The sequence below is a fragment of the Pseudoduganella sp. R-43 genome, assembly GCF_049913255.1.
In the GTDB taxonomy this organism is placed as follows: domain Bacteria; phylum Pseudomonadota; class Gammaproteobacteria; order Burkholderiales; family Burkholderiaceae_D; genus Rugamonas.
On record NZ_CP183988.1, the window covers coordinates 394,489 to 449,481 of the forward strand.

The window sequence follows — 54,993 nt, forward strand, 5'->3', positions numbered from 1 at the left end:
CGGGCGCTCTAGCTCAAACGCTGAAGGTCAGGCAGCCGACAGGAGGGCAAGATCAAACGAACGCATGGCAAAACTCCTGTCAGGTTGGTGGGAAAGCCGCCAGTGTCGCACCGGCGGCGGGGCAAGTCAATGCGGTGGCTCGCGGTCGACGGTGCGGACTTCGGAACACTCGGGCTGCAGTGCTTCCTCGATTACTTCCAGCGCCAGGTGGGGCTGGGCGGCGCCGCACATGAAGATGTCGGCGGCTGCGAAGCCGTTTTCGGGCCAGGTGTGGATCGAAATATGTGACTCCGCCAGCAACACGACGCCGGTTATTCCCAATCCGGTGCCAAAGCTGTGGAAGTGGCTGTGCAGCACCTGTGCGCCGGCTGCGGCTGCGGCGCCGCGCAGCAATTGCTCAATCCTTGTGCAGTCCGCAAGCAGGCCCGACTCAATGCCGGACATGTCGGCCAGCAGGTGCGTGCCGCTGGGTTGGTGAATGCTCACTTATGGCCTCCGCCGCCGCCACCGCTGCCCCAGCTGCCGGAGCTGGAGGACCAGCTGCTGCCGTGGTAGCCGCCGCCGCTACTCGACGATGGGCCGCTGACAAACTTGATCCAGCTGGTGCCGACACTGAACATGCTCACCACCAGAGCGTAGCCGAAGAATTTATTCATTTTTTCGTTTGATCGTCGATTGCGTCCAGCACCAGGGCCGGCAGGTAGAGCGCAAGGCAGGCAAGGATCGTGACGCCGATGGTGCCGCCGAAATTGAACAGCAGCGGAATGGCGTTCAACGCCAGAATGCCGATGATCCAGTTCTTGGCCGAGCGCGCATATCGGCCTTTGCTGAAATCCTGTGCAACCTCGCCGCTGGCCTTGTCCTCGCCTTTGACGGCATCGCCGAACCAGGCTTTGAGCTGGTCCCAGGCGACCGGGGTTGATCGCGACCAGCCAAGTTCTGTGGGCGTTAGTTCGGCCGCGAGCGTCACCTGCTGGCGCTTGTATTCGTAGACGTGAGTATGGTCGCCTACCGCCACACGCCAGTTGAAGGCGCCGGCCGCGTAAGTCACGACGGAGTTGTAGTCATACAGTTTGCTGTAGCCGGCCTTGTCGAAGTTGACCGTCTGGGCGTCGAGCACGTTTGCTTCTGGCCACTGGTCCATCACATTGGCGCGCGACCAGCCATCGGCAGTTTCGACCAGCCAGGTAAAGCCATTCCGGCTGCCGTACAGCAGGTATTCGGTCCAGCCGCTGCCCTCGTCGTCGGCCCGGCGCATCACGCCGATGACGGTGAAATCCTGGTTGCCCAATTTGCCGGAGGCGCCCAGCGGCAGCGTGAAGTATTCTTTCTCTTGCCGCCGGCCGACGGCGATGACCTCGGCTTTCGGGCTGGCGGCGTCGATCTCGGTCTGGCAGGACTGGCAAACCAGGTTTGCTGTCAGCCCGGGCAGGTATTTGATCTGGCTGCCGCAGTTGGGGCAGTCCAGCGCATCGAGCTTGCCCCGGTAGCGGCCGGCGGTGCGCTTGATTTCGTCTGCATCGCGCAGTAATTGGGCTTGCATGGCTTCCAGCGTGACCGAGACGCCGGTGTACATCAGCGGCGGGCCTTCGTCGGAATAGTCGAGGGTAATGAAATGGCTGCCGCGCCGGAAGTCGGCGACTTTCGCCTGCCAGCCATCGCCCACCTTGAACGGCAGTTCGCCCTGGCCGCCGATGCACTGCGCGGTCCTGACGTCAGCCGACATATAGCGAGCGCCCACCAACTGGTAGGGTTTGCCAGGCTGGATGTCCTCAAAGGCCGGTAGCTGCGCATCGGGTTTGCGCAGGGTGGTCACCGTGTACTGGCCGGACGCGTCGCCCAGCCAGCCGCTGGTGGCGTCGTCGAAAACGATGAACCACTCGTTCCACATGCCCGCGTCGTAACGCAGCTGGATGCGGCCCACGACATTGAAGTTGCGGCCGCCCAGTACGCCGCTGGTGCCGACCTGGATCGGGGAATAGTCCTCCAGCACGGAGGAAATCTTGCCCAGGTCTTTGACCGCGCCGGCTTCCTTCAGTACACGCGTGTTGCAGTACTCGCACACCGCCATGACGGAGGCGTGTGAGCGGAAATTGACCTCTGCGCCGCAGCTAGGGCAGGAAACTGTTTGCATGCGGCCTGGCTTATCCGATCAGTTTCTTGAGCAGTTCAGCCTTGGTGGCGTCGTAGTCGGCTGGCGAGATCAGACCCTTGTCCAGCAGGGCTTTCAGCTTGCCGAGGCGGTCTTCGATCGATTCCTGCGCTGGCGCGGCGGGTGCCGCTGGTGCTGCCGGGGCTTGAACTGGCGCCGCGCCCGGATTCAGCGCCTGGCCCATAGCCTGGCCCATCACCTGGCCGACGGTCAGCCCAGCACCCAGGCCGGCGCCGATGCCTGCCAGGCCGCCTTCGTTGCCGGCAGCCAGCGGGATCGATTGCGCCACCTGGTATTTGGTGAAGCCGGCCATCTTGGCGTCGCTCATGCCGCCCTTCATGCCGGCGGAGATACGCTCGTCCAGCGCGGCTTGCAGTTCTTCCGGCAGGCTGACGCTGGCGACGTTGAATTCATCCAGGCCGATGCCGTAGCGTGCAAACGCGTCGGCCAGGCCGCCTTTGACTTCCTGCGCCATCAGGGCCTGGTTGGCCGCCATGTCGAGGAAGGCGATCTGCGAGGCGCCCAGCGAGTTGGCCATGGAGGCCAGCAGGATGCCGCGCAGCTGGTCTTCCACGTCGTCGCGGGTGTAGATGTTGCGGGTGCCGCTCAATTCAGTGAAGAATTTGCGCGGATCGGCCACGCGGTAGGAATACATGCCGAAGGCGCGCACGCGGATCATGTCGAAATCCTTGTCGCGGATCGTGATCGGCTGCGGGGTGCCCCACTTGCGGCCGGTCTGCACGCGGGTGCTGAAGAAATACACATCCGACTTGAACGGGGAGTCGAACAGCTTGTCCCAGTTCTTCAGATTGGTCAGCAGCGGCAGGTTTTGCGTGGTGAGCTTGTGGGTGCCGGGGCCGAACACGTCGGCAATCTGGCCTTCGTTGACGAATACCGCGACCTGCGATTCACGCACGATCAGCACGCCGCCGTTCTGGATCTCGAAGTCCTGCATCGGGTAGCGCCAGGACAATACGCCTTCCGCGTCCTCGTTCCACTGCAGTACGTCGATAAACTGCTTCTTGATAAAGCTGCCGATACCCATGATGTAACCTCTCAGGAAATGCAGGCGGCATTGATGCCGCCAATGGAAAGCGAAATAGTGCCGAGCAGGCCGCCGAAGGCGCTGTTGTCGGCCTCAATTTGGTCCTGCGCCATTTTCAGGCAGCGTGTCGTGATGGCGTAGCCGAGCGCTTGCACGATCATCGCGCCAAAGGCCCAGGCCAGGAACTGCTGCCAATTGTAGGTATGCAGGATGCTCGATGCGATGGTCATCGAAAAACCCAGCATGGCGCCGCCCAGCGACAGCGCCGCGGCATGGTTGCCCTGCCGGATCAATTTGACTTCGTCATACGGCGTCATCCATGTATAGGCTTTGAAGAAGACTACCAACAACAAGGCGGCCAGCGCCAGGTGGACCAGATAATTTAGGATGGCGTTCACGTCGATCCCCGGTTAAAGTGACATGCTTGTAGCAAAAGAAACATATTAGAACAAAAGCATCCAAATGACCAAAAAGATTCTCATTGTTTCAGTCTTCGTCGTCGCGTCCTGCGGACTTGCCTATGAGTTGATCGCTGGCGCACTTTCCAGCTACCTGCTGGGTGATTCGGTGCTGCAGTTCTCCACCATTATCGGCTGTTACCTGTTTGCGATGGGTGTCGGGGCGCATTTTTCCAAGTATGTGAAAGACGAAGACGTGCTGGCCCGCTTCGTCGACATTGAACTGGCGGTGGGCCTGATCGGCGGCCTGTCCGCTGCCGTGCTGTTCATGACGTTTGCCTGGGCGTCGGCGCCGTTCCGCACCTTGTTGTACACCATGGTATTCCTGGTGGGAGCCATGGTGGGCATGGAGATTCCTCTGGTGATGCGCGCCTTGAACTCGCGCCAGACCGAATTCAGTGAACTGGTCAGCCGCGTGCTGACGTTCGATTACCTCGGCGCGCTGGCAGTGTCGCTGCTGTTTCCGCTGGTGCTGGCGCCGCAGCTTGGCCTGGTGCGCACCGGTTTCCTGTTCGGGATGCTGAACATCGCGGTGGCCCTGTGGACAATTTATGTTTTCCGCACAGAGCTGGCGAACGTGGCCGGCCGTTTGCTGCGCGCCAGTGCCGTGATGCTGGCGCTGGTGATCGGTTTCAGCGGCGCGGACCGGCTGACCGGTTGGGGCGAACATGGGCTGTTTGGCGATGAAATCGTGTATTCGACCAGCACGCCGTACCAGCGCCTGGTAATCACCAAGTGGAAGGATGACCTGCGCCTGTATATCAACGGCAACCTGCAGTTTTCCTCGCGCGACGAGTATCGGTACCACGAAGCGCTTGTGCATCCGGTGATGGGGGCGCTGCCTTGGGCCAAGCGCGTGCTGATCCTGGGCGGCGGCGACGGGCTGGCGCTGCGCGAAGTCCTGCGTTATCCACAGGTCGAACACGTCACCTTGGTGGACCTGGACCCGGCGATGACGGCGGCCTTCACCCAGCGCGATGAACTGGTGGCGCTGAACAAGGGATCTTTCCGCGATAAGCGCGTGACGGTGGTGAATGCCGACGCGGCGATCTGGCTGCAGCAGAACCAGGACATGTTCGATGCAGCGATTGTCGATTTTCCCGATCCTTCCAGTTTCGCGCTGGGCAAGTTGTATTCAGTGCCGTTCTACGGCGTGCTGAAGAAGCATATTGCCGTCAATGGCCTAGTGGTGGTGCAGGCGACCTCGCCGTTCTTCGCGCCGCATGCCTATTGGACGGTGGATGCGACGTTGCGCGACGTGGGCATGCGTACCTGGCCGTATCACCTGTATGTGCCATCTTTTGGCGAATGGGGCTTCATCATGGCTTCGCCGCAGCTTGATTACCGGCCGCCCGAGGCGTACAGCCTGCCGATGCGTTTCCTGAATGCAGAGACCACGAAGGCAATGTTTGCCTTCCCTCCGGACATGAAACCGCTGCCGATGGCGCCGAACCGTCTCAACACACAATCGCTGGTGCATGAATTCGAGCAGGACTGGCGCAGGGTGATTCGCTGATGCTGCGTCGTTCTTTCCTGGCCTGGGCTGCTGCCGGCGGCGTTACCGCTGCGGCCAGCGTGGCTGGATACCTGCGATGGCAGGAGATTACGCCGGTCGTGAATGCGCCTGGGCGCGATGAAGGGCATTTCCTGCGCGACCGCAAGCCTTTGCCTGCACCGTCGCAGTCATTGTCGGCTGATGTGCTGATCCTCGGTTCCGGTGTTGCGGCGTTGACTGCTGCCTGGCAGTTGCGAAAGCAGGGGCATGATGACTTCCTGATGCTGGACGGACCCGAGCCATATGGGAATGCTGCTGGCGGGCGATTCGGCGCGTTGGGGTACCCGACGGGCGCGCATTACCTGCCGCTGCCGACCGAGGAATGCGCCCATGTGCGCGAACTGCTGGCGGACCTGGGCGTGATCCAGCGCGGGGCAACGTCGCGCAAACCTTATTACGACGAGCGCTTTGTGCTGCATGCGCCGGAAGACCGGTTGCTGTTCAATGGCGCCTGGCAGGAGGGCGTCTTGCCGCATGAAGGGGTGCCGGATGCCGAATTGGCCGAGCACAAGCGCTTCTTTGCGCAAGTGGATGCGTTGCGCAGTGCGGTCGGCGAGGATGGAAGACGCAGGTTCACTTTCCCCAGCGAGCATTCGTCGGCGGATGCGGAGGCGGCGCAGCTCGACGCCATGAGCTTTGGCGCCTGGCTTGCCCAGCAAGGCTATCGCGCGCCTTCTTTGCTGTGGTACATGGACTACTGCTGCCGCGATGATTACGGCGCGGGACTTGATGCGGTCTCCGCCTGGGCGGGGCTGCATTATTTCTGTGGCCGCGGCGGCGAAGCGGAGAACGCGGAGCAGGGCGCCTGGCTGACCTGGCCGGAGGGGCTACAGGCGCTGGCCAGTGGAATGGAGCGGCTCGCGCGGCCCAAGCGGCTCGCGGGTAGCGCGGTGCGTGTGCGGTTGAACAACGCCAGCGGCGGCACGGGCCAGGGGCGGGGCGTGGAAGTGCTTTGCTTTGCGCTCGAACGCGGTGTGCCGCGCACGTTCACGATCCGCGCGCGCCGCGTCATTTCCGCGATGCCGCTGCATGTCACGGCAAGGGTTGTGGAAAACATGCCGGATGTCCACAAGCAAATTCACGCGCCATGGATGGTGGCGAATTTCCTGATGAAGCGTTTTCCACAGGAGCTGCCGGCGGTACCGCTGTCCTGGGATAACGTGGTGCATGGGACCAAGGGCCTGGGCTACGTGGTCTCGACGCACCAGGACATCCGCGTGGCGCCGCCGGAGAAGACGGTCTTTACCAGCTACGTGGCGCTGGCCGACCGCGATCCGCGCGAGGCACGCAAATGGATGACGGCGGCGAGCGGCGAAGAGTTGCTGGCGCTGGCGAGCGTCGACCTGAGGGCGGCTTACGGCGCACAATTCGAACGTTGCGTGGAGCGCGTGGATATCACTTTGCGCGGCCATGCGATGGCGGTTCCGGTGCCGGGATTCCGCAGCGATGCGGGCCTGAAGGCCTTGCGCGAAATGGATGGCCCGGTATTGTTTGCGCATTCCGACTTGAGCGGCTTCTCCGTGTTCGAAGAAGCGTCCTGGTGGGGCTACCGCGCAGCCCAAAAGGCACTGCGCGGCTAACTGCTGGCTCAGGCGGCCGGGGGCAAGGTGTTGGAGTAGACCGAGACGCCGTCAAGGTCCCGGAGGTCGATTGTGAATGCTTTCGTCTGCGGGTCAATATTCACTTCGCCGAAGAACTGGAAGCCGGCGAAAGGTGAGAGATTGGCTTGCCCGGTGGGCGGCGCTTTCTGGAATTTGACCTGCGGCCCGAAGGTTGCGTCCAGGAGATTGGGGCCGAAAGTACCGGCGTTCAGTGGGCCAGCAACGAATTCCCAGAATGGCGAAAAGTCGGTGAACTGGGCCAGCGCTGGATCGTAGTAGTGGGCGGCGCAGTAATGGACGTCGGCAGTTATCCACACCACGTTCTTGATCGACTTGATGTCGCGCAGCAGGCTGGCCATTTCGATCTCGCGCCCTAGCGGCACGCCATCGTTTCCGTTGGCGATTGCTTCCCAGCGCGCGGTGCCGCTGGCGTCCTTGCCGTCGGGGACTTGCAGGCCGATCGGCATGTCCGCGGCAATCACTTTCCACGTTGCGGTGGATTGAGCCAGCGAGTCCTTGAGCCATTTGACTTGAGCTGCGCCAAGGAAGGCGCTTGCATCGCTTTCGACCTCCTGCAGGTTGGTGCTGTTCGGGCCGCGATATGAACGCATGTCGAGGACGAACACGTCGAGCAGCGGGCCGTAGGGGATGCGGCGATAGACGCGTTGCGATTCAGGCTGGTCGCCCCAGCGCATTGGGGCGTATTCCAGAAAGGCCTGCCTGCCTCGGGCGATCAGCGTCTGGATGTTCTTTCCCGTGTAGCGGGTATCGGCGCTCAAGTCTTTCGATGCCGACCAGTTGTTGGTGACTTCGTGGTCATCCCATTGCCAGATCTGCGGGACTTCGGCGTTGAAGCGGCGCATATTCTCGTCCATCATGTTATAGCGATAGCGGCCGCGAAACTCATTGAGCGTTTCGGCGACTTTCGAGACCTCCGGGATCACGAGGTTCTTCCAGGTCCGTCCGTTCTCGGCCTTTACTTCAGCGCTGATTGGCCCGTCGGCGTAGATGTTGTCGCCGCTGTGCACGAAGAAGTCCGGCTGGCGCTTGCGCATGGCTTCGTAGATTTTCATGCCGCCGAATTCGGGATTGATGCCCCAGCCCTGGCCTGCGGTATCACCGCTCCATACGAAACGCACGGGGCGCTTGCCGTCCGGCGCTGGCAGCGTGCGGAAGCTGCCGGTCGCCAGTTCGCTTCCGATTTTCAGGTCGGTGGCGCTGTCGTAGGAGACGCGCAAGAAGATCCTTTCGCCGGAGGGCAGGCCTGTCAACTCAATACGGCTGGTGAAATCGCTCGCTTCCGTGGCCGTCGGGCCAAGGATCTGGCGGGGATTGAGGAAGCCTTCAGTGGTGTCGAACTCTACCCGCATGCGGGCAAGGCGGTCCGAACGCGACCACACGACTGCCCGGCCATCGGCGATGTCGCCAATCTGAAAACCGTACGGCAGCTTGGGTCGCTCGGATTCGGCAGCAATAATGTTCGGTGCTGCAGGAGAGCTGCCGGAGCCGCAACCGGAAAGCCCAAATGCTGCCGTGCCTACCGTGAAAGCTCCCGTGTGGGTCAGGAAGCGCCGGCGGGTATAACCAGGATTCGTCATATTGAAGCCTCATTGATGTTAAACGGTACATCAATGTATTTTCGAAATATGACGGGCAATTGACGAAAGGCCTCTTCGTGATCGAAGAGGCCTTTCGGGAGGAAGCGGGATTACTTGGCGGCGGCTGGAGCTGCAGCCGGTGCAGGCGCCGCGGCCGTGGCCGGGGCCGGGCTCGCCTTCACTTCGGACTTGGTTTCAGCAGGCTTCTCGGCCTTCTTGTGGGTACCCTTGTGCGCAGTCTTCTTTTCGACTTTCGCGTCGGTCTTGGCTTCCACTTTCGCTTCTACCTTGGCTTCTGCTGCTGAAGCAGCTGCCGGTGCCGGAGCGGCCGGAGCAACCGGGGTGGTCGCGAATGCAGCGGTAGCGAACAGGCCGGCGATCAGGGTAGCGATGGTCTTTTTCATGGTGCGAGTCCTTTAAGTCGAATTTGGGGGCTGAGTACTTGGCGGAGATTACTTGGCTGCTGGAGCTGCGGCAGGAGCAGGTGCAGCAGCCGGTGCAGGCGCCGCGGCCGTGGTCGCAGCCGGGCTCGCCTTCACTTCAGACTTGGTTTCAACAGGCTTCTCTGCCTTCTTGTGTGCGGTTTTGTGCACGGATTTCTTTTCGACCTTTGCATCGGTCTTGGCTTCCGCTTTCGCTTCTACCTTGGCTTCAGCTGCAGGCGCCGCTGCTGGCGCTGGAGTGGTTGGAGCAACCGGGGTGGTAGCAAAAGCAGCGGTAGCGAACAGGCCGGCGATCAGGGTAGCGATGGTCTTTTTCATGGTGTGTGTCCTTTTAATGATTAGTGTTTAAGTTCGGTAGCGAGGATTACTTGGCTGCTGGCGCTGCGGCAGGCGCTGGCGCCACGGCGGTGGTCTTGTGCGTGCCTTTATGTTCGGTCTTCTTCTCGACTTTCGCGTCGGTCTTGGCTTCTACCTTGGCCTCAGCCTTGGCGCTGATGGCTGCGACGGCTGCCGCAGGAGTCGCTGCTGGCTCTGGAGTGGTTGGAGCGGCTGGAGTGGTAGCGAAAGCAGCGGTAGCAAACAGGCCGGCGATCAGGGTGGCGATGGTCTTTTTCATGGTGCGTGTCCTTTGGAAGAAATTATGTAAATCGTTTAGCTAATTAGTTGATTACTTCTTTTCAGCGGCAGGTTTCTGAACTTCCTGCTTCACTTCCTGTTTGACTTCGGCTTTGACTTCAGCCTTTACTTCCGGGACCGCTGGGGTAGCTGGGGCAGGAGTTTGTTGTGCGAATGCGGCGCTTGCGAACAGACCGGCGATCATGGTGGCGATGACTTTTTTCATTTTTAAATCCTCACTATTGGTTGATCTTGTGTAGCGCACTGTTTCCTGTGTCACTGAGCTGAAAACGGGCTCACTCAGCAGTATGTTGACGGTCATTACAAACCCTTACATTTGTCGCAGATTTACAAAACTTTACGCAGGACTCATAGAGGCGACATGCGTGCTCCCTAAAGTGGCCATACCCACTAACCCTTATTAGGAGATGTCATGAACAAGAAGTACTGGATCGCAATCGCCGCAGTTGTCGCCGCCCTGGGCGGTACCGCCGCCTATGCCGGCGCAGACCATGGAAGCGGCCATGGCCACGGTCGCGGACACAGTCCATGGACGATGGATGCCGCCCAGGCGGATAAGCACATCGAAACCATGGTGGCGCACATCCTGCCCGACGCTACCGAGGCCCAGAAATCGCGCCTGACCGAAATTGCCAAGGCCTGCTTCAATGACGTCAAGCCGATCCACCAGCAGTTGCAGGAGGGGCATGAGGCGATGCACAAGCAGTTGGCGCAGCCAGCCATCGACCGCGCTGCGCTGGAAACCCTGCGCGCTGACCACATGAAAAAAATGGACCTGATGTCGCGCCGCGTGCTGGCTGCTGCGATGGATGCTGCCGAAGTCCTCACGCCCGAACAGCGCGCGAAGTTCAACGGCGCCCTGCACATGATGGCGATGAGCCACATGGGGAGCCATTAAGCTATAGTCTCAATCATGTCCCAACCCCTTGTCCTCGTCATCGACGACGACCAGCGCCTGGCGGCGATGGTTGAAACTTACCTGGCCCAGAATGGCCTGCGCGTGGAGCATGCCGAAACCGCGCAGGCCGGCCTGGACCGGCTGGCGCAGGCCGATGCAGGCAGCTTTTCCGCCCTGATCCTGGACCTGATGCTGCCCGACGTCGATGGGCTGGAAGTTTGCCGCCGCCTGCGCAACATGCCGCAGCCGATGCGCAGCCTTCCGGTGCTGATGCTGACGGCCAAGGGGGACCCCCTCGATCGCGTCATCGGCCTGGAACTTGGCGCAGACGACTACTTGCCCAAGCCTTTCGAGCCGCGCGAGTTGCTGGCCCGACTGCGGGCGCTGTTGCGCCGCCCGGCGCTGGCTGATGTCGGCGGTGCAGCGGGGCCGGCAGCAGCCGGGCAGCCGGCCGCCGAACCGCCGTTGCGCTTTGGCCGGCTCGAGATCGACCCCGGCGCGCGCATCGTGCGTGTCGACGGCGCCGAGCGGCCGCTTACGGCCTATCAGTTCGACCTCCTGATGGCCTTTGCCCAGCGTGCCGGCCGGGTGCTGTCGCGCGAACAGTTGATCGACGCGCTGAAGGGGGGCGCGCTGGAGCCTTTCGACCGTTCCATTGATGTGCACGTGGGCCGGGTGCGCGCCGCTATTGAGGATGATCCGAAGGCGCCGCGCCGCATCATTACCGTGCGTGGCGCGGGATATGTCTTCGCCAAGGTGCAGGATGCGTAACTTCGGCTCGCGCATGTATGTGCGCATTTATGCGACGCTGCTGGCCTGCATTGTGTTGGCCGTGCTGATGTTCGGCTACATCCACTTCTGGTTCGCGCCGCCGCGCCATATGCCGCGCAATGCCACGATGGCGGTGACGATGCTGCTGTTGATGATCGCGATTGTGATTGCAGCGGGCGCCTATCCCGTCGTGCGCCGCATTACGCGCCGGCTGGAGCAGCTGCAGGGCAGCGTGCAGGCCTGGGGCAGGGGCGACCTGGGGGCGCGCGTGGATGTGCATGGGGCGGACGAGGTGGCCCAGTTGGCCGCCAGTTTCAACGATTCGGCGGCGCGCATCGAGGCGCTGGTGGGGGCGCAGAAGTCCCTGTTGGCCAACGCATCGCACGAGCTGCGGTCGCCGCTGGCGCGCATTCGCATGGCGGTGGAATTGCTGCAGGATTCCGCCAGTCCGGCGATACGCCAGGAGTTGGCGCGCAATATCGCCGAACTGGATCAACTGATCGACGAGGTCTTGCTGGCGAGCCGGCTGGATGCGGTGCCGCAGGATCGCGCTGCGCGGGAAGAAGTGGAGTTCACCGGGATCGTCGCGGAAGAATGTGCGCGCGTCGGGGCGGTATTGGACGGCGTGGCAGGGGCGGTGCAAGGTGACGCCACGCTTCTGCGCCGCATGGTGCGCAATCTTCTGGAAAACGCCCGCCGGCATGGTGGCGAGGCCGAGGTGAGCGTGATCCTTGCCTGCGCCGCCGGGGGCACCATGCTCGATGTCTGCGACCGCGGGCCGGGCGTGCCGGCGGCCGAGCGCGAGCGGATTTTCGAGCCTTTTTACCGGCTTCCCGGCGCGTCTGAAAAGGCAGGCAGCGTCGGCCTTGGCCTGGCGCTGGTGCGCCAGATCGCCCGCCGCCATGGCGGCGAGGTCGAATGCCTGCCGAATGGCGAGCATGGCGCCAGCTTCCGGGTTACGCTCCCGTCAGGCGGTCAGCCATCCGCTTGATGGCGCGCAGCTGGCGGCCGCCCTGCACTGAGTAGTCCGGATCGTCGTAACCCCACCAGTCCCAGCATGCCTTCGGATTCGGCATCGGCGTGATTGCCGCCGTTTGCGGGTAGAGCACCACAATGCGGTTGGTGTCGGCCCAAGCGTTGTAGCCCGCGTGGCGCGCGTAAGTATCCTTGATGGTACCGATGTCCTGCATGCAGCCGTGCAGGGCGATGTGCAGCTTGCAGCCGGTGCCGCCGCCTTCGCAACCTGGAGGAATGTAGACATAGCCGGTGTTGGCCATTCCATGCGTGGTCGGCGCCGGGAGGAATTCGGACTGGTCGAACTCCTGCAGCTTTCCCGCCGGGGCGGCATTGTCGCCGCGTGCTTTCAGCGGCCCGTAAATCCATTGCAGCAGGTTGCCGGCCGCGTCGAAACCGCAGTTGCTGATAAATGGCGCGGTCAGGGCGTCGCATTTGTTGCCGTAGCTGTCGGTCGGCATGGCGTGGCCGGCCGCCATGTCATTCTTGAACTGGATTTGCGCCGAGGGGATGAACGCCCCGTAATACTTCGCCAGGTCGGCCATCGAAGCGGAAGGGACAAGCTTGTCGAGGGTGCCGGAGAACATCCATACGCGGTGTGCTGCGAGCTTCGTCACCGGGTCAACCTGGCCCGCTTCCGCGCGCTTGCGGGTCACCGCTGCCAGTTCGGCCACGTCGGCGCCTTTGCAGCTGCCGATGGCATTCATCATGCTGCCTTGTGCGCAGTAGTAGCTGCCGCCGGCGATGATGCCTGCGCCGACCACGCTTCCGGAGTAGGCGACCTGGTATTGCACCGCCATGAAGGCGCCCGACGAGAGGCCGGAAATCGACACCTGCTGTGTCTTCATGGCTGGCAGCGGCGCCGGCGCTGCGGTGGCCGCCAGCGCCAACGTGCAGCCGGCAATTGTCATACAATCGGAAATTCGAACGAACCGGAAGAGACTACCCATGCCATCTATCCTCACCAAGTTTGCAGCGCTGTCCGCGCTGAGCCTGAGCGCCGCTGCCGCCTTCGCACAGGCGCCTGCCGCGAGCTGCCCCGCCATCCTGAAACAGTCCTTCAACCGCCTGCAGGACGATGCGCCGCAGGACCTGTGCCAGTACGCCGGCAAGGTGATCCTGGTCGTCAACACGGCCAGCTATTGTGGCTATACCCCGCAGTACAAAGGACTGGAAGAAGTGTATGCGAAATACGCGGGGAAGGGTCTGGTCGTGCTGGGCTTCCCGTCGAATGATTTCGGCAAGCAGGAACCGGGCAGCAGCAAGGAAATCGCTGACCTCTGCTACAACACCTATGGCGTGAAATTCCCGATGTTCGCCAAGTCGGTGGTGTCGGGCGACGCACCGAACCCGTTCTACGCGAAGCTGATCAAGGCGACCGGCAAGGCGCCGGCCTGGAACTTCCATAAATACCTGATCGACCGCAAAGGCAATGTGGTCGAGAGCTTCCCGAGCAAGGTCAAGCCGGACGACAAGGCCCTGGTTGACGCGCTCGAGAAAGCCCTCGCTGGTTGATTACGCGGCGGCGGCTACCGTCGACGTGGCGAGGGCAAAGCCTTCGTCCAGCCAGCCGGTGATCCCGCCCGTCATGATTTTCACCGGCCGGCCCAGCTTGGCCAGCCGGATTGCCGCGCGCGCTGCGCCGTTGCAGTGCGGGCCGGCGCAGTAGGTCACGAAAACGGTCTCCGGCGGGTACTCGGCCAGCTTGGAGCCGATGATCTTGCGGTGCGCCAGGTCCACCGCGCCTGGCACGTGGCCCGCCGCATACTTTTCCGTTCCCCGCACGTCCAGCAGCACGAAGTCCTGCTGCGCGGTGCCCATCACGCTGTGGACATCCCAGCAATCCGTTTCAAAACGCAGCGAATCTTCAAAGTGGGCGAGCGCCTCGGCGCTGGGAGCGGCGGCGACTTCGGTGACGATGGATGGCATCTGGTTTCTCCTGTGGCGTTGAAAGTGACTCCATTCTCGGCCGCCGCGGCTTAGCGCGGCAGTGGCGCGAATGCCATATTGCGTTAAGATTGCGCCATGAGCGCGAAAAAACACATGGTTGTGGCGCTGGCCTACGATGGCCTGTGCACTTTCGAATTCGGCTGCACGGTCGAACTGTTCGCCCTGGACCGCCCGGAATTGGGCGTCGACTGGTATGACTTTGCCGTCTGCGCGGTCGAGCCGGGCCCGATCCGCGCAGCGGGCGGCATCGTGGTGCAGGCGCCTTACGATCCCTCGCTGCTGGAACGGGCCGATACCATCGTGATCCCCGGCTGGCGCGACGCCGATGAGGCGCCGCCGGAAGCCCTGCTGGCGCAAATCCGTGCCGCCCATGCGCGCGGCGCGCGCCTGTGCACCATCTGCTCGGGCGTATTCATCCTCGCCGCGGCGGGCTTGCTGGACGGCCGCCGCGCTACGACGCACTGGCGCTACGTCGAGCGGCTGGGGCGGCGCTATCCTCGCGTGCATGTGCTGGCGGACGACCTGTATGTCGACGAAGGCCAGATCATTACCTCGGCTGGATCGGCAGCGGGACTGGACATGCTGCTGCACCTTGTGCGGCGCGATTACGGCGCGCGGGTCGGCAATATGGTGGCGCAGCGTCTGGTGGTGGCCCCGCATCGCGAGGGCGGGCAGGCGCAGTTCCTGCCGCGTCCCATGGCGCACGATGAGCAAGGCAGGTTGTCGCGCCTGATGGACTGGCTGCGCAGCCATCCCGCCGAGCCGCACACGGTGGCCAGCATGGCCGAGCGCGCGGCCATGAGCCCGCGCACCTTGCAGCGCCAGTTCCAGGACGCTACTGGCATGGGGCCGGTCGAATGGCTGGCCCGCGAGCGGGTAGCGATTGCGAAGGATTTGCTGGAGTCGTCGGACATCGCCTTGGCACAGGTAGCCGAGCGGGCAGGCTTCGGCTCGGAAGAGTCGCTGCGCCACCATTTCCGCCGCATCGCCTCAACCACGCCCGGCGCATACCGGCGTGCTTTCCTTGTCACGGCCAATCGTGCGGCATAAGCTGAGGGCTCACTTCACAAGGAGATTCAAATGGCTTATGTCGATGGATTCATTGTGCCGGTTCCCAGCAAGAACATGGATGCGTACCTGGAGATGTCGCGCCAGTGCGCCAAGGTGTGGCGCGAATATGGCGCGATCGAGTATCGCGAGACCGTCGCCGACGATGTGAAAGTAGGCGTTCACACTTCCTTCCCGCAGGCGGTCAAGCTGGAGGACGGCGAAGTAGTGGTGTTCTCGTGGATTATCTATCCCTCGCGCGAAGTGCGCGACTCCTGCAACGAGAAAGTCATGTCGGACCCGCGCATGAAGGACATGATGGATCCCGCCAGGATGCCGTTTGACGGCAAACGGCTGATCTATGGCGGCTTCGAAATGCTAATCGACCTGTAGGCTCGCGCGCATCGCGCCGCGCAGGGAATTGCACACCACGATTTCCTCCGCGGCGAGCAGCATGTCGCGTGTGACGACGCGTTCCTGCGCGCCCCAGGCATCGATGATCACCGCACGCATCACACCCGGCAGCATGCCACTGGATAAAGGCGGCGTTATCCACAGGCCATCCATGCGAAGGAAGACGTTGCTGCGTCCTCCTTCCGTCAATTCTCCACGCTCATTGAAGAACAGCTTGTCGAAGGCGCCTTGGGTATCGGCGGCTTTCCAGGCCGCGTCGTAGCGTTCGCGAATGGTGGACTTATGGCGCAGGAACAGGTCGCTGCTGTCGGTGGCTTCGTCAGCCAGCAGTACACGAACCGGTTCCTGCAGCGGCGACAGAGCGCCGCTTTGCACGGCGAAGGCGCCGGCGCTGTTCATTGCGAGCCGCAGGCGGTGCGGCTGGCCTGCGGGCAGGGCCTGGCAGGCCAGCGTGAGGTAGGCTCGGGCGGCTGATTCATCCCAGGCGAAGCCGAAATAGCGTGCCGATGCCGCCAGGCGTTCCAAGTGGCGCTCCAGATGGCGGGGGCCGGCTTCGCGCGTGGCATGCATGGTTTCGAACAGTTCGAAATCGTTCGACAGGCCGGTCAGGAAGCGAGCCTTCAACTGGCATTCGGCGAATTCGTCGTGCGGCTCGCTGTCGTAGACGATGCCGGCGCCGACACCCATCACCCCTTTGCGGATGCCGTTTTGCTCCGCCTGCAGCGCAAGCGTGCGGATCGGGACGTTCAGGCAGAAATCGCCATCCGGGGCGAACCAGCCGATGGCGCCGGTGTAGATGCCGCGCGGTTCGGGTTCCAGCTCGGCGATGATTTCCATGGTGCGCTTCTTGGGCGCGCCGGTGATGGAGCCGCAAGGGTAGAGCGCGTTGAAGATCTCTCCCAGCGTGGCGCCTTTGCTCAAGCGGGCCTGCACGGTGGAGGTCATCTGCAGCACGCTGCTGAAACGTGTGACTTCGAACAGCTTCGGGACCTCGACGCTGCCGGTCGCGGCCACCCGGCCGATATCGTTGCGCAGCAGGTCGACGATCATCAGGTTTTCAGCGCGGTTCTTCGGGTCGGCCGCGAGGGCAGCAGCTCGGCGAGCATTTTCCGCTTCGTCGGCAGCAGCGGGGGCGGTGCCCTTCATCGGGCGCGCGGTAAGTGTTTCGCCTTCCTTGCGCACGAAAAGTTCCGGCGACAGCGACAGGACGGCGCGGCCATCGTCAAAGCCGATCAGCGCGCCGTACGGCACCGGCTGGCGGGCACGCAGGCGCTGATACAGCGCAAACAGCGAACCGAAGGCGTCGAAATGCAGGCGATAGGTGTAGTTGACCTGGTAGGTGTCGCCGGCGGCGATGTAAGCGCGGATGCGCTGGATGGCGTCGACAAACTGCGCTTCGCTCACATTGGCGCGGATGCTGGCCACGCCGGCCGGTGTGGTATCGGCTGCGGCCTGGGCGGCCAGCCAGTCTGCGACCTCCGCCTGCGACAGCTCGTCGCAGCGCTCGAACAGCAGTACCTGCGCCAGTGGCGGCGCGTCGTGTGCGGCAGCGCGCGGCTCGACGCCGACGATATGGTGTCCCAACTCGTAGCTGAGCACGGGCACCGCGTGCAAGCCGCGTGCGAGAGCCTGCTCCATGCCGGCCAGCACGCCTGGCCAGCCGGAGAAGTCGCTGCAGGCGAGGGTAGCGTGATGTCCGGTGTAGAGGCGGGATAACCGGCCAGCGCCGGTGGCTGGATCGACGCTAGCGTCGTCCAGCAAAGCAAAGGACAAGCAGTTCAATTCAGCAGCAATGCAATCTGTACGGCGGCGTCTTGCGAAGGATTCGACTTGAAGCCGCTCTTGGCGTATCGGTGCCAACGGCCCAGCACAAAGCTGACCAGCAGCCCGGCGCGGGCGGTGACGTCAGCCTCATGGGCCTGGCCTTCGGCCGCTGCAGCACGCAGCGCCTGTTTCAGTGCCAGTTCCACGCGGTCGTAGAACTGGTTCATACGCTGCTGCAGGCGCTCGTCTTCGTTGACCAGCGCGTCGCCGATCAGCACCCGGGTCATGCCAGGGTTGCTGCTGGCGAAATGCAGCAGCATGCCCAGGATGTCGCGCGCCTGGGCCAGGCCGTCCGCTTGCTTGTCGGCGATCTGGTTGATCAGGCCGAACACGGTGGACTCGATGAATTCGATCAGGCCCTCGAACATCTGGGCCTTGCTGGCGAAATGGCGGTACAGTGCCGCCTCGGAGACATCCAGCTTGCGCGCCAGCGCAGCAGTAGTGATCTTTTCTCCTTTTGGATGCTCCAGCATTTCAGCCAGTGCCTGGAGGATTTGCAGCTTGCGCTGTCCGGGCTGTGTACTTGCCATAGGTTTTGGACCAGTTATTTTAAGTTTCTGACAGATTTTACTTTGACATCAAGCCATGCCGGTTTTTTCCCCGGTTTCAGCAGGTATTGCGTCACCCACACCGTGCGCATGCCCAGCGCATGCGCCGAACGCAGGTTATCCAGCGTGTCTTCGACAAGGATACACCGGCGCGGGTTCAGGCCCTTCCGGCGCATCAGCCGCCGCAGCATGACGCGCGATGGCTTGGGGCGCAACTGGCGATGCACATGCATTGATTCGATGGTGATCTGGTCGCTGAAATGCCGGCCGATGCCCATATGCCCGACCACCTTGCGCGCGTAATCGCGTGGCGCATTGGTCAGCAGGATCTTGCGGCCGGGCAGGCGGCGCAGCAGCTGGCCCAGGCCGCGCTCATAGCGGATCATCGACTCGATTTCCGGCAGGTCGTGCGTCTCGCGCAGGAAGTGGGCCGCGTCCACGCCATGGTGGCGCACCAGTCCAAGCAGGGTGGCGCCGTAGCGCTGCCAGTAAAGGGCGCGGGTGGCGCTGATTTCCTCTGCGCTGGCCGGCGTGTCGCCGTCGCCCAGCACGCGCGCCATGTACGCGTTCATCTTCTCCACCATGGCGGGGAAGATGGCATGCGATGCATTGTGCAGCGTGTTGTCCAGGTCGAACAACCAGACCGGTGCCAAAGGTTTAATATTCACGTTCTACTTGGAGAGACTATGCGACGCACGATTATAGTGATGTTTTGCCTGCTGCTTGGATTGAGCTTTTCGGCCACTGCCGCCCCGCCGGCGCGCGGCGCGCTCTACAAGCTGGAATACGCTGGCCATACATCGTGGCTGTTCGGCACCATCCACGTTGGCCTGCCCGACTTCTACCCGCTGGAGCCGCGCGTCACGCAGGCCATGGAACGCGCCACGGCGGTGGGGCTGGAAGTCGATCCCGCCGCCGATCCGGCCAAGTCGATGGCGGTAATGCGTGAGTACGGCCTGTATGCGCCCGGCACTGGCAGCGCCATGACCGACATCCGCCCCGAATACCGCCCGCGCCTGGAAAGCATGTTGAAGAAGCACGGCATCGCGCCGGAAATGGTGGCGTCGATGAAACCATGGCTGATCGTCATGATGATCACCATCGGCGAATACCGTGCGCTGGGCTACCGTCCGGAGCTGGGCGTCGACCTGCAGCTGGCGCGCACCGCCCACGGCCGCAACCAGCGCGTGGTGGAACTGGAATCGGTCGGCGGCCAGGCCGCGCTGTTCGGCCGCCTGACGCCGCAGGAACAGGCGCGCTTCCTGGAAGACAGCCTGGATACCTTTGAAGACAGCAAGCAGGGCGTGCAGCCGCGCGACCTGGTCGACGCCTGGGCTTCCGCTGATGCCGCCAAATTCGACGCCCTGGCGCGGGAGGTGGAAGAGGACAAGACCTTCTCCGGCAAATTCATGAAAAAGGTGTTGCTGGAAGAGCGCAATCCCGTGCTGGCCGACGGCATCGTGGAAATGATGAAAAAAGAACAGCACAGCTTTGCCGCTATCGGCACTCTGCATCTGGTCGGATCGGGAAACGTTGCGGAACTGCTGCGCCAGCGTGGCGTGAAAGTAGAGCGGATCTACTGAGGAGAATGGTGCCCTTGACGTGGATTGAACACGTGGCCTCTCCCTTACCAAGGGAGTGCTCTACCACTGAGCTACAAGGGCATTCACGTTTTTGGCGGTTGTAGAAAACCGCCAAAAATTTTAGTGAGACCGGATCATAGTGCCAAAAGCCTGTTCGGTCAAGACTTCCAGCAGCAGGCTGTGTTCAATTCGCCCGTCGATGATGTGCACGGTGTTCACGCCGGACTTGGCAGCGTCCAGTGCGGAAGAGATTTTTGGCAGCATGCCGCCCGAAATCGTACCGTCGGCGAACATTTCGTCGATTTCGCGCGCCGACAGGTCGGTCACCAGGTTGCCGTTCTTGTCCTGCACGCCGGCGATGTTGGTCATCATGATCAGCTTTTCAGCTTTCAGGATCTCGGCGATCTTGCCGGCGACAACGTCAGCGTTGATGTTGTAAGCCTGGCCATCTTTACCGAAGCCGATCGGGGAAATAATTGGAATAAAGGCATCATCCTGCAGGGCTTTCACCACGGCCGGGTTGATCGCCTCGATCTCGCCGACGAAGCCGATGTCCAGGAATTCGCCTGGTTTTTCCTTGTCCGGCATGGCCATCTTGCGGGCGCGGATCAGGCCACCGTCCTTGCCGGTCAGGCCCACTGCCTGGCCGCCGTAGTGGTTGATCAGCATGACGATGTCCTGCTGCACTTCGCCGCCCAGCACCCACTCCACCACTTCCATGGTTTCTTCGTCGGTAATACGCATGCCCTGCACGAAGGTGCCTTGCTTGCCGATCTTCTTCAGCGCATTGTCGATCTGCGGACCGCCGCCGTGCACCACCACCGGGTTCATGCCCACCAGTTTCAGCAGGATCAGGTCGCGCGCGAAGCCGTGCTTCAGGCGCTCTTCGGTCATGGCATTGCCACCGTATTTGATAACGATGGTTTTGCCGTGGTAATTACGGATGTACGGCAGCGCCTCGGCCAGGATCTGAGCCTTGACTTGGGGCGTAACGCCGCTCAGGTCAGTGGACATATCCGGGTCGCGGGCAGGCAGGTTGGTCATGGCGGGGGTTCCAGAAAATTAGATTTAAGGTCAATGGTGCGCATTATAGGGCCAATCGAGTTGTAATTTACGGTTTGATCCGCTAGTCTGGCCATCTCCCTTACGCATGATTGCATTGATGATATGAGCACCTGTGAGCGTTGCGGCGTCGAGTTCCACTGCGCCATGGCCGATGCGCCAGCCGGGCAGAAGCCGACTGGCGCGCCGGGCGAGACGCCGTGCTGGTGCACTTTCCTGCCGCTTGCGATTCCGGTTCCCGGGGCCGATGCCGTCGGCTGCTGGTGTCCTGCCTGCCTGCGTGCCCATATCGCCTCCCTGGAAAACCGACCTGATGTTGCTTCAACCTGACCTGCTCGGCTTTATCGCAGCCTTCTGCACCACTTTCGCTTTTGTACCCCAAGTCCTGCTGGTTTGGCGCCAGCGTCATGCCGACGGCATCTCCACCGGCATGTACCTGATCTTCAGCTTTGGCGTGCTGCTCTGGCTGATTTATGGCCTGCAAACCAATGCCTGGCCAGTGATTATCGCCAACGGCATCACCCTGGTGCTGGCCCTGTGCGTGTTGGCGATGAAACTGCACTTTTCGCGGCGCTGAAGAAGCGCATCATCTCCCGGCTGGCATCCGGCCCGCGCGGGTCGGTGTAGCTGCCTTCCGCGCTACCGCCGGACCAGGCATGGCCGGCGCCGTGGATCACCCAGTGCTCTCCGAGAGGCGAGCCGTCTTCCAGCCAGTGCGCCTTCAGCGTGAAGGCGTGGCCGTCGGGTACCTGGCCTGCCAGCGTGGCCGGACTGGCCTGCTCGCCCAGCGGATGGCTGCGCAAGCCCTGCGCCAGCACTTCCTCGCCATTGGCGGGGTGCACGGTGCGGTCCTGGTCCCCGTGGAACACGATCACCGGCTGGCCCGCCGTCAGGGCCGCCTGCGCGCGGGCCGCGCCGCGCCGCATCGCCAGCAAGGCTGATGGCAGGTCGCGCGCTGCGGCGAAGGGCAGGCCCGAATGCACGCCCACGGCGGCAAACAGGTCCGGATACAGGGTGCCGGCGATGACCGCCATGGCGCCGCCAGCGGACAGGCCGGCGATGTAAACCTCGCTTTGCAGTACCGGATAGCGCGTCATGACGTCGCGCGTCATGGCGGCGATGATGGCGGGTTCGCCCTGGCCACGCTCCTGGTCCAGGGCGCTGAACCAGTTCCAACATCGGGTGTGGTTGGCGTCCGGCGTTTGCGCCGGGTATAGCACCAGGCAGCCGCGTTCTTCGGCCACCGCATTCATTTGCGTGCCGGCGGCAAAATCGTCGGGATCCTGCAAGCAGCCGTGCAGCATCACCAGCAACGGCATGGGCTGGCCTTCGTAACAGGATGGTACGTACAGCTTGTAACTGCGGTTGCCGGCGCGGCAATGGAAATCGCCGCCGATGAATTGCGGCTGGCCGGGGGCGACACGCCCGAGGCGGTGGCGCGCGAACTGGCCCAGCGCGCGGGAAAACCAATGGCGATCGAGCTTCATATGCACCTCGGAGGCTGGTTGGTCGGTTTGTCTCCTCGCCACTCCTTATTGTTCTGGTGCCCCATCAGTATATGGCCATTCCAGGCACTTTTGCCGCACTGCGGTAAAATGTCGGCCATGAGTACTGAACTGCCGCCAGGCGCGCCGGAACTGGCCACGCCCGTGCCATCACCCTGCATCAGCCTGTGCAAGATGAACCAGGACACTGGTTTTTGCGAAGGTTGCCTGCGCACCATTGACGAGATCGTCGCCTGGTCGCGTGCCGACGACGCATACAAGCGCGCCGTGTGGGCTGAGCTGCGCCGCCGTGAGCAACTGATCGACTTTGACTGACGCAATGAAGCTACACCCATCCATCCACGTTTTCGAACGCGGCTGGCTCTCGTCCAATAATGTCCTGCTGTTGGGCCGCCACGACGCTGCCATGATCGACAGCGGCTATGTCGCGCACAAACAGCAGACGCTCGACCTGGTGCGGCACGCCTTGCACGGCCGCCGCCTGGACCGGCTGTACACGACGCACCTGCATTCCGACCACTGCGGCGGCAATGCTGCGCTGCAGGCGCATTTCGGCTGCGACACCTATATCCCCGAGCCGGAAGCTGAAAAAGTACGTCACTGGGATGAAGACGCGCTCAGTTTCAAGGCAACCGGCCAGCAGTGCGAACGATTTTCCATCGACGGCGTGATTACCGCCGGCGAAACGCTGACGCTAGGCGACCTGGAATGGCAGGTGCTGGGTGCACCGGGACACCACGCCCACTCGGTGATCTTCTATTGCCCGTCCGAGAAGGTGCTGGTATCGGCCGACGCGCTGTGGCAAAACGGTTTCGGCGTGATCTTCCCCGAGCTCGAAGGCGAAGAAGGATTTGCGGAAGCCGCGGCCACGCTGGACGTGATCGCCGGACTGGATGTGAAAGCGGTTATCCCGGGCCACGGTGCGGTGTTCGAGGACGTGGAAGCCGCGCTGGCGCGCGCCCGCCGCCGCCTGGACTTCCTGTCGGCCGACCCCAAGCGTAATGCAGAATACGCGGTCAAGGTTCTGCTCAAATTCCTGCTGCTGGAGCGCCAAAGCATGCCGGTGGCCGACGTGGTGCCGCTGTTCGCCTCGATCCCGTTGATGCAGGCGATCGCCAGCCGCCACCTTGGTATGAGCACCGAACAATTGGCCGCGTGGGCCGTCAAACAACTGGTGCGCGCCTGCAGCGCACGCGTCGAGAACGACATCCTCCTCAACGACGGCTGACTTCGTGTCACACCATGGGGTCACACCCCGAGAGTGACACGGACTCTGCTAAGCAATAGTCGCGTTCGTGTCACACTTAGGGTGTGACCCCAAGGTGTGACACGGGCTCGGCTATACTGGTTGCATGAGCGCCCAATCCCCGCGTGTCCAGCATGTCAGGCAGGTTCTGTTATGGCCGTTGCGGCTGATGCCGCCAGATGGGGCCGAGCGCGCGCATGCGCGGCCCTGGGAATTTCTTGGGGCTGACTCGCCGTGGCGCGAGGTCACTTCGGCGCAGGACGCCAGCGCGGCCTTCCAGGAGCGCTACTACACAGAATTCGTCAGCTTCCTGCCCTATGTGCAGCGTTTCCTGTTTGGCGCTGGCCAGCGCCGCATCTTCCGCCGCAAGGATATCGCCAAGGTACGCGTGACCACGCAGGCCGGCGTCGAGCCTCGCGTGCTGGATGTGCACAATCTCTGCCTGCATTTTTTCTTCGACGTCGACATCGTGCTGCTGGTGATGGAGGTCGGCGCCAACGACCTGCCTTTCGACGATGCACAGGATTTGCTGTACCGCTTCGGCCGCGCCTACCCTGCCGGCTGGGATGACGCCGGTAACGCGCTGCATTGCATGCATGGCGTCGAATGGCTCGATGCCCACGGCCGCCTGCTGGTGCGATCCGATGCGCAGGAGCGGCAAGCCTTCATCGACCAGGTAGTGCGCCACCAGGCGCCGCGTATTGCTTCACACTGGCGCTACTTGCTGGAACCGATGGAGCCCGATGCGCCCGGAGCTACGGCGGCGTTGCGCTACCGCCAGGTGGAGTACTACCGCATGCCGATGATGGCCTACCTTGCCGTCGACCGGCCGAGCGAGCTTTCGCCGTCGGACTTTGCGGCCCTGGGCACGATGGCCGGTACTTCGTCCGCTCCTGCCGATGCTCAGCGCACGCAGTCGGACGGTGTCGACCGCCGCTTTTTCTATGACCGTTTCTGGTGCAATGGCGGCGCCGCGCCTTACACGCGGTATATCTGCAGCGGTTATGCCCTGGTCGTGGTGGGCGACGCGGCTTCGCAATTCTTCTGCTGCAAGGAGCGCGGCGTGCTGTCGCAGTTCCGGCACCAGCACTTCCTGCTGTTCATGATCGCCCACCTGCAGAAGGCATCCCTGCTGATGTTTTCCGACCGCCTGGCGGAGGCGCTGACGCAATTGCAGGTGACGGATGCCGACAGTGTGCGTTCTTTCAAGCGTCGCATCCGTTACGCCTTCGAGAGCTTCCTGCGATTCACGCACCGCTACTGGTTCACCGAAATCTCGGACCAGCAGCAGATCCGCGCGCTGTTCCGCATGTGCGGCCAGCACCTCGACATCGAGCGTGCTTACGTGGAAGTCAAAACCCGTGTGGCCGACATGAACGGCTACCTGGAAGCGGACAGCCTGCGGCGCCAGGCCAATACCGTTGTGCGCCTGACGGTCGTCACCATCTTCGGCATGATCGGCACCATCACTACCGGCTTCCTTGGCATGAATCTTCTGGCGGAAGCCGATGCGCCAATGTCGCGCCGCGTATGGATCTTCGGCTCGGTGTTCGTCATCACTACCGCGCTCACCGTGTACACGATGGCGAAGTCCAAGCGCCTGTCCGACTTCCTCGATGCGCTGTCCGACGAACGCCTGTCGGTGTGGACCAAGGTAAAGGCCTTGCTCGGGGTGTGGCGTTCTTAAATTGACAATATTTCATGCGCGCTGCAAGATCAGGTTTTATATCGCCTGTGAGCCTTCATGAAGCCAAGCCGTATCGCCACCGCTGTAGCCCTTTGTTTCTCCCTGTCGGGATTTGCCTGCGCCAGCGACGCGCCGATTACGCGCGTGACCCTGTATTCCGGGACCGCCACCGTGGAGCGCCAAGCCCAGGTTGCCCCTGGCATGAAGGAATTGGAGATCACCGGTTTGCCGGCCAATTTCGATGCGCACACGCTGCGCATCCAGGCTTCCCCGGGCGTGCAGGTCGGCCAGATCGTGACGCGCGACGTGGGACAGGCGGAAGCAGTCAGCCCGCGCGAAGCGGAGCTGGAAGCGAAATTGCAGGCGCTGGAAGACAGCCGTGACCTGCTGAACGTGGAGATTGAGTCGTCCGTGCTGGTGAAAAACTACCTGTCCAAGCTGAATGGTGGCGAGAATACCTCGACCCCGGTCGACGGCAAGTCTCTCGGTGCCGCGGTCGACACGATCAAGCGCGGCGGCCGTGAAGCCTTGGCGCAGATCCAGCGCAGCCAGATCCAGCTGCGCGAGATCGACAAGAAAATAAAGACGGTACAGCGCGAACTGGAGAAGGTGCGTAGCGGGGCGCGCGACCAGCGCAGCATTACCATTGCCGTCGCGGCGCAGCAAGCTGGCAGTGTCCAGCTTTCCTATCAGGTCAATCGTGCGGGCTGGAAGCCGGCTTACCGTGCCTCTCTGAACTCCACGACGTCCACCATCGAACTGGAACGCATGGCGGTAGTTGCGCAGAAGTCCGGCGAGGACTGGAGCAGCGTCGAAATGCGCCTGTCGACCGGCCAGCCGCGTCTTTCGCCGCAGGCGCCCGAGCCTGTGCCGCAGCGCCTGACCTACTATCCGCCAAGGCCGCCGCAGCAGCACAACTATGGTGCTGCGCCGGAAGCTCCGATTGCAGCGGCCCCGGCTCCCGTGATGGTCACTGGCAGCCGCATAGCCCAGGATACTTTCATCCCACCTGTGCTGGAAACGCAGGGCACGTTCGATACGGAATTCGCTGTTCCCAACCGCGTCACCCTGGCATCCGACGGCCGCGAAATCACGCTGGCCCTGTCGACCCTGAAGGTCGCCGCCAAGCAGCGCGTGCGTGTGGTTCCCCGCCAGGAGAAATTCGCCGTGATAACGGCGGAAGCCGAGCGTCCTTCCGGCGTCTGGCTGAACGGGAATATCCAGTTATTCCGCGATGGCGGTTATGTCGGCGCTACCCATTGGAACACCCAAGCGTCGGACAAGCTGGCGCTGTCCTTCGGCCGCGATGACCTGGTGCGCGTCACGGTGGATCGCGCCGACCAGCAGTCGGGCAGCCGCGGATTCCTGTCGCAGCGCGGCGAACAGCAGGTGGCGGACGTGTTCACGATCAGCAGCTTCCACAAGACGCCGGTCGACTTGCTGGTGCTGGAATCGACGCCTGTCAGCGCGTCGGAAGAGATCAAGGTGAAACAGGTGTTCTCGCCGCAGCCTGGGATTGCGGCGTGGGAGCAGCGCCAGGGCGTGGTGGGTTGGGAAAAAACCATGGCGCCAAATGAGACCATGAAGATCAACGTCGGCTACAGCATCACGTATCCGAAAGAGGGTACAGTAGGCGGCATGCAAAATTTCTGAGGCCAACGCCATGACACTACCAGCCGCATTGCAGCACCTGGCCCTGCCAGTCATCGCTTCCCCCATGTTCATCGCCAGTGGCCCTGCGCTGGTGGCAGCCCAGTGCAAGGCGGGTATCGTCGGCTCCTTCCCTGCACTGAATGCGCGGCCGAAGGAATTGCTTGATACCTGGCTGACGGACCTGCAAAAGGAACTGGCCGACTACCAGGCCGCCAACCCCGGCGTGCGCGTGGGCCCGATCGCGGTCAACCAGATCGTCCACCATTCCAACGAACGCCTGGAGCACGATGTGGAAGTATGCGTGCGCCACAAGGTGCCGATCATCATTTCCTCGCTGCGCGCGCCGCCTGTGGAAATGTTGGATGCTATCCACAGCTACGGCGGCATCGTGCTGCATGACGTGATCAATATCCGCCACGCGCAGAAGGCCTTGGAGGCGGGTGTGGATGGCCTGATCTTGGTCGCCAGCGGCGCGGGCGGCCATGCCGGGACGCTGTCGCCGTTTGCGCTGGTGGGCGAAGTGCGGCGCTTCTTCGACGGTCCGCTGGCGCTGTCCGGATCGATCGCGACCGGCGACGCGGTGCTGGCCGCGCAGGCGATGGGGGCGGACTTCGCCTACGTCGGTTCGCGTTTCCTGGCCACGCAGGAGTCGAACGTTACCGAGGACTATCGCGAAGCCATTATCGAATCGTCGGCGGCGGACGTGGTTTACACCAACCTGTTCACAGGCGTGCATGGCAACTACCTGAAAAAGTCCATCGTTGCGGCGGGGCTTGATCCGGAAAACCTGCCGGAATCGGACAAGTCGAAAATGAGCTTCAACAGCGGCACAGCCAAGGCATGGCGCGATATCTGGGGCGCTGGCCAGGGTGTCGGCTTGATGCACGATGTGCCGACTACCGCCGAACTGGTGGAGCGAATGACGGCAGAATACAACGCTGCGCGCGCTCGCCTGCAACTCCGCACGTAATAAATGCGCGCGTTTCGTAATGTTTTGTAAGCGCCCATGACAAGGCGTGAACGCAATCACCGGGCTGCGGCCGCTGTTCTGTAAAGTTTTGTAAGCACTGCCGCAGTTCTTCTGCAAAATCCTCATAAAAATCAATGGTTTGTGAATGGCGTCCGTACGCGAGGGCGTCGCTGGTGTCACATTTTTCACGGTGTTAGCATGAATTTACTGATCGACAGCACCCCGTGGAGAAGCCGCCGTGCCAACCAGCCGTATCCTGCGAGCCGCACTAGTCCTGGCGCTGATTTGCACCAGCGCCGCACGCGCCGGCACCCTGGTACTGGAGAGCTGGCGGGTTGACGACAAGGCCCTGTGGGAAACCGTGCTGCTTCCCGCGTTCGAACGCAAGCACCCGGGTATTTCGGTAAAGTTCTCGCCCACCGCTCCCACCGAGTACGACACCAGCCTGGCCGCCCGCTTAGGCAACGGCACCGCAGGCGATATGCTGGCCTGCCGTCCCTTCGACACCTCGTTGCTGCTGTATCGCCGTGGCTATCTGGAAAAGCTGAACGGCAAGGCAGGGATGGAGAACTTCGCATCTGGTTCGCTGGTCGCCTGGCAGACGGACGATGGCAAGGATACTTTCTGTATGCCGGTCGCCTCCGTGATCCACGGCTTCCTGTACAACAAGAAGATCTTCAGGAAGCTGGGCCTGCAGCCGCCCGCGACGGAAGCGGAATTCTTCAACGTGCTGGATGCCGTTCGCAAGAGCCAGTACGCGCCGCTGGCGCTGGGCACAGCCGACGAATGGTTGTCCAGCCAGACCGTGTTCACCAATATCGGCCCGAATTACTGGGGCGGCGAGCAAGGCAGGCGTGCGCTGATCGCTGGCAAGGCCAAATTCACCGACGCGCCCTTCGTTGCGGCCTTCGAGTTCGAGGCGCGCCTGGCAGCCTACATGCCCAAATCGGCGCCGGTGCAGACTTACCGCGATGCCCAACTGCTGTTCGCCCAGGGCGGCGCCGCAATATATCCGGCCGGCTCGTGGGACATCTCCTATTTCAACCAGTTTCCCGACCTTGAGCTGGGCGTATTCGCGCCACCGGTGCAGCAGGCGGGCGACCGCTGCCAGATTTCCGACCACATGGACATCGGCATCGGCATCAATCGCAAGTCGCGCAACAAGGCTGACGCCTACAAGTTCCTGGCCTGGCTCGGCTCCCAGGAATTTGCGGACCTGTACACCAACCGCGTGATCGGCTTTTTCACGCTATCGAATCACCTGATCGCAGTCCGCGACCCGCTGGCCAAGCAGATGGCCGCCTGGCGCACGACATGCGATTCGAACTTCCGCCTGAACGCGCTGATCATGAACCGCGGCTTGCCGAATATGGAAAGCGAGCTTTGGTCGGTAAACGCGCAGGTCCTGAACGGAAAGCTGGGCGCGCGCGAAGCGGCGGCGCGCATCCAGAACGGTTTTGCGAAGTGGTATCTGCCACAGCAGGAATGATCACACTCCCCCAAGCAGTGTGTTGGCCCCGGCATGGGGAGTATGCCGGGGAATTTTTTGCAGCGCTTTAGAGACGATAAGGAAAAAGAAATGAACGGAGCACCGCTAGGAAGGAAGAAACTACCGCAGTTGATCGCGCTGATGTTCGGCACGCTGGCACTGCATAACGTGCAGGCACAGTCTGCGGAGGGCACCGACACCCTGCAGTCTGTGGAAGTTCGCGGCATTCGCGAAACGCTGAAGCGCAACCTGGCCGAGAAGCGCGATGCGCTGAATGTGGTGGATTCCGTCACGGCGGAGGACCTGGGCAAGTTCCCCGACAAAAACGTGGCCGACTCCCTGCAGCGTATCCCTGGCATCTCGGTCGACCGTACCTGGGGCGAAGGCCGCGATATCTTTGTGCGCGGTACCGACAAGAACCTGAACATGACGCAGTTGAACGGCCAATCGGTGGCATCGGCCTACTGGTGGAAAAACGATGCGCAAAGCCGCGGTTTCAACTACGACATCCTGCCGTCCGAACTGGTGGGCAGCCTCGATGTCTTCAAGAGCCCTTCGGCCGATCTTGATGAAGGCAGCATTGGCGGCCTGGTGATCGTCCGCACGCGCAAGCCGTTGCAATTCAAGAAGCCCTTCACCGCGCAAGCCTCGGCGGAAGCGACCTACAGTGAGCTGCCGAAGAAAACCGACCCGCAGTTTTCCGGCTTGGTGAACTGGGTTAACGAAGCCAAGACCTTCGGCGTGCTGGTTGCCCTGAGCCGCCAGGAGCGCACGATGCGCCGCGACGGCCTGGAAAACTTCACCGACGCGACCAAGTACAACATCGTCGACCAGAATGGCGTGGTTACCCCGAACGCATACGCCTCCTGGGGCGGCGGCACGCCGATCTTCCGCCAGGATCGCGAGCGCACCACCGGCAATATCACCCTGCAACTGCGCCCGACCCCGCAATCCGACATATCGCTGAATTACCTTAATTCCGATATGAAGATGGATAACAGCAACCAGAACTACCTGTGGCAGATCGGCGGCCTGGCTGACGCGAACAACAATATTCGTGTGGATAACCCGCGTTTTATCAACAACTCGGACGGCGGCAAGTCCGTGGTGGGAGGCACCGTGGGCCCGGTGAATGGCGTGTCGTTCGAGCCGATCTACCGCGAAGCTTATGTGAAGTCCAAGGTTCTGGACCTGGAAGGCAGCTACGACGGAGACAACTGGAGGCTCCATGCGCAGACCGGCACGACTTCCGGTTCCGGCGGCAGCAAGCATGACCGCAACTTCTGGTTCACCGGGAACACCCGCGCTACGATCAATATCGCGCCGGACACCTACGAGGTGAAATACCTCGACATGAGCCCACTCGACCCCACCAAGCTGACGCTGCAGAGCGCGCGCGACTGGATTCGCCGCATGGAGAGCAAGGAGAACTACGGTCAGGCCGACCTGACCTTCGACCTGGAAAATCCTTACATCAAGTCGGTGAAGGTAGGCCTGAAGTACCGCGACAACAAGGTGCAGAACCGCCGCACCATCGGTACCGTCGGCCCGGGCAGCGTGGGCTGGATTCCTTACACCCTGGCCGACCTCTCCACCGGCGCGTCGCCGATGATCAGCCAGGAGGCCGCAACGGCGGGCTCACTGACCCAGTTCGCCTGGGTGGACGATGCCCTGGCCGCAAGCAAAGGCTTCGCCATGTACGACAAAGGCATGGTCTACAAGGAGGCGAAGGGCGAGTACTACCGTATCCAGGAGAAGATTTCGGCCGCATACGTGCGCGCCGACTACGCCTTCGATAAATGGCGCGGCGACTTCGGCGTACGACTGGTGCGCACGAAACAGACCTCGGATGCCTACCAGGACCTGGACGGCACCGGCAACTATGTGCTGGGCAGCGTAGGCCGCAGCTACACTGACGCACTGCCGAACATCAACGTGGTGTACGACTTCCGCAAGGACCTGCTGCTACGCGCCGCCGCTTCGCGCGTGATGGCCCGCAACACCTTCAGCGACCTGAGTGCCAGCACGGAGGTCAGTGGCACCACCAATGCCGCCACCGCAGGCAATCCGCTGCTCAAGCCTTACCACGCCAACCAATTCGAGATTGGCGCGGAGTGGTATTTCGCCGATGCGTCGCTGCTGTCGGCAACCGCCTTCGCCAAGCAACTCGATACCTTCATTTACACCTCGACGGCGATGGAGAACGTGGCAGGCGTGCAGCGTCCGGTAACCCGCCCGCACAATGCCGACAATGGCGCAAAGGTCAACGGCCTGGAAATCCAGTGGCAGCAGGCGTTTGGCAGCAGCGGCTTCGGCACTGTGGTCAACTTCACCTACACCGACGCCAAGACCGGCGCGGTGGCGGGCGGGCGCAAGCTGAATGTCATCGGCAATTCGAAGAACCAGATGAATGCCAGCGTGTTCTACGAGAAGAACAGCTACAGCGTGCGCCTGTCGTACAACTACCGCTCCAAGTCCTACGGTGGCCTGGACCAAGGCGGCCAGGACGTGACCAGCGCCTACGGCCAATGGGATGCCACCGCCAACTGGGATATCACCCCTCAGTTGAGCATCTTCGCCAGCGCCGTGAATATCGGCAATGAGCTGATCCGCACCAACACCACCGACGGCTTGCCGGTCGGCGTGTACGAAAACGGCGCGCGCTATAGCGTCGGCCTGCGCGGCAAGTTCTGATCTGCCGCAACGCCCCCTCCTGCCCGGGAGGGGGCTTCTTCATCCTCGCCCTTCGGATTCACATGCACAAAGAACAGACCCTCGAGATGGCCGGCGCACAAGCCGTCCCTGGCGCCGGCAGCGTGGCGGTAGCCATGACTTTCATTGGCCTGATGTTTTTCATCCTTGGCTGCGCGACATGGCTGAACGGATCGCTGATCCCCTTTCTCAAGATCGCCTGCGACCTGAACAACTTCCAGTCGTTATGGGTCACGTTTGCGTTCTACATTGCCTACACCTTAATGGCGCTACCTTCTGCCGTGGTGTTGCGCCGTACTGGCTACCGCACCGGCATGTCGATCGGCCTCGCGGTCATGGCCTTCGGCGCGGTGTTGTTCATCCCGGCCGCGCGCGCGGCCTCTTATCCGCTGTTTCTGCTGGCGCTGTTTACCCTGGCCAGCGGCATGACACTGATGCAGACGGCGATCAACCCTTACATCGTCTGTATCGGCGCACGCGAGAGTGCTGCGACCCGCATCAGCATCATGGGCCTGTTCAACAAGACGGCGGGCGTGCTGGTACCGCTGGCATTCAGCGGAATGATGCTGTCCGACTTCGGCAGCTACTCGGACGCGACGCTGGCCGCCATGAGCGCGCCGGATGCGGCGCTGCTGCGCAGCCAGCTCGCGCAACGGCTGGTGCTGCCGTACGGCTTGATGGCTGTGGGTCTGCTGGCGATGGCTGTTATCGTGCGCCTTGCGCCACTGCGTGAAATTCCTGGGCAGCAGGCCAGTGGCGATGAAGGCACTTCCCGCTGGGGGGTGCTGCAGTTCCCGCAACTGGTTCTGGGTGCGCTGGCGCTGTTCGTCTATGTCGGTGTGGAAGTGATTGCGGGCGATACCATTGGCCTGTACGGACATAGCCTGCATGTGGAGAAATTCGGCATTCTCACTTCCTACACCATGGGCTTCATGGTGGCCGGCTATATCGTCGGCATTGTGGCGATTCCCCGCTGGCTGTCGCAGAAACAGGCGCTTTTGCTGTCCGCGGTGAGCGGGATCGCGTTTTCCTTCTGCGTTATCCAGGGTTCGGCCACTGGCAGCGGCTTGTCGCAAGCCTTGTTGGGCGTATTCGGTGTGCCGGCGGTACCGGACACGGTGATGTTCCTCGCCATGCTGGGCTTCGCCAACGCGCTGGTATGGCCGGCAATCTGGCCGCTGGCGCTGGAAGGCCTGGGGCGCTATACCGCCAGCGGCTCGGCCCTGCTGATCATGGGGATCGCGGGCGGCGCTCTGTTGCCGATGCTGTATGGGCACCTTTCCGACCTCTCAGGTTCGCAGGCTGCATACTGGCTGCTGCTGCCATGCTACGCCCTGATCCTGTTCTATGCCGTAAAAGGACACAAAATGACTTCATGGAGATAGAATTGCCGGATCGTTATCTGCTGGAGTAGTAGGTGCACAAGTCCCACCGGCGTTTGCAGATCGCGCGCCTGGCGCGCCTGCTATCACTTCCCCTGATGCTGATGTCATTGGCCGCCGAGGCGGCGGCGCCTTCCTTGCAGGTGCTGCATTGGTGGACTTCGGCCGGGGAGCGCCACGCCGCCAATGTATTGGCGGCGCGCCTGGGGGATGAAGGCGTCGCCTGGCAGGATGCGGCAATTCCCGGCGGCGCGGGCCTTGGGGCAGGCAAGGTCCTGCGCAGCAGGGTCCTGGCTGGCAATGCACCGGATGCGACGCAGATCATCGGCGTCTCGATCGGCGAGTGGGCGGAACTGGGCCTGCTGCTTGAGCTGGATAGCGTCGCCAACTCCGGCAACTGGAACAAGGCGCTTTTCCCCACTGTGCGCGAGCTGGTTCGTCATCGCGGCCATGTAGTCGCGGCGCCGCTCGGCATTCATCGCATCAATACACTTTTCTACAATCGCAGGCTGCTCGAGCGCCTCAACTTGGCGCCGCCAACGACCTGGCCTGAACTCGAGAAGGCGGTGCACCGGCTGCGTGCCGCCGGCATTGCCCCGCTGGTGCAGAGCAGCGAGCCGTGGCAGGTGGCGACCCTGTTCGAAAACCTGTTGCTATTGACCGGCGGTCCTGAGTATTACCGCGAACTGTTCGTGCGCCAAAGTCCGCAGGCGGCCGTCGACCCGCGCCTGGCGCAGTCTTTGCAGCGACTGCGCAGCATGAAGAGCTGGATGCTCAGTCCGGCCGAAGAGCAGCCGTGGACCGAGGCTGTCAAGCGTTTCTCGCGTGGCGAGGCAGCAATGTTCGTGATGGGTGACTGGGCCAAGGCCGAACTGACTGAGCTGGGCCAGGAGATCGACACCGATTTTTCCTGCATCCCGCTGCCCGGCACGGACAACTATCACCTCTACAGCGTGGACACGCTGGCCATGTTCGTCAACGATTACACCCATCAAGCGGCGCAGGAAAAGCTGGCGAAGGCCGTGATGTCGCCGCTCGCACAACAGCAATACAGCGCTGCCAAGGGTTCGGTGCCGGTACGGCGCGACGCCAACCCGGCTGCGATGGACAGCTGCGCGCGCGCGTCGTGGCGCAGTTTCGCGCGAGGCACGGCTGCACAGGCGCCAAGCCTGGTGCACCGCATGGCGGCCGACGAGGAAAGCCGCGACGCCATCATCGCCGAGGTACATCGCTTCTACATGGATGATGCCGTGGCGCCGGCGGAAACGCAGCGCCGTCTGGCCGGTCTCCTGCGGACTTTGAATTTCCGCTCCCACAAACAGCAAGGAAGCCAACATGCCACGCAAGATACTGATCGTCGATGACGACCAAAAAACCCGGCTGCTGCTCAAGACCTACCTGGAGAAAAACCAGTATGAGGTGATCCTTGCCCACAACGGCGAGAGCTTCCTGGCCGAACTGCATGCACACGCCGAGCAATTGTCGCTGGTGATCCTCGATGTGATGCTGCCCGATACCGATGGCTTCGCGCTGTGCCGCATCGTGCGCCAGCGGTCCAACCTGCCGATCATCATGCTGACCGCCAGTTCCGACGAAACCGACCGCGTGGTAGGACTCGAGCTCGGAGCCGACGATTACATCGCCAAGCCATACAGCCCGCGCGAGCTGCTGGCGCGCATCAAGGCGATCCTGCGCAGGGCTGGCGCCGACCCGGCGCCTACCGTGCGTGCATACCACTTCAACGGCTTTACGCTGGACCTGGCGGAACGCACGGTGGTCGATAGCCAAGGCGTGCCGCTGGCGCTGACGGGACTCGACTTCCAGCTCCTCAAGTATTTCGTAGAACACCCCGGCACGGTGCTGGACCGCAGCGTGCTGTGCGAGGAAACGCGCGGGCGAGATGCCGGGCCGCTCGATCGTTCGCTGGACGTGCAGATCAGCCGCCTGCGCCTGCGCCTCAACGACGATGGCAAGCAACCGATGCTGATCAAGACGGTGCGCGGCGCAGGCTACGTGTTTTCCGCCACGGTGGCCGTAACCCATGCGTAGGCTGTGGCCGCAGTCGCTGCTGGCGCGGCTGTCGCTGGTGATGGTGGCAGGCTTGTTGTTGACGCAAGTGGCAGTGAGCTCGCTGTGGACCATGCAGCTGCGCGACAAGACGCGAGCGGACGTGAAATCGGCCGCGCAATACCTGGGGCAGGGCGCGGCCAGCTCAATCCGCTTTTTCCGCAGCTTGCCGCCAAGCTACCGCAACCTGCTGATCCAGCAATTCCGCGAAATGGGCGGCACGCGCTTCTACGTCGCACTGAACCGCGACGAGGTCGAGGTGCAGCCCATCGCGCCGAATGCGTTGGCGCAGGCGGCGCTCAGCACGCTGGAAACCACGCTGCGCAAGGACCTGGCCGGGGAAAACCCCCTGCGGCTCGACTTCGCCTGGCCCGAGCAGTTGACCGTGTCGCCCGACGGCGTGCGCGTCGGCGAGCTGCCGGAAGCGTGGGTGCGCCACATCCTGCTGCTCAAGCCCGATCCCGCGCCAATCCTGGTCATCCAGACGGAGCTTGAGCCGGGCAACTGGCTGTACCTCGCCACGTTGATGCCCAATCCCTATTTCCTGAACAATAATGATCCCCTGTCCTTGGACAAGCTGGTAGTGCAGGGCGTGTCGCTCGCGGTGCTGCTGCTGCTGTCCTTCCTTGTCGTTCGCTCGATCACGCGCCCGCTGGCTGCGCTGTCCGATGCAGCCGAAGCATTCGGCAAGGACGAACATGCCCCAGCCCTGCCGGAATCCGGCAGCCGGGAATTCGTCAACACAGCGCGCGCTTTTGGCGCCATGCGCGAGCGCATTGCCAAATACATCAGGGACCGCGAACGCCTGTTCATCTCCATCTCGCACGACTTGCGCACGCCGATCACGCGCTTGAAGCTGCGCGCCGAGCTGCTCGACGACGATGCCCTGCGCAACGAATTCGAAGAAGACCTGGATGAACTGGACATGATGGTCAAAGGCGCGCTGCAATGCGTAAAAGACAGCGATATCCACGAAAACCCGACCGAAGTGAAGCTGGACCCCCTGATCCGCCGCCTGGTGCGCAGCGCGCAACTTGCCGGTCACGATGTGGCGTACGACGAGAGCGGCATCGTCGTGCGCGGCAAGCCGCTGGCGCTCAAACGCGCGATTGGCAACTTGCTCGATAACGCCTTGTTTTACGGCGAGCGCGCGCAAATCAGCGTGCGTTCATTGGAAAGCTGGACGGAAATTGCGGTGCGCGACCACGGTCCCGGCGTGCCGGAAGAAGCGATACCCAGCTTGCTGGAGCCTTATGTGCGCCTGTCCCACGGCCGCGAACGCAATGATACGGGCATGGGACTGGGCCTCGGCATCGCCAAGGGAATAGTGGATGGCCATGGCGGCCAGCTAGTGCTGGCCAATCACCCGGACGGCGGCCTGAATGCGGTCATCCGGCTGCCGGCCTGAATTCAGCCTTTGCTCAGGTCTGCCGGATTGAGCGCCCACAGCCCCGGCAAGTTGCGCCAGTAGCCATAGGCATCCATGCCGAAGCCGACCACGAAGCGGTTCGGGATCGTGATGCCGATCAGGTCGGCCTTCACCGGCTTGGACTTGCCGATATCCTTGTCGCAGAAGACGGCGATGATGACTTCCTTGGCGCCCATTTCCAGCAAGCGTTCCTTGACGTGCGCCAGGGTCTCGCCTTCGTCAAGGATATCGTCCAGCACGATCACCGTGCGGCCGGAGACGGTCGGGCGAGGGACCACTTTCCACACCACTTTGCCGCCCTGGTCCTCGTCGCCGTAACGGCTGACGTGGATGTAGTCGAATTCGAGCGGAAAAGTCAGCTGCGGCAGGATGTTGCCGGTGAAGACAACAGCACCGCCCATCACCCCCAGTACCAGGGGAAACTCCTGCTTGGACGGATCGCCGAAACGGTCGTTCAGCGAGTCAGCCATGCGGCTGACTGCCGCCTGAACCGATTCCTTGTCGAAGAGTTCTTCGGCGTTCTTGAGGAGGGCGCGTGCGCGGTCGTGGTGAAAGTCTTGCATGATGTTTCTGAGGCAGGTCAAGAATGGCTCAATTATCCCGCCATTCCGCCGCCTGCCCTAGGAACAGTTGGATTTACGCCACACGCTGCGGCATCTCAACTGTAATCTCGCACATCGTCGATGATCTTGCCGTCATTCGGCAAACTGCCGCGCGGCGCGAAGCGTACTTCGCCGCGCAGTTTGGTGATGTCGCGGATCGTGGCGACGATGTCGCTGGCCTGGGCCTCCAGCGCGGGATCGTCGGTCTCGCAATGCAGCGTCATGACTTCGTCGGCGATCTTTCCCGAAACGACCAGGCGTGCCTTTCCCATGCCGGGATGGCGGCGTGCGATCTCGTGCACTTGCGACGGGTGGACAAACATGGCGCGCACCTTGGTCGTCTGGTCGGCGCGGCCCAGCCAGCCTTTGATGCGGGTGTTGGTACGGCCGCAAGGCGATGGTGCGCTATCCACCAGCACGGCCGACAAGTCGCCGGTGGCGAAGCGGATCAGCGGGTAGTCGGGGTTGAACAAGGTGACGACCACCTCGCCTACTTCACCCGGCGCTACCGGCTCGCCGGAGCCCGGACGGACGATTTCCAGCAGCACATCCTCGTCCAGCACCATGCCAGGATTGAGCTTGCCGTTGCTGCGCGTTTCGTAAGCGATGCTGCCGATGTCGGCGGAGGCATAGGTGGAAATCACCTCGGGCACGCCATGTTCGGCGAACCACTGGCGCAGCGATTCAGGCAGTGCTTCCGCGCCCATCATCGCGCGCTTCACGCTGCTGATGTCGGCGCCCATTTCGGCGGCCTTCTCGATGATGATCTTCAGGAAGGAGGGGGTGCCGATATAGGTATCCGGCTGCAGTTCCGCCATGGCCTGGACCTGCAACTCAGTCTGGCCCGCGCCGGCGGGGATCACCGTGCAGCCGATGCGCGCGGCGCCGCCTTCCACCATGAAGGCGGCGGGGGTGAAATGATAGGAGAAGCAATTCTGCACCAGGCAGCCGGGACGCACGCCGGTGGCGAACATGGGACGCGAGAAGCGCCACCAGTCGATCGAGCGGCCTTCGGGATCGAAGATGGGGCCGGGGGACATGAAGATGCGTCCCAGCTTGCCGGCCGGGGTGCTGTTCAGGCCCCCGAAGGGGCGTTCCTGCGCCTGCAGCCCCTTGAGGTCGGACTTGCGCGTCACAGGCAGTTGCGCCAGCGCTTCGCGGCTGTTGATGCGCGACGCATCGACGCCGGAAAGGATGCGCGCCCAGCCAGGCGCCGACTGTGCTTGCGCTACCAGCAGCGGCAGGCGCTCCATCAAATCGCGTTCGCGCTCGGCGTGCGGGCGCGTCTCGAGGCTGTCCAGGGTTTCGGCCATCATGCCGCTCCTTCAATCTCGCGTTGCAGTTTCTTGGTCAATTTTGCGAATACCAGCTCGTGCGAGCGCTTGAGCAGCGCTTTCGCTTCCGCGTCCGGTAGCTTGGAAAGGTCCTGCACCATCACCCATTTGGCGCGCGCCAGGTATGGTGCAGGAATGATGCCTTCGCGGTCCGTCAGTTCCAGGAAGCGGTCTTCATCCACCTTGAAGCTGATTGCTTTCGCTTTGTCTTTTGCGTCCATTGCAGCAAACATCTTTTCGCCCACCGAGAACACCAGGTTGCATTCCCATTTGATGTCTTCGGTGGCGCCAGGCAGGGTGCGGCAGAACTCTTTTGCTTTGGTTATGTTCATTTTAGTCAGCGGTCGCCAGGTGCCAACACGCTACGCGTGTCAGCAGCTGGCACCCGTCAATTAGGCTAACCAGCGTTTGCGCCGGCGGTAAAATTTCATGTCGCGGAAGCTCTTGCGGCCGGCGCCGGACATGCCGAGGTAGAACTCCTTGACGTCTTCGTTGTTGGCCAGTTCGCTGGCCTCGCCTTCCATCACCACCCGGCCGTTCTCGAGGATGTAGCCAAAGTCGGCATAGCGCAGGGCCACATTGGTGTTCTGCTCCGCCAGCAGGAAGGACACATTCTCTTTCGCGTTCAGGTCTTTCACGATGCCGAAGATCTCTTCCACGATCTGCGGCGCGATGCCCATCGACGGTTCGTCCAGCAAAATCATGGAAGGCTTGGCCATCAGCGCGCGGCCAATGGCGCACATCTGCTGCTCGCCGCCGGAGGTATAGCCGGCCTGGCTGTTGCGGCGTTCGCGCAGGCGCGGGAAGTAGTGGTAGACCTTTTCCAGCGACTCCTTCATTTCGCCGCGCGATGCGCTGCGCGTATAAGCTCCCGTCAGCAAATTCTCCTCGATGGTCAGGTGGCCGAAGCAATGACGGCCTTCCATCACCTGCGACAGTCCGCGCTTGACCAGCTCATTGGGCGTGAGCTGGTCGATGCGTTCACCCTTGAATTGCACCTCGCCCTTGGTCACGTCGCCGCGCTCGCCGCGAAGCAGGGTCGAGATGGTCTTCAGCGTGGTGGACTTGCCGGCGCCGTTGGCGCCCAGCAGGGCAACGATCTTGCCCTGCGGGACCTGCAGCGACACGCCTTTCAGCACCAGGATCACGTGGTCGTAAATGACCTCGATGTTATTTACCGACAGGTAGCTCATAAGCCTCTCACTTCATGCAGGCAGGCGTGATTTTCTTTTCAGCGGCGTACTTGCCGGACGATTCGTCCACCAGTTTTCGCAGCAGGACTTTGTCGCCCACCACCCAGTTCGGCGTCACAGCCTTCCAGGCTTTTCCGTCCCATTGCTGGACCTTCACAGCACCCGAGCCCTCGTGGTCATCGCAGGAAGTCTTCACAGTCGGGAACATATTGAAGACGCCCAACGCCTTCTGGCGGGCTTCGTCGATGTTCAGGTTTTCGAAGCCCCAGCGCAGTTGTTCGCCAGTGACCGCCTTGCCCTTGCCGAACTTCTCCTGGGCCGCACGCATCGCTTCCACATACATCACGCCGGCCGTCAGGCCGCGCATGTGGTAAACCGAACCGATGCGGCCCTGGTCGGCCAGGTTGCCCTTGCCGCTGGCATAGACTTTCTTGCGCAGTTCATCCAGCAGAGGGTAGTTGCCGGGGGTGTTGAAGGTCATAGAGGTATAGCCCTTCGCCGCATCGCCCGATGGCACAGTATCTTCTTCAGAGCCGGCCCACCACACGCCCAGCATCTTCTCGCGCGGGAAACCGTTGCGTTGTGCGGTCTTGATGGCAACGGAATTCATCACACCCCAGCCCCACAGGATCACGTAATCCGGCTTGGCCTGGCGGATCTGCAGCCATTGCGACTGCTGCTCACTGCCTGGCGGCGCGACCGGAATCTTGATCAGTTCAAAGCCGTATTGTGCGGACATCGCTTCCAGCACCGGCAACGGTTCCTTGCCGAAGGCTGAGTCATGGTACAGGTGGACGATTTTCTTGCCTTTCAGCTTGTCCATGCCGCCGCTCTTGTCGCCCAGGTACTTCACCATGGCGGCAGCCTGGCTCCAGTAGTTGGAGATCAATGGGAAGACATACGGGAAGACCTTGCCGTTGGCCGCATCGGAGCGGCCATAGCCCAGGGTCGTCATCGGGATCTTGTCCTGCGGGATACGGTCCAGGATGCCGTAGGCAATGCCGGTGGATAGCGGTTCCACGACGGTGGCGCCGCCATTCTTGGTTTTCAGGCGCTCATAGCATTCCACCCCGCGCGAGGGGTTGTATTCGGTCTCGCATTCCTCCCAGCTGATTTTCACGCCGTTGACGCCGCCGTTGGCATTGACCAGGTTGAAGTAGTCGATGATGCCGCCATAAAAGCCGGAGCCGCCTGCCGCATAGGGACCGACGCGGTAGGAGGGCAGGGCGACGAATTGCTCGGCTGGTTGCGCCCATGCGCTGCTGGCGACGATGCTGCTTGCTACGGCAATGCCAAGTACGAACGATTTCATGTGTTGTCTCCAGTTTTATAGTTGCCGCTCAGTGCGGGAAAGGCCACAGGCGGAGTTTCTCTTTACCGATTTGCCACAAACGCGCCAGACCGTGGGGTTCCACGATCAGGAAGAAAATGATCAGGGCGCCGAACACCATCAATTCCAGGTTCGATGCCACGGTAGTAGGCAGCGCCAGGCCGTGCGCCACGATGTTCAGGACCACCGGAAGCAGCACGATGAAGGCGGCTCCGAGGAATGAGCCGAGCACGGAGCCGACGCCGCCGATGATGATCATGAACAGGATGCGGAAGGACAGGTCCAGGTTGTAGGCTTCCGGCTCCACGGTGCCGAGGTAGGCGTAGGCGTATAACGCGCCGGCCACGCCGCAGTAAAACGAGCTGACCGCGAACGCCAGCAGCTTGGTGCGCATCAGGCGGATGCCGATCACTTCCGCCGCCATGTCCATGTCGCGCACGGCCATCCAGGAGCGGCCGACATTGGAGCGGATCATGTTCTTGGCCAGCAGGGCCATCACCGCCACCACGCCAAGCACCAGCACATAAACACGCGCTGCGGAATCGAAGCGGTAGCCGAGGATTTCCATGCTCTGTGCCGTGATCACGCCGGACGAGCTGTAGTTGGTGAGCCAGCCGATCTTGGTCAGGCACCACACCACGAAGAACTGCGTTGCCAGCGTGGAAGCGGCCAGGTAGAAGCCGCGGATGCGCAGCGACGGCAGGCCGAAGGCGATGCCGACCATGGCGGCGCACAGGCCACCCAGTACGAAGGCCAGCAGCAGCGGTATGCCGGGAATGCGCAGCATGAAATTGTATGCCGCAAACGCCCCTACCGCCATGAAGGCCGCAGTGCCCAGCGACAGCTGGCCTGCATAGCCGGTCAGGATGTTCAGTCCCAGGGCCGCCAAGGCAAAGATCAGGAAGGGCGTGAAGATTGCCTTTAGCATGTAAGGCGATGCAACGAAAGGCAGCACCAGCAGAGCCACAGCCAGCGTGGCGAACAGCGCAATGCGGTCCTGGCGGATCGGCAGCATCTGGCCATCCGCCTCGTAGCTGGTCTTGAATTGTCCTGCTTCGCGGTAGAACATCGCTCAAATCCTCCGGATGATTTTTTCGCCGAACAGCCCTTCCGGCCGCACCAGCAGGAACATCAGCGCCAACACATAAGGGAACCAGCCTTCGATACCGCCGCCGACGTGCGGGCCGATATAGACTTCGGCCAGTTTTTCAGATGCGCCGATAATCAGGCCGCCGACGATGGCGCCCGGCACCGAGGTGAAGCCGCCCAGGATCAGCACAGGCAGCGCTTTAAGTGCAATGAAGGTCAGCGCGAACTGAACGCCGTTGCGCGCGCCCCACAGCAAGCCGGCCACCAGGGCGACCATGCCGGCAACTGCCCACAGGATGCCCCAGATACGTTGCAGCGGAATACCGACCGCCTGCGCGGCCTGGTGGTCGTCGGCCACGGCGCGCAGCGCGCGCCCGACCTTTGTCTTGGCAAACATGACGGCCAGCACGGCCACCATCACGCCGCAAATTGCGGCTGCGGTCAGGTCGAACTTGGAAACGATGATATTGAACTTCTCCATCAGGAACTCGCTCGGTACGTCCTCAATCGGGATGTCCAGCTTATGCACCTGCGAGCCCCAGATGAGCTGGGCCAGTCCTTCGATGAAGAAGGCCAGGCCGATGGTGGCCATGAACAGCGCTATCTCCGGCTGGTTGACCAGCGGCCGCAGCACCACGCGCTCGATCGCCAGGCCGAGGACGACCATGGCAACGATCGTGGCGGGAATCGCCAGCCACAGCGAAAAACCGAACTTGTCCATGAAGCCGACGCAGGTCAGCGCCGCGAAGAACACCATTGCGCCCTGGGCAAAATTGAATACGCCGGAGGCCTTATAGATCAGCACAAAGCCGATGGCTACCAGCGCATACATGACGCCCGACAGCAGGCCGCCGATCAGCACTTCGGCAAAGAAGTTGATATCCATTTAGTGGGCCACTCCGAGGTAAGCATCGATCACGTCCTGGTTGGTGCGGACTTCATCCGGTGTGCCGTCGCCGATCTTCTTGCCGTAGTCCAGCACTACCACGCGGTCCGAGATATCCATCACCACGCCCATATCGTGTTCGATCAGCACGATAGTGGTGCCGAACTGCTCGTTCACGTCGAGGATGAAGCGACACATGTCCTGCTTTTCTTCCACGTTCATGCCGGCCATCGGCTCGTCCAGCAGCAGGATTTGCGGCTCGGCGGCCAATGCACGGCCCAGTTCAACGCGCTTCTGCAGGCCGTAGGGCAAGCGGCCCACCGGCGTCTTGCGGATATGCTGGATTTCGAGGAAGTCGATCACCTCCTCACATTTGCGGCGATGCTCAATCTCCTCGCGGCGCGCCGGCCCCCAATACAGGGCTTGCAGCAGGAAGTTCGACTTCATCTTCAGGTTGCGGCCGGTCATGATGTTGTCCAGCACAGTCATGCCCTTGAACAGCGCAATGTTCTGGAAGGTGCGCGCGATGCCCGACTTGGCGGCCGCGTAGCAATCCATATTCTTGCGATGCTGGCCGCGGTAGATGATTTCGCCCTGCTGCGGACGGTACACGCCGTTGATCACGTTCAGCATCGAGCTTTTGCCTGCGCCGTTGGGGCCGATGATGGCGCGGATTTCATGCTCGCGCACATCAAAGGAGATATTGGTCAGCGCCTTCACCCCGCCGAACGACAGCGAGATATTGCGCAGGTCCAGGATCACGTCGCCGATCTTGCGGCCAGCCGTGATGGCTTCCGGTTCGTTCATTTGCATGGTGGCTTCCCCGCTTATGCTGCCTTGAGGTCCATGATCCGAAGGTCGGCTGCCACCATGCCGGTGCGCCCGTCTTCGAATTTGACCTGGGTTTCGATGTATTGCGAAGCTTTGCCGCCGTACAGTGCTTCGATCAGCACCGCATATTTCTCGGCGATGAACTTGCGGCGCACTTTGCGGGTACGAGTCAATTCATCATCGTCAGGGTCGAGCTCCTTGTGCAGCACCAGGAATCGGTGGACCTGGGTATCCGCCATCAATGCCTCCTGTGCCAGATCGGCATTGACCTTTTCCACGCACTCCTTGACCAGCGCGTAAGTCTGTTCATGGGCGGCCAGGTCGGTATAGCCCGAGTAAGCGATGCCGCGTCGCTCGGCCCAGTTGCCAACGGCCTCCATGTCGATGTTGATGAAGGCGGTGACCTTGTCGCGTTCATGGCCGAAAGCCACGGCTTCCTTGATGAAGGGGAAGAACTTCAGTTTGTTCTCGATGTAGTTGGGCGCGAAGATGGCGCCATTGTTCATCTTGCCCACGTCCGCTGCGCGGTCGATGATGCGCAAGTGGCCGTCGTTGTCGAAGATGCCGGCGTCGCCAGTGTGGAAATAGCCTTCGCCGTCGATGGCCTCGGCCGTCGCATCAGGACGCTTGTAATAGCAATGCATCAAGGTCGGCGACTTGACCAGCACTTCGCCGTTCGGCGCCAGCTTCACTTCCACGCCAGGCGCCGGCTTTCCGACGGAATCGAACTTGATCTCGCCATCCGGCTGCAGGCAGATATAGGCGCAGGTCTCGGTGGAGCCGTAGAACTGCTTCAGGTTGACGCCAATCGAGCGATAGAAGCGGAACAGGTCCGGGCCGATTGCAGCACCAGCCGTATAGGCGACACGGATGCGCGACATGCCCAGCACATTGCGCAGTGGCCCATACACCAGCATATTGCCGATGGTGTAGCTGATACGGTCGCCCAGCGGCACCTGCTTGCCGTCCAGGATGTCCGAGCCGACGCGGCGTGCGACGTCCATGAAGTGATGGAACATCTTGCGCTTGATGGCGCCCGCATCTTCCATGCGAATCATCACTTGCGTCAGCATGTTCTCGAAAATACGCGGAGGCGCAAAATAGTAGGACGGACCGATTTCGCGCAAGTCGGTGGTCACGGTGTCCGACGATTCGGGGCAGTTGACGGTAAAACCGGCGGTCAGTGCCTGCGCGAATGAGAACAGGCAGTCGCCCACCCAGGCCATCGGCAGGTAGGACAACACGTTCTCTTCGTCGGTCAGCTTGTCGAAGCTTATGCCGCCAACGGCAGCAGATAGCAGGGCTTTGTGGGTCTGGCACACGCCTTTCGGCTTGCCCGTGGTGCCGGAGGTGTACAGGATGATGGCGTTATCGTTTTCCTTGCCTTCAGCGATCGACGCTTCATAAAAGCCGGGATGCGCCTTGTCGTACTCGCGCCCCAGTTCCTGCAGGCGGGCATAGGACATCAGCTGCTGGTGCGTGTAATTGCGCATGCCCCGTTCATCTTCGTAAGCAATGTGCTTGATGTTCGGGCACTGGTCACACAGGTCGAGCAGCTTGTCGACCTGCTCCTGGTCTTCCACGATGGCGTACGCGATTTCGGCGTTCTCCAGCACGAAGGACATGTCGGCTGCCGGCGCGTCCTGGTACATAGGCACCGGCACGCCGCCCAGGCACTGCGCCGCCAGCATCGACCAGTACAGGCGCGGCCTGTTGTCGCCGATGATGGCCAGGTTCATGCCGCGCTGGAACCCAATCGCGGCCAAGCCGCAAGCCAGCGCCCGCACTTCCGCATTCACTTGCTGCCAGTCCCAGGTCTGCCAGATGCCCAGGTCCTTTTCGCGGAACGCAGGCTTGTGCGGCCGCTCCTTGCCATGCTGAAGCAGCCTGCGAGGGAAGGTCGTCAGATTATCCTGCACGGTGTCTCCTTGGGTTTTTAGGTGCGCATTTTTAGTTGTGATGCGCTTTTTGTGTGATGATATTAGCGTGAGCTATGTCGCAAAGTTGTCATTTCAAAGACAATTCGACGACTTTTGATGGTGCGACGCAACAACATGAAAACAGAACCGAGCCTGATCGAAGCCGTACGCAGTTCCACCTGGGCGCCCGTGCTCACAGAGGAGCAACTGGCGCGCGTAGAGGCTACCTGCTACGAGGAGTTCATTCCCAAAGGCGGCTTCGTTTGCCATAAAGGCGAGATTGTCGATAATTGGATCGGCATTATTTCGGGCATGGTGAAAATGAATAACTTCTCGCCAAACGGAAAAAGCGTCACATTTACTGGCGTGCCGCCTGGCGGCTGGTTTGGCGAAGGTTCATTACTCAAAGATGAACGCCGCCGATATGACGCCATGACACTGCGTGACAGCCGCATCGCACGCATGCCGGCCGCCACCTTTCACTACCTGCTCGAGAATAGCCTACCCTTCACCCGGTTCCTCTTGATGCAGCTCAACGAACGTTTGGGTCAGTTCATCGGCATGGTGGAAAACGAACGCCTCCTGGACCCGGACACACGCGTTGCACGCTGCCTTGCGTCACTATTTAATTCCCACCTGTATCCCGGCATCGAGCGGCTGGTGCAGATTTCCCAGGAAGAAGTCGGGCTCCTGTCGGGCTCCTCGCGCCAACGTGCCAACCAAGCCTTGCAAGTGCTCGAAAAGCAGGGCTTGTTGCGCGTGGACTACGGCGGAATCCGCATCCTCGACCTGGATGGATTGCGTCGCTTCGAGGCATGAATAATGTGCAGCATGCGCCTTCACTGATGAGTAGAATGAATTTTCATATTCATCACTTCAGTGGAGTTTGCCATGCGTTCCCTGCCTGCCCTCTTGCTGTTGGTATTGTCCCTGTGCGTCTCGGCTTCAGCGCAATCTGCAAAGCAATATGAGTTCTATGTGGTGGGCGATCCCACCAACGTGACAAGGCCTCAGCCAGCCCAGCCTTCGTTGGTATTGATGGGAGGGGGAACGGACGTAGACGACGCATTCCGTTGGATGATCCAGAAGTCAGGCGGCGGTAATTTCGTCGTCATCCGCGCTACGGGAACGGATGCCTATAACCCCTACATCTACGCTTTTGGTGGCGGCGTCACTTCGGTTGAAACGCTGATCATCCCTAACCGCGCGGCGGCAAATGATCCGTTTGTGCTGGAGCGCGTGCGTAATGCCGAAGCCTTGTGGATCGCCGGCGGCGACCAGGCCAATTACTGGGAGGACTGGAGGGGCACGCCGCTGCAGGCCGCCATCCAGGGGCTGGCCAACAAGAATGTCCCCATCGGCGGCACCAGTGCCGGCTTGGCTGTGATGAGCCAGTATGTGTTCAACGCCTTGAATGGCTCGATCACCTCGCCTCAGGCGCTATCCAATCCCTATGACAAATCGGTCTCGCTCGGACGTGACTTCCTGGCTTTGCCCGGCATGGGCAATATGATCTCCGACATGCACCTCGATTCGCGTGACCGCATGGGGCGCCTGGTGACCTTCATGGCGCGCATCGTGAACGATGGCTGGACGCCTATGACGCACGGCATTGGCGTCGATGTGGAAACTGCGCTGCTGGTGGAAAATGGAATCGCCACGCGCGTGGGCAATGGCTCAGCGTATTTCCTGAACACCGTCGGGATTCCCGAAGTCTGCAAACCCAAAACGCCGCTCACATACCGCAATGTCGGTGTGCAGCGCCTGTCCGGCAGCGGCAGCTTCAGCCTGGCGAATTGGGCCAGCTACGGCAACTCTACCTTGAACTACAACATCTCAGCCATCAAAGGCGTGTTGAGCTCAACCCAGCCGGGAGGTTCCGTTTACTAAGTAACGAGTGTTCCCGAACAGACCAGCCGATATTGCCGGGCGCATGCTGGGCGCACCTGATCTGTATCGGAGGACATCATGAAGTTTCCAATCAGAACTGCGCTGGCGACGCTAATCACCCTCGTCAGCGCGCACGCCTTGGCACAAATCACGCTTTATCCGCGCGAAGGCTGGCGCGGCCGCCCGATTAACGTCACACGTTCCATCAGCGATCTGCGCAGCGCAGGTTTCGATAACCGCGCCTCGTCGGTCGTGGTTGAGCGCGGCCGCTGGGAAGTGTGCCCGTTACCTAACTTCGAGGGCGAGTGCAGGATCTTGCGGCGCGGCAGCTATGAATCGCTGGAGGGTATGGGCCTTAACGACAATATCTCGTCGATCCGCGCCGTGCCCCCGCGCCGGCGTGTTGATGAAATGGCTTACGCACCAGAGCCGGTGGCCCAGCCAAATTATGAATACCGCATGCGACCGAGCGAGCGTGTGTATGAAGCCCCAATTACTTCTGCTCGCGCCGTGGTGGGCCCGCCCGAGCAACGCTGCTGGGTTGAGCGGCAGCAGGTTGAAGCCTCGGGCGGCAGCGGCACGGCAGGCGCCATCGCCGGCGCCCTGATTGGCGGCGTGCTGGGTCACCAGGTGGGCGGCGGCTCCGGCCGAGACATCGCCACGGTCGGCGGCGCGATTGCCGGTGCGGCGGTCGGCTCCAATGTTGGCCGCAACGCCGGCAACCAGTACGCCCAGAACGTTCAGCGCTGCGAAGCTATTCCCAGCCGCACGCCGCAATACTGGGACGTGACCTACGAGTTCCGCGGCACCGAACACCGCGCCCAGCTCTCGTCCGAACCTGGCCGCACCATCACGGTCAATCGGGATGGCGTGCCGCGCATGTAGGCCGGTGAGCGCCCGTCGGCCGGGATGCCTTACCCCCGCTCCAGGTTCGGCAACGAGGAAATCAGCTCGGCGCCACAACTGGTGACGTGGGATTCCAGGGCCACTGCGCGGCCTTCGATCACCCAGTCCGGGTCGCCCTCGGCGATGGTGCAGCCGCTGTGACCCGGACGTGGGCACGAAACAGTGTCGCCCACGCGCGCAACGGCAATGCCCATGATGGAGAAGTTTTCTGCCGCACTGGTGACCGAACCGCCATGGCTGGTGGAATCACCTAATCGAATGACACGTTTCATGGCTAGCTCAGGTGAGGCGTTGCAAATGCGATCGCGATGCCATTTGGCTCGGCAAACTCCGCGCACAAGACAGGGCCCTGCTTGCCTTGCGCCTGTACCAAAGCAACGGCCAGCAGGCCTATGGGGCTGGCCTGTCCAAGGTGCCCGACATGCCGGACCATATCAGTTGCCATCTCGATGGGTTTAAGGTCGATCTTTCGATGCATTAGTGCACCGGCAATCGAGGCCAGGCGGCCACCGGCATGCTTGGACTCGCCAGTATTGTGCACAAGCCATTCGCAGCGCGATTCGGCAGCCTGTCCGGGCGCACTTGCATGAAGTTGCGCCTGTTCGAGAAGCGACGTCAGCACTAGCTGGCCGCTTTTATCGTCGATCTTCCCGGTGGCGGCGCGGTAGATGCGCGCTACTGAACCCAGCGCGCGCAATTCATCTCGCAGTAGTCGCGGCAAACTCGCAAGCAAAGGCAAAGCGCCGCCCGAATAATAGCCACGGGACGAATCATCATCGGTGGCCGCCGCATCAAGCATGGCAGGTAAATCGGCAGCGGTCACCAGCAGGGCGAACACGCCATGGCCAGGCTTTGTAACCGGCAGCGATAGCTGCGACATCGATGAATCAAACGCCAGCACCACCGCAGCCGGAAGCTCGGGAATGCTCTCGAATAGCCCAAGCACGCTATTCGAAGCGCTGCCCCGCGACGGCATGGCCATTACCAGCGGCGCATCAGCCTTCAACTTCACCGGCAGCTTCATGTCGGAGATGAGCCTCGCCGCGATCATGCTTACGTGTTCAATTACATCCTTGGCCGCAATGTCGGCAGGTGCCACCAGATAGATGGGCAAGGCGGCTGCTGCGCCGCACTCGGCATAAATATAGCCAAGCGCTTCGGCGATACCGGCATCCAGCGCTCGGCGAGTGTCTTGCGAAGCAAGTTCCTGACTCTTCTCGTCTGCCTTCACCATCGAGATTGCCACACTGGGGCTCTCGGTCAATTCCAGCATTTCGTGGACTGCCAGGTCGTTGATCGTCAACAAGCGGCAGTCACAATACTGGCGGCGCTGCTCGACTCGGGCATGCACCGGATCCTGCACGGTTTGCATCGCAGCTTCCGTTTGGTTGTGCTGCGCCTCCGGAGCGCTTTGCTTGTGGTCACTTACGTACCAGCGACCAAACCACCATGCCAGGCACATGCCGATTGGTGGCAGAAAGTGCAGCGTCACCAATTTGTAATTGGCCCACTTGCTATAGTCAGGCCGGACTCCGAGCGCGAGGAAGGCGATCCAGCAAGCGAGAGCGCCCAGCAAAATCAAAAATCTAGATAACAGCCATCGCATTCGTCATTTCCTTTGTCATTTCGGTTCCGCATGAAAACGCGTCACACTTCCTCGTAGCCTGATTCGCGCACATAGGGATCGTGTTTCGTAATCATGCATTCCCGCTCTACCCAGTCAGGCCATCGTGGGATTTTGCTGGTGCGCATAGCGAATACGCGGGCAAAGCTGGCCAAGAAACAGATCGGAACGGTGAACCAGTCCTTTGGTAGTCGTGCATAGCCTTCTTGCCAGGTTTCGTAACGTTTCGCGATTGGCAAGCATTCCTTCAGCATTCTGTGGGGTTGCTTGGGGCCATCTTCCATATAGCGACGAAGGTACTCCCAGCAATTGCGCACTTCATTGATATCTTTCGACGCGTAACCAAGTCTGAAAATACCGGTTGCCGTCCGGTGCTTGCCCTTACCTTCCATCAGAAAGCAACTGATATGGAATGCCACGTTGGTATCCCATCGATACTCGCTAATGCAAAAAAACGCCTTATCCCACTCTGTAGTTAATACCGTCCCGTCCCTTTTCCAGATGTAGATCTTTCGATTTTTCCGATTGAGTCGGATCGGAAGATGGGTGTAGTTGAAGGACTCCTTCAGCAATTCGTAGATGGAAACCATGAAGAGAAGCTGCACCAAGATTGGCAACAGCAAACCACTCCATCCTACGAAGTCAATAAAATGATGAAAGTGAGTAAGTGCATCAGTCTCGCCAGAATTGATAAGCAAACAAAGTATCAATATCACCAGTATAGTGAGCAGGTAACCGAGCGTTCCGAGCCCTCGCGAAAGGTACCTGGTATCCGTCACTTCGATAAAGGTGCTGTTAAACTGGATGACAAACGGGTCGTCATGCGACCAATTCTCGTCAAATCCTTCCAGCTTCTCCTTTATCTTCAGTTCGTTTTCTTTCTTATCATTATTCGGTAGACCATTCCACTCGAATTTCTTTGACTGGCTATAGTCGCTATACATTCTTCATCTTGTCTGAGCGGAAAACAGATTACGCCGCTTGTGAGGTTTCTCGCGGTGCTTCGTACCCCGATTCGCGAACATACGGATCATCTTCGGCAATAGCGCATTCCTGCTCGACCCAGTCAGGCCAGCGCGGTATTTTGCTGGTATGCATGGCGAATACTCGGCCTAAGCTGGCGGGCAGATTGAATGGCGTGGCCATTATTTGCATAATGACGCTGCCATGCAGTAGAAGCGACAGGCGCATAAACCCTTCCCACCAGGTCTCTCGGCGTTTGGCTATCGGCAGACAAATCTTAAGCATTCGATATGGCTGGGCGGGCCCATCTTCCATGAAGCGACGGAAATATTCCCAATGGAACCGCAAGTCGGTTGCGTCACTTGAGGTGTAGCTGCTCAGAGTGAAGGAATCTTTTACGGTCTGGCGATCTTCGGATAAGACATGGCCGACAATATCCCACATCTGGACAGCGCCCTTACTGTAGCAACGCACATAAAAGAAGGTTTTATCCCAAGGCGCGCTGAATACCTCTCCATTTCTGCGCCAAATATAGATTTTTCGGTTCTTTCGATTAAGTCTTAAAGGAAAATGAGTGTAGCTGAATGATTCACGAAAAAGTCCATACGCAGAAAAGGCGATAAACAGGAACACCATCAAGGCAGCAAAGAACAATGTGTTTCTCATCCCTTCCCTGTTGTATTCTTCAATAGCGTCCCACCGGCTAACTGTATCAAACGTAATTGCTGCCAAAAACCAGGAAAGTCCTACAATAATCAGCAATGCCAGTGTTGTGAATACACCCCGGATAGGGTAGTCCCTATCTACTATTTCTGCGAAAGTACTATTTTGTTGAATGATTGACAGCTGATAATGCGGCAGATTTTCGTCAAATTCGGCAATTTTTTCATTTTTCTTCAGCTCGTTGAGTCTTTCTTCTTGCTGCAAAGGGCGATTGACCTTAAATCCCTTTGGCTTCAAAAATTCTGGAGAGTACATTACTATTTCCTTAAGTAAGAGCTTTGCCTAGTTCTTTCATCTCAAGCTCTGCGCTATCGTAGCTGTTTGCGATTCCAAAAATGCAGTTCTCGATCCAGCTGTGTATCGCTTGATCTTTTACCTGCTCAAGCCAATAGACAACTATCAAATACCCTATGACGAATACTAAAGTCACGAGATAGAACCCAAAACATAAAGCAATGGCGATACCTAAGCCGATGAGGCCTGATGCTATGTAGAGACGTCCTGTGGTTATGTTGTTCTTTTGCAATTCCTCTCTAGCTTTCATGAGATCCCAGACGGCCATGATTCCTGCACCAACTAATCCCAGAGCTTGCCCTACAAGCTTTATTCTGGCGGCCCATCTAACCGCCGTTAGCCCCTGTGCCCATCTAAATCCGGCTTGGCCCATGTGTTCAATTGCGGCACCTATGGTTTCGCATAAAGTACCCGTGACTCCAATTATGCCTGCGGCAAGACGTGACCTTGCTTCAGCCAAATCCCCCTCCAATGATTTCGCATGATCGGCAACGGTTTTTGTCAGACATATATACTGAAGAACGCCGATACACATGCCTAAGCGAACATTTGAATTGATAACTTGCTTAAACTTGTCGAATCGAATGTCGTTCAAAGTGCGGGGAGTCTTTAGAGTTGAAGCTCCCAATTGACGCATGGCAACCCATTTGAAGGTCCTCCGGCCCTCTAGTCTTTCCCCGTGAATTGCAGCGAGTTGGATTTCCCGGTCGACCGCAATCTTGATTTGCGCTTTGGTGAGGCCTGTATCGCTGCTTTCAATAATCTGACGTACCAAAAACGCACGGAATTGCTTACGGCTGCCTTCAAACGACAGCCGTTCCCATCCCAGTCCGCTATGCATACCTAATATGGTAAAGGCCAATTTAGCTGCACCATCCACGAAATGGTCGCCCGCGTAGGCCAAAGGGCCCATCATTCGTGCCAACAGTGTGGCACCTAGCGTCGCTTGATTTTCACTGATGAGTTCGACGGACTTCTTATAGCTAGCTGCCAAGGCATCCCATGGGATGGCGCGCGAATCGAATGCAGTAGCGTCCGCTACTTTTTTGGCTAATGCATCATTGTTATACACCATTGCGCGCAGCAAGATATTCTCTGAATCGAAAACATCTTCATTTAGCCATTTTTCGTATTGGTTAAAGCATGGCTTAATGCCTTCTGTCCCTTGAGTGAGATTTAGAATCGCTTGGACATAGGCGGCGCCCGATTTTATGTCGGTGGTATCGAAACTGCAGCTCATGTAATTGGCCAAGCGCTTGCTAGTGGTCCAGGCGACATGCGCTTCACCAAGCGGGTTGATTTGTGTTTCGGTAACAGTCTCTACTTCCTGCTGATAACTCTTGTAGAACGTTTCAACCATGGCCTCATTGAAACGAGCGCGCCCACTCTCGCGGTGCGTAAACCGTCGCCAAGCTTTGGCTTGTTCCTTTTGGATCTCCACCTGATTCGGCATGCCCTTGTAAAAACCACTTAAACTATAAGCCCCCATGCCCATGCTTAACGTTTGATTTTCTAGCTCCTTGGCATCGTCAATCGCAGAGGCTCGGGCGTTCTCCATGATCGCGCTTCGCAACTGCAGGATGGCGCTCGATACAACGATTTTTCGGGACTTGGTTTTGTCCCGCTGATCAAGTTCAAGCTTGTTTGTCAGCAAGTGGTTTGCCTGTACCGCTATTTCAATGCCCATTGCCAGGGGATCGTGCAAGCTGACGATGACTCCCTGGCCCTTGCGCAGTGCATCAGCGGTCTCGAGTGTTTGCTCCAACTGGAGCCTGCGTGGCGTAAACTGGTACGGAGCGTGGTAAAACGCGTTAGGCGCTGTTGCCTTGAGCGGATCACAAGCAAACTCCGCGACCTTGCTGCCAAGGAGTTTGATTGGATGGACGTTTTCTTGCTTGCCACCCGCGAGGGCGACTTTGACGTCCAACACTAGCATGTGCTTTTTGCGGTAGGCGGTATCCTCGTGCTGTTTAAGCACCGCTTCAGTCCACTCCACATCGGAAAAGCCAAACCAGACTCGCGTGGCCTTGTTTGGGTCGGGAATGGTCACCATGCCGGCCACCTGCTGATGGCCAGTTTGCGTACAAGGTTGTTTGTTGGCGGTAAAGGAACTTGGCACTGGCTTGCCCACTTCGAAGCGCATGAGGTACGCGTCTTCAGTAACGAAGTACCCTTCCCAGCGCTTACGTGCTTCGTCGTGAACGTAAAGGTAGCCGCAACGCAATAGGCGGCGAGTGTAGTGGGCCGAGTCACCCAGGCCCACGAATTCAGTCTTGCCGTCGGCATGGAGCGCTCGGGTTTTTGGGGCGCCCGCAGTGACGGGCGCCAGCGCGTAGCGAGCTACGAGTACAGGCAATCCACGCTTGTCGCAAAATTCGCAACCGGGTACGGTATTCAATGTCATGGTGCTTTGTCCATCAGGTATTGGGTGTGTTGTTGCGCGTTGAGGTCGGTGGCAATGCGTTGCCAGTCTGCGGGCTGCAATTCGGCAATGGCGTCCAGGTACGTCTGCTCGTTCCTGTCTATGCCGGCCAGCAGCGCGCGCACGCGGGGGTGCGTATCAAAATGCGGATGAACGGTCATGCCGTGTAATGCGAACTGGACTTGCTCGTCCTCCCTTGCCAGGGCATGGTTCGCTGCGCGGAGCAGCAGCGAGTCTATTTTTTCGCT

General features: G+C 60.9%; 57 protein-coding genes and 1 tRNA gene (1 of these 58 only partly in view). 25 read left to right on the forward strand and 33 right to left on the reverse strand.

Annotation, left to right across the window (positions count from 1 at the left end; genetic code table 11):
- Positions 1-126: 126 nt before the first annotated feature.
- The 5 genes from speD to ACN9M3_RS01865 are packed head-to-tail and all read right to left on the reverse strand — an operon-like array spanning position 127 to position 3,595.
- A complete protein-coding gene (gene speD, locus ACN9M3_RS01845) occupies positions 127-486 on the reverse strand; it encodes an adenosylmethionine decarboxylase (protein WP_426320188.1) in 360 nt (119 codons plus the stop codon).
- The gene (locus tag ACN9M3_RS01850; RefSeq protein WP_426167008.1) at positions 483-656 is read right to left on the reverse strand and encodes a hypothetical protein; all 174 of its coding nucleotides are present in this window, start codon (positions 654-656) and stop codon (positions 483-485) included. The genes speD and ACN9M3_RS01850 overlap by 4 nt, the downstream gene beginning before the upstream one ends.
- On the reverse strand, positions 653-2,134 hold the full coding sequence (locus tag ACN9M3_RS01855; protein ID WP_426320190.1) for a DUF4178 domain-containing protein: 1,482 nt from the start codon (positions 2,132-2,134) through the stop codon (positions 653-655). The genes ACN9M3_RS01850 and ACN9M3_RS01855 overlap by 4 nt, the downstream gene beginning before the upstream one ends.
- Positions 2,135-2,144: 10 nt before the next feature.
- Entirely contained in the window at positions 2,145-3,197 is a 1,053-nt protein-coding gene (locus ACN9M3_RS01860; protein ID WP_426320192.1) for an SPFH domain-containing protein, read from the reverse strand.
- An 11-nt stretch (positions 3,198-3,208) separates the two neighbouring features.
- Positions 3,209-3,595, reverse strand: coding sequence for a DUF350 domain-containing protein (locus ACN9M3_RS01865; RefSeq protein ID WP_426167014.1), 387 nt, complete (start codon positions 3,593-3,595; stop codon positions 3,209-3,211).
- A gap of 64 nt (positions 3,596-3,659) precedes the next feature.
- Between ACN9M3_RS01865 and ACN9M3_RS01870 the strand changes: the two genes are divergently transcribed.
- The gene (locus tag ACN9M3_RS01870; protein WP_426320194.1) at positions 3,660-5,171 is read left to right on the forward strand and encodes a polyamine aminopropyltransferase; all 1,512 of its coding nucleotides are present in this window, start codon (positions 3,660-3,662) and stop codon (positions 5,169-5,171) included.
- Complete coding sequence (locus ACN9M3_RS01875; RefSeq protein WP_426320196.1) at positions 5,171-6,790, forward strand: NAD(P)-binding protein; 1,620 nt, start codon at positions 5,171-5,173, stop codon at positions 6,788-6,790. Before ACN9M3_RS01870 ends, ACN9M3_RS01875 begins: the two co-directional genes overlap by 1 nt.
- 8 nt (positions 6,791-6,798) lie before the next feature.
- Here the strand turns inward: ACN9M3_RS01875 and ACN9M3_RS01880 are convergent, their stop codons facing one another.
- The 5 genes from ACN9M3_RS01880 to ACN9M3_RS01900 form a co-directional block, all read right to left on the reverse strand.
- Positions 6,799-8,409, reverse strand: a complete 1,611-nt coding sequence (locus tag ACN9M3_RS01880) for an alkaline phosphatase D family protein (RefSeq protein WP_426320198.1) — start codon at positions 8,407-8,409, stop codon at positions 6,799-6,801.
- 110 nt (positions 8,410-8,519) lie between these two features.
- A complete protein-coding gene (locus ACN9M3_RS01885) occupies positions 8,520-8,813 on the reverse strand; it encodes a hypothetical protein (protein WP_426320200.1) in 294 nt (97 codons plus the stop codon).
- Positions 8,814-8,861: 48 nt separating this feature from the next.
- The gene (locus ACN9M3_RS01890; protein WP_426320202.1) at positions 8,862-9,170 is read right to left on the reverse strand and encodes a hypothetical protein; all 309 of its coding nucleotides are present in this window, start codon (positions 9,168-9,170) and stop codon (positions 8,862-8,864) included.
- 46 nt (positions 9,171-9,216) lie between these two features.
- Positions 9,217-9,468 carry a hypothetical protein gene (locus ACN9M3_RS01895; RefSeq protein WP_426320204.1) on the reverse strand — a complete coding sequence of 84 codons (252 nt, stop codon included), beginning with the start codon at positions 9,466-9,468 and terminating at the stop codon, positions 9,217-9,219.
- A 51-nt stretch (positions 9,469-9,519) separates the two neighbouring features.
- Complete coding sequence (locus tag ACN9M3_RS01900; protein ID WP_426320206.1) at positions 9,520-9,693, reverse strand: hypothetical protein; 174 nt, start codon at positions 9,691-9,693, stop codon at positions 9,520-9,522.
- Between the two features lie 207 nt (positions 9,694-9,900).
- Here ACN9M3_RS01900 and ACN9M3_RS01905 point away from each other — a divergent pair, with 207 nt between their 5' ends.
- From ACN9M3_RS01905 to ACN9M3_RS01915, 3 genes are read left to right on the forward strand one after another with little or no spacing between them, the layout of a single operon-like run.
- Positions 9,901-10,386 (forward strand): Spy/CpxP family protein refolding chaperone, encoded by a 486-nt coding sequence (locus ACN9M3_RS01905; protein WP_426320208.1) that lies wholly within the window; start codon positions 9,901-9,903, stop codon positions 10,384-10,386.
- Positions 10,387-10,401: 15 nt separating this feature from the next.
- Complete coding sequence (locus ACN9M3_RS01910; RefSeq protein WP_426320210.1) at positions 10,402-11,157, forward strand: response regulator; 756 nt, start codon at positions 10,402-10,404, stop codon at positions 11,155-11,157.
- Positions 11,150-12,148 carry a sensor histidine kinase gene (locus ACN9M3_RS01915; RefSeq protein ID WP_426320212.1) on the forward strand — a complete coding sequence of 333 codons (999 nt, stop codon included), beginning with the start codon at positions 11,150-11,152 and terminating at the stop codon, positions 12,146-12,148. Before ACN9M3_RS01910 ends, ACN9M3_RS01915 begins: the two co-directional genes overlap by 8 nt.
- Here ACN9M3_RS01915 and ACN9M3_RS01920 read toward each other — a convergent pair.
- Entirely contained in the window at positions 12,114-13,082 is a 969-nt protein-coding gene (locus tag ACN9M3_RS01920; RefSeq protein WP_426320214.1) for an extracellular catalytic domain type 2 short-chain-length polyhydroxyalkanoate depolymerase, read from the reverse strand. The genes ACN9M3_RS01915 and ACN9M3_RS01920 overlap by 35 nt on opposite strands.
- A gap of 37 nt (positions 13,083-13,119) precedes the next feature.
- On the opposite strand from ACN9M3_RS01920, the gene ACN9M3_RS01925 reads away from it, so the two are divergent.
- On the forward strand, positions 13,120-13,686 hold the full coding sequence (locus ACN9M3_RS01925) for a glutathione peroxidase (RefSeq protein ID WP_426320216.1): 567 nt from the start codon (positions 13,120-13,122) through the stop codon (positions 13,684-13,686).
- Here the strand turns inward: ACN9M3_RS01925 and ACN9M3_RS01930 are convergent, their stop codons facing one another.
- On the reverse strand, positions 13,687-14,100 hold the full coding sequence (locus tag ACN9M3_RS01930) for a rhodanese-like domain-containing protein (protein ID WP_426320218.1): 414 nt from the start codon (positions 14,098-14,100) through the stop codon (positions 13,687-13,689).
- A gap of 96 nt (positions 14,101-14,196) precedes the next feature.
- Between ACN9M3_RS01930 and ftrA the strand changes: the two genes are divergently transcribed.
- Positions 14,197-15,171 carry a transcriptional regulator FtrA gene (ftrA, locus tag ACN9M3_RS01935; protein ID WP_426320219.1) on the forward strand — a complete coding sequence of 325 codons (975 nt, stop codon included), beginning with the start codon at positions 14,197-14,199 and terminating at the stop codon, positions 15,169-15,171.
- 30 nt (positions 15,172-15,201) lie between these two features.
- Entirely contained in the window at positions 15,202-15,561 is a 360-nt protein-coding gene (locus ACN9M3_RS01940) for a DUF1428 domain-containing protein (protein WP_426320221.1), read from the forward strand.
- On the opposite strand, the gene pabB is transcribed toward ACN9M3_RS01940, so the two are convergent.
- Genes pabB through ACN9M3_RS01955 form a run of 3 tightly spaced genes read right to left on the reverse strand, consistent with a single transcriptional unit; the run spans position 15,547 to position 18,622 of the window.
- Positions 15,547-17,364 carry an aminodeoxychorismate synthase component I gene (pabB, locus tag ACN9M3_RS01945; protein WP_426320223.1) on the reverse strand — a complete coding sequence of 606 codons (1,818 nt, stop codon included), beginning with the start codon at positions 17,362-17,364 and terminating at the stop codon, positions 15,547-15,549. The genes ACN9M3_RS01940 and pabB overlap by 15 nt on opposite strands.
- On the reverse strand, positions 17,361-17,936 hold the full coding sequence (gene slmA, locus ACN9M3_RS01950; RefSeq protein WP_057262191.1) for a nucleoid occlusion factor SlmA: 576 nt from the start codon (positions 17,934-17,936) through the stop codon (positions 17,361-17,363). Before slmA ends, pabB begins: the two co-directional genes overlap by 4 nt.
- A 14-nt stretch (positions 17,937-17,950) precedes the next feature.
- Positions 17,951-18,622: a pyrimidine 5'-nucleotidase gene (locus ACN9M3_RS01955; protein WP_426167046.1), complete on the reverse strand. Its 672-nt coding sequence runs from the start codon at positions 18,620-18,622 to the stop codon at positions 17,951-17,953.
- An 18-nt stretch (positions 18,623-18,640) separates the two neighbouring features.
- On the opposite strand from ACN9M3_RS01955, the gene ACN9M3_RS01960 reads away from it, so the two are divergent.
- The gene (locus ACN9M3_RS01960) at positions 18,641-19,537 is read left to right on the forward strand and encodes a TraB/GumN family protein (protein WP_426320226.1); all 897 of its coding nucleotides are present in this window, start codon (positions 18,641-18,643) and stop codon (positions 19,535-19,537) included.
- Positions 19,538-19,543: 6 nt separating this feature from the next.
- Here ACN9M3_RS01960 and ACN9M3_RS01965 read toward each other — a convergent pair.
- Both ACN9M3_RS01965 and argB read right to left on the reverse strand, forming a co-directional pair.
- Positions 19,544-19,618, reverse strand: a tRNA-Thr gene (locus tag ACN9M3_RS01965).
- Positions 19,619-19,657: 39 nt separating this feature from the next.
- Complete coding sequence (gene argB / locus ACN9M3_RS01970) at positions 19,658-20,551, reverse strand: acetylglutamate kinase (RefSeq protein WP_090435962.1); 894 nt, start codon at positions 20,549-20,551, stop codon at positions 19,658-19,660.
- Between the two features lie 153 nt (positions 20,552-20,704).
- On the opposite strand from argB, the gene ACN9M3_RS01975 reads away from it, so the two are divergent.
- Together ACN9M3_RS01975 and ACN9M3_RS01980 are read left to right on the forward strand one after the other, a co-directional pair.
- The gene (locus ACN9M3_RS01975) at positions 20,705-20,929 is read left to right on the forward strand and encodes a cysteine-rich CWC family protein (RefSeq protein WP_426167050.1); all 225 of its coding nucleotides are present in this window, start codon (positions 20,705-20,707) and stop codon (positions 20,927-20,929) included.
- Positions 20,913-21,176, forward strand: coding sequence for a SemiSWEET transporter (locus tag ACN9M3_RS01980; protein WP_426167052.1), 264 nt, complete (start codon positions 20,913-20,915; stop codon positions 21,174-21,176). Before ACN9M3_RS01975 ends, ACN9M3_RS01980 begins: the two co-directional genes overlap by 17 nt.
- Here ACN9M3_RS01980 and ACN9M3_RS01985 read toward each other — a convergent pair.
- Entirely contained in the window at positions 21,118-22,086 is a 969-nt protein-coding gene (locus tag ACN9M3_RS01985) for an extracellular catalytic domain type 1 short-chain-length polyhydroxyalkanoate depolymerase (RefSeq protein ID WP_426167054.1), read from the reverse strand. The two genes, ACN9M3_RS01980 and ACN9M3_RS01985, sit on opposite strands and share 59 nt — an antisense overlap.
- A 108-nt stretch (positions 22,087-22,194) precedes the next feature.
- Here ACN9M3_RS01985 and ACN9M3_RS01990 point away from each other — a divergent pair, with 108 nt between their 5' ends.
- From ACN9M3_RS01990 to ACN9M3_RS02040, 11 genes are all read left to right on the forward strand, one after another.
- Positions 22,195-22,419 carry a DUF1289 domain-containing protein gene (locus ACN9M3_RS01990; protein WP_055927230.1) on the forward strand — a complete coding sequence of 75 codons (225 nt, stop codon included), beginning with the start codon at positions 22,195-22,197 and terminating at the stop codon, positions 22,417-22,419.
- Positions 22,420-22,423: 4 nt separating this feature from the next.
- Positions 22,424-23,332, forward strand: a complete 909-nt coding sequence (locus ACN9M3_RS01995; RefSeq protein ID WP_426167056.1) for an MBL fold metallo-hydrolase — start codon at positions 22,424-22,426, stop codon at positions 23,330-23,332.
- A 124-nt stretch (positions 23,333-23,456) separates the two neighbouring features.
- Positions 23,457-25,037 carry a hypothetical protein gene (locus tag ACN9M3_RS02000; RefSeq protein WP_426320229.1) on the forward strand — a complete coding sequence of 527 codons (1,581 nt, stop codon included), beginning with the start codon at positions 23,457-23,459 and terminating at the stop codon, positions 25,035-25,037.
- 57 nt (positions 25,038-25,094) lie between these two features.
- Positions 25,095-26,690, forward strand: a complete 1,596-nt coding sequence (locus tag ACN9M3_RS02005) for a DUF4139 domain-containing protein (RefSeq protein WP_426320231.1) — start codon at positions 25,095-25,097, stop codon at positions 26,688-26,690.
- A gap of 10 nt (positions 26,691-26,700) precedes the next feature.
- Positions 26,701-27,660, forward strand: coding sequence for an NAD(P)H-dependent flavin oxidoreductase (locus tag ACN9M3_RS02010; RefSeq protein WP_426167062.1), 960 nt, complete (start codon positions 26,701-26,703; stop codon positions 27,658-27,660).
- Between the two features lie 238 nt (positions 27,661-27,898).
- Positions 27,899-29,149, forward strand: coding sequence for an ABC transporter substrate-binding protein (locus ACN9M3_RS02015; RefSeq protein WP_426320233.1), 1,251 nt, complete (start codon positions 27,899-27,901; stop codon positions 29,147-29,149).
- A 90-nt stretch (positions 29,150-29,239) separates the two neighbouring features.
- Entirely contained in the window at positions 29,240-31,843 is a 2,604-nt protein-coding gene (locus tag ACN9M3_RS02020) for a TonB-dependent receptor (protein ID WP_426320235.1), read from the forward strand.
- A 62-nt stretch (positions 31,844-31,905) separates the two neighbouring features.
- Complete coding sequence (gene gluP, locus ACN9M3_RS02025; RefSeq protein ID WP_426320237.1) at positions 31,906-33,246, forward strand: glucose/galactose MFS transporter; 1,341 nt, start codon at positions 31,906-31,908, stop codon at positions 33,244-33,246.
- 32 nt (positions 33,247-33,278) lie between these two features.
- Complete coding sequence (locus ACN9M3_RS02030; protein WP_426320239.1) at positions 33,279-34,607, forward strand: ABC transporter substrate-binding protein; 1,329 nt, start codon at positions 33,279-33,281, stop codon at positions 34,605-34,607.
- Positions 34,579-35,292 carry a response regulator gene (locus ACN9M3_RS02035; protein WP_426167072.1) on the forward strand — a complete coding sequence of 238 codons (714 nt, stop codon included), beginning with the start codon at positions 34,579-34,581 and terminating at the stop codon, positions 35,290-35,292. Before ACN9M3_RS02030 ends, ACN9M3_RS02035 begins: the two co-directional genes overlap by 29 nt.
- Complete coding sequence (locus tag ACN9M3_RS02040; RefSeq protein ID WP_426167074.1) at positions 35,285-36,718, forward strand: ATP-binding protein; 1,434 nt, start codon at positions 35,285-35,287, stop codon at positions 36,716-36,718. The genes ACN9M3_RS02035 and ACN9M3_RS02040 overlap by 8 nt, the downstream gene beginning before the upstream one ends.
- A gap of 2 nt (positions 36,719-36,720) precedes the next feature.
- Here the strand turns inward: ACN9M3_RS02040 and ACN9M3_RS02045 are convergent, their stop codons facing one another.
- From ACN9M3_RS02045 to ACN9M3_RS02085, 9 genes are all read right to left on the reverse strand, one after another.
- The gene (locus ACN9M3_RS02045; protein ID WP_426320241.1) at positions 36,721-37,302 is read right to left on the reverse strand and encodes a hypoxanthine-guanine phosphoribosyltransferase; all 582 of its coding nucleotides are present in this window, start codon (positions 37,300-37,302) and stop codon (positions 36,721-36,723) included.
- A gap of 95 nt (positions 37,303-37,397) precedes the next feature.
- On the reverse strand, positions 37,398-38,654 hold the full coding sequence (locus ACN9M3_RS02050) for a phenylacetate--CoA ligase family protein (RefSeq protein WP_426172095.1): 1,257 nt from the start codon (positions 38,652-38,654) through the stop codon (positions 37,398-37,400).
- Complete coding sequence (locus tag ACN9M3_RS02055) at positions 38,654-39,007, reverse strand: MmcQ/YjbR family DNA-binding protein (RefSeq protein ID WP_426167078.1); 354 nt, start codon at positions 39,005-39,007, stop codon at positions 38,654-38,656. The genes ACN9M3_RS02050 and ACN9M3_RS02055 overlap by 1 nt, the downstream gene beginning before the upstream one ends.
- Positions 39,008-39,067: 60 nt before the next feature.
- Positions 39,068-39,868, reverse strand: a complete 801-nt coding sequence (locus ACN9M3_RS02060; RefSeq protein ID WP_028103337.1) for an ABC transporter ATP-binding protein — start codon at positions 39,866-39,868, stop codon at positions 39,068-39,070.
- 7 nt (positions 39,869-39,875) lie between these two features.
- The gene (locus ACN9M3_RS02065; RefSeq protein ID WP_426167080.1) at positions 39,876-41,180 is read right to left on the reverse strand and encodes an ABC transporter substrate-binding protein; all 1,305 of its coding nucleotides are present in this window, start codon (positions 41,178-41,180) and stop codon (positions 39,876-39,878) included.
- Positions 41,181-41,208: 28 nt separating this feature from the next.
- Entirely contained in the window at positions 41,209-42,267 is a 1,059-nt protein-coding gene (locus ACN9M3_RS02070) for a branched-chain amino acid ABC transporter permease (protein WP_426320244.1), read from the reverse strand.
- A gap of 3 nt (positions 42,268-42,270) precedes the next feature.
- Positions 42,271-43,167, reverse strand: a complete 897-nt coding sequence (locus tag ACN9M3_RS02075) for a branched-chain amino acid ABC transporter permease (protein ID WP_426323662.1) — start codon at positions 43,165-43,167, stop codon at positions 42,271-42,273.
- A 6-nt stretch (positions 43,168-43,173) separates the two neighbouring features.
- Complete coding sequence (locus ACN9M3_RS02080) at positions 43,174-43,986, reverse strand: ABC transporter ATP-binding protein (protein ID WP_426167084.1); 813 nt, start codon at positions 43,984-43,986, stop codon at positions 43,174-43,176.
- A 14-nt stretch (positions 43,987-44,000) separates the two neighbouring features.
- Positions 44,001-45,923 (reverse strand): AMP-dependent synthetase/ligase, encoded by a 1,923-nt coding sequence (locus ACN9M3_RS02085; RefSeq protein WP_426320246.1) that lies wholly within the window; start codon positions 45,921-45,923, stop codon positions 44,001-44,003.
- 135 nt (positions 45,924-46,058) lie between these two features.
- Between ACN9M3_RS02085 and ACN9M3_RS02090 the strand changes: the two genes are divergently transcribed.
- The 3 genes from ACN9M3_RS02090 (at position 46,059) to ACN9M3_RS02100 (ending at position 48,698) form a co-directional block, all read left to right on the forward strand.
- Positions 46,059-46,742 (forward strand): Crp/Fnr family transcriptional regulator, encoded by a 684-nt coding sequence (locus tag ACN9M3_RS02090; protein WP_426320248.1) that lies wholly within the window; start codon positions 46,059-46,061, stop codon positions 46,740-46,742.
- A gap of 72 nt (positions 46,743-46,814) precedes the next feature.
- Positions 46,815-47,813: a cyanophycinase gene (locus tag ACN9M3_RS02095; protein ID WP_426320250.1), complete on the forward strand. Its 999-nt coding sequence runs from the start codon at positions 46,815-46,817 to the stop codon at positions 47,811-47,813.
- A gap of 78 nt (positions 47,814-47,891) precedes the next feature.
- Positions 47,892-48,698: a beta/gamma crystallin-related protein gene (locus ACN9M3_RS02100; protein ID WP_426167092.1), complete on the forward strand. Its 807-nt coding sequence runs from the start codon at positions 47,892-47,894 to the stop codon at positions 48,696-48,698.
- 29 nt (positions 48,699-48,727) lie between these two features.
- Here ACN9M3_RS02100 and ACN9M3_RS02105 read toward each other — a convergent pair whose 3' ends face one another.
- The 6 genes in view from ACN9M3_RS02105 to ACN9M3_RS02130 are tightly spaced (at most 41 nt apart) and all read right to left on the reverse strand, a layout consistent with a single transcriptional unit that may run on beyond the window.
- Complete coding sequence (locus ACN9M3_RS02105; protein WP_426167094.1) at positions 48,728-48,991, reverse strand: PAAR domain-containing protein; 264 nt, start codon at positions 48,989-48,991, stop codon at positions 48,728-48,730.
- Between the two features lie 2 nt (positions 48,992-48,993).
- The gene (locus ACN9M3_RS02110; protein WP_426320253.1) at positions 48,994-50,325 is read right to left on the reverse strand and encodes a hypothetical protein; all 1,332 of its coding nucleotides are present in this window, start codon (positions 50,323-50,325) and stop codon (positions 48,994-48,996) included.
- Between the two features lie 41 nt (positions 50,326-50,366).
- Positions 50,367-51,287 carry a DUF6708 domain-containing protein gene (locus tag ACN9M3_RS02115; protein ID WP_426320255.1) on the reverse strand — a complete coding sequence of 307 codons (921 nt, stop codon included), beginning with the start codon at positions 51,285-51,287 and terminating at the stop codon, positions 50,367-50,369.
- Between the two features lie 28 nt (positions 51,288-51,315).
- Positions 51,316-52,284 carry a DUF6708 domain-containing protein gene (locus ACN9M3_RS02120; protein WP_426320257.1) on the reverse strand — a complete coding sequence of 323 codons (969 nt, stop codon included), beginning with the start codon at positions 52,282-52,284 and terminating at the stop codon, positions 51,316-51,318.
- Positions 52,285-52,294: 10 nt separating this feature from the next.
- Positions 52,295-54,727, reverse strand: a complete 2,433-nt coding sequence (locus tag ACN9M3_RS02125; protein ID WP_426320259.1) for a T6SS effector BTH_I2691 family protein — start codon at positions 54,725-54,727, stop codon at positions 52,295-52,297.
- A protein-coding gene (locus ACN9M3_RS02130) for a DUF4123 domain-containing protein (protein ID WP_426320261.1) crosses the window boundary here: on the reverse strand, positions 54,724-54,993 show its 3' portion. 612 nt of this gene lie beyond the right edge of the window; the window shows 270 of its 882 coding nt (coding positions 613-882); the start codon falls outside the window, past its right edge; its stop codon occupies positions 54,724-54,726. Before ACN9M3_RS02130 ends, ACN9M3_RS02125 begins: the two co-directional genes overlap by 4 nt.

What these genes read in the sequence shown, in the direction of transcription:
- ACN9M3_RS01850 (WP_426167008.1), bottom strand. Translation starts at nt 656, where the DNA reads ATGAATAAATTCTTCGGCTACGCTCTGGTGGTGAGCATGTTCAGTGTC.
- ACN9M3_RS01855 (WP_426320190.1), bottom strand. Translation starts at nt 2,134, where the DNA reads ATGCAAACAGTTTCCTGCCCTAGCTGCGGCGCAGAGGTCAATTTCCGC.
- ACN9M3_RS01860 (WP_426320192.1), bottom strand. Translation starts at nt 3,197, where the DNA reads ATGGGTATCGGCAGCTTTATCAAGAAGCAGTTTATCGACGTACTGCAG.
- ACN9M3_RS01870 (WP_426320194.1), top strand. Translation starts at nt 3,660, where the DNA reads ATGACCAAAAAGATTCTCATTGTTTCAGTCTTCGTCGTCGCGTCCTGC.
- ACN9M3_RS01875 (WP_426320196.1), top strand. Translation starts at nt 5,171, where the DNA reads ATGCTGCGTCGTTCTTTCCTGGCCTGGGCTGCTGCCGGCGGCGTTACC.
- ACN9M3_RS01880 (WP_426320198.1), bottom strand. Translation starts at nt 8,409, where the DNA reads ATGACGAATCCTGGTTATACCCGCCGGCGCTTCCTGACCCACACGGGA.
- ACN9M3_RS01885 (WP_426320200.1), bottom strand. Translation starts at nt 8,813, where the DNA reads ATGAAAAAGACCATCGCTACCCTGATCGCCGGCCTGTTCGCTACCGCT.
- ACN9M3_RS01890 (WP_426320202.1), bottom strand. Translation starts at nt 9,170, where the DNA reads ATGAAAAAGACCATCGCTACCCTGATCGCCGGCCTGTTCGCTACCGCT.
- ACN9M3_RS01895 (WP_426320204.1), bottom strand. Translation starts at nt 9,468, where the DNA reads ATGAAAAAGACCATCGCCACCCTGATCGCCGGCCTGTTTGCTACCGCT.
- ACN9M3_RS01900 (WP_426320206.1), bottom strand. Translation starts at nt 9,693, where the DNA reads ATGAAAAAAGTCATCGCCACCATGATCGCCGGTCTGTTCGCAAGCGCC.
- ACN9M3_RS01905 (WP_426320208.1), top strand. Translation starts at nt 9,901, where the DNA reads ATGAACAAGAAGTACTGGATCGCAATCGCCGCAGTTGTCGCCGCCCTG.
- ACN9M3_RS01910 (WP_426320210.1), top strand. Translation starts at nt 10,402, where the DNA reads ATGTCCCAACCCCTTGTCCTCGTCATCGACGACGACCAGCGCCTGGCG.
- ACN9M3_RS01915 (WP_426320212.1), top strand. Translation starts at nt 11,150, where the DNA reads ATGCGTAACTTCGGCTCGCGCATGTATGTGCGCATTTATGCGACGCTG.
- ACN9M3_RS01920 (WP_426320214.1), bottom strand. Translation starts at nt 13,082, where the DNA reads ATGACAATTGCCGGCTGCACGTTGGCGCTGGCGGCCACCGCAGCGCCG.
- ACN9M3_RS01925 (WP_426320216.1), top strand. Translation starts at nt 13,120, where the DNA reads ATGCCATCTATCCTCACCAAGTTTGCAGCGCTGTCCGCGCTGAGCCTG.
- ACN9M3_RS01930 (WP_426320218.1), bottom strand. Translation starts at nt 14,100, where the DNA reads ATGCCATCCATCGTCACCGAAGTCGCCGCCGCTCCCAGCGCCGAGGCG.
- ftrA (WP_426320219.1), top strand. Translation starts at nt 14,197, where the DNA reads ATGAGCGCGAAAAAACACATGGTTGTGGCGCTGGCCTACGATGGCCTG.
- ACN9M3_RS01940 (WP_426320221.1), top strand. Translation starts at nt 15,202, where the DNA reads ATGGCTTATGTCGATGGATTCATTGTGCCGGTTCCCAGCAAGAACATG.
- slmA (WP_057262191.1), bottom strand. Translation starts at nt 17,936, where the DNA reads ATGGCAAGTACACAGCCCGGACAGCGCAAGCTGCAAATCCTCCAGGCA.
- ACN9M3_RS01960 (WP_426320226.1), top strand. Translation starts at nt 18,641, where the DNA reads ATGCGACGCACGATTATAGTGATGTTTTGCCTGCTGCTTGGATTGAGC.
- argB (WP_090435962.1), bottom strand. Translation starts at nt 20,551, where the DNA reads ATGTCCACTGACCTGAGCGGCGTTACGCCCCAAGTCAAGGCTCAGATC.
- ACN9M3_RS01975 (WP_426167050.1), top strand. Translation starts at nt 20,705, where the DNA reads ATGAGCACCTGTGAGCGTTGCGGCGTCGAGTTCCACTGCGCCATGGCC.
- ACN9M3_RS01980 (WP_426167052.1), top strand. Translation starts at nt 20,913, where the DNA reads ATGTTGCTTCAACCTGACCTGCTCGGCTTTATCGCAGCCTTCTGCACC.
- ACN9M3_RS01985 (WP_426167054.1), bottom strand. Translation starts at nt 22,086, where the DNA reads ATGAAGCTCGATCGCCATTGGTTTTCCCGCGCGCTGGGCCAGTTCGCG.
- ACN9M3_RS01990 (WP_055927230.1), top strand. Translation starts at nt 22,195, where the DNA reads ATGTCGGCCATGAGTACTGAACTGCCGCCAGGCGCGCCGGAACTGGCC.
- ACN9M3_RS01995 (WP_426167056.1), top strand. Translation starts at nt 22,424, where the DNA reads ATGAAGCTACACCCATCCATCCACGTTTTCGAACGCGGCTGGCTCTCG.
- ACN9M3_RS02000 (WP_426320229.1), top strand. Translation starts at nt 23,457, where the DNA reads ATGAGCGCCCAATCCCCGCGTGTCCAGCATGTCAGGCAGGTTCTGTTA.
- ACN9M3_RS02005 (WP_426320231.1), top strand. Translation starts at nt 25,095, where the DNA reads ATGAAGCCAAGCCGTATCGCCACCGCTGTAGCCCTTTGTTTCTCCCTG.
- ACN9M3_RS02010 (WP_426167062.1), top strand. Translation starts at nt 26,701, where the DNA reads ATGACACTACCAGCCGCATTGCAGCACCTGGCCCTGCCAGTCATCGCT.
- ACN9M3_RS02020 (WP_426320235.1), top strand. Translation starts at nt 29,240, where the DNA reads ATGAACGGAGCACCGCTAGGAAGGAAGAAACTACCGCAGTTGATCGCG.
- gluP (WP_426320237.1), top strand. Translation starts at nt 31,906, where the DNA reads ATGCACAAAGAACAGACCCTCGAGATGGCCGGCGCACAAGCCGTCCCT.
- ACN9M3_RS02035 (WP_426167072.1), top strand. Translation starts at nt 34,579, where the DNA reads ATGCCACGCAAGATACTGATCGTCGATGACGACCAAAAAACCCGGCTG.
- ACN9M3_RS02040 (WP_426167074.1), top strand. Translation starts at nt 35,285, where the DNA reads ATGCGTAGGCTGTGGCCGCAGTCGCTGCTGGCGCGGCTGTCGCTGGTG.
- ACN9M3_RS02045 (WP_426320241.1), bottom strand. Translation starts at nt 37,302, where the DNA reads ATGCAAGACTTTCACCACGACCGCGCACGCGCCCTCCTCAAGAACGCC.
- ACN9M3_RS02050 (WP_426172095.1), bottom strand. Translation starts at nt 38,654, where the DNA reads ATGGCCGAAACCCTGGACAGCCTCGAGACGCGCCCGCACGCCGAGCGC.
- ACN9M3_RS02055 (WP_426167078.1), bottom strand. Translation starts at nt 39,007, where the DNA reads ATGAACATAACCAAAGCAAAAGAGTTCTGCCGCACCCTGCCTGGCGCC.
- ACN9M3_RS02060 (WP_028103337.1), bottom strand. Translation starts at nt 39,868, where the DNA reads ATGAGCTACCTGTCGGTAAATAACATCGAGGTCATTTACGACCACGTG.
- ACN9M3_RS02065 (WP_426167080.1), bottom strand. Translation starts at nt 41,180, where the DNA reads ATGAAATCGTTCGTACTTGGCATTGCCGTAGCAAGCAGCATCGTCGCC.
- ACN9M3_RS02070 (WP_426320244.1), bottom strand. Translation starts at nt 42,267, where the DNA reads ATGTTCTACCGCGAAGCAGGACAATTCAAGACCAGCTACGAGGCGGAT.
- ACN9M3_RS02080 (WP_426167084.1), bottom strand. Translation starts at nt 43,986, where the DNA reads ATGCAAATGAACGAACCGGAAGCCATCACGGCTGGCCGCAAGATCGGC.
- ACN9M3_RS02090 (WP_426320248.1), top strand. Translation starts at nt 46,059, where the DNA reads ATGAAAACAGAACCGAGCCTGATCGAAGCCGTACGCAGTTCCACCTGG.
- ACN9M3_RS02095 (WP_426320250.1), top strand. Translation starts at nt 46,815, where the DNA reads ATGCGTTCCCTGCCTGCCCTCTTGCTGTTGGTATTGTCCCTGTGCGTC.
- ACN9M3_RS02100 (WP_426167092.1), top strand. Translation starts at nt 47,892, where the DNA reads ATGAAGTTTCCAATCAGAACTGCGCTGGCGACGCTAATCACCCTCGTC.
- ACN9M3_RS02105 (WP_426167094.1), bottom strand. Translation starts at nt 48,991, where the DNA reads ATGAAACGTGTCATTCGATTAGGTGATTCCACCAGCCATGGCGGTTCG.
- ACN9M3_RS02110 (WP_426320253.1), bottom strand. Translation starts at nt 50,325, where the DNA reads ATGCGATGGCTGTTATCTAGATTTTTGATTTTGCTGGGCGCTCTCGCT.
- ACN9M3_RS02115 (WP_426320255.1), bottom strand. Translation starts at nt 51,287, where the DNA reads ATGTATAGCGACTATAGCCAGTCAAAGAAATTCGAGTGGAATGGTCTA.
- ACN9M3_RS02120 (WP_426320257.1), bottom strand. Translation starts at nt 52,284, where the DNA reads ATGTACTCTCCAGAATTTTTGAAGCCAAAGGGATTTAAGGTCAATCGC.
- ACN9M3_RS02125 (WP_426320259.1), bottom strand. Translation starts at nt 54,727, where the DNA reads ATGACATTGAATACCGTACCCGGTTGCGAATTTTGCGACAAGCGTGGA.